Raw genomic sequence first — 46,590 nt, 5'->3', positions numbered from 1 at the left:
GCGGGAGGAGGGGCAGTGGTACTTCCAGCGGTACATACCCCACCTGCCCGCGGCCGGGGAGATCGTCTTCTTCGACCGGTCCTGGTACAACCGGGCCGGTGTGGAGAAGGTCATGGGATTCTGCACGCCGGAGCAGTGCGAGCTGTTCCTGCGGCAGTGCCCGGCGTTCGAGGCGATGCTGGTGGAGGACGGGATCCTGCTGGTGAAGTTCTGGTTCTCGGTTTCCCGCGCCGAGCAGCGCACCCGCTTTGCGATCCGCCAGGTCGATCCGGTGCGCCAGTGGAAGCTGTCGCCCACCGATCTGGCCTCTCTGGACCTGTGGGACGCGTACACCACGGCGAAGGTCGAGATGTTCCGTGCGACAGACACCGACCGTGCGCCATGGACGGTTGTCAAGAGCAACGACAAGCGGCGCGGCCGGCTGGAGGCCATGCGCAGCCTACTGTGGAGCATCGACTACGACCGCAAGGACGAGGACGTGGTGGGCCAGCCCGACCCCCTCATTGTCGGTGCCGCCGACACCCTCCTCGAACCCGGTGAAGAGGCATCCGACCTCTCACCCACTCCCCTGGCCGGAGTGGCCGACGGTCCCGGCCTGCACCCCGCCCCTTAGGGCGGGCCATAGGGAATCGCTGTAGGGCGGCTGGGCGGACCGCCGCCTGTGGAGCCGGGAGCCGCGGCCTGCCGGGCCGGCTCTGGGGCCACGACCGGCAGGCCCGGCAGGTGTGCCGCCTCGGGCCGTGGCAAGGAGCCAGCCGGGAGGGCCGCAGCCGATCCGGACTGGCCCGAGGAACCGGACCGGCTGGAGACGTTCACCGAACATCTGGAGAGCGGTCATGCCACTCCAGGGGCGCTGCAGGACCTCACGCCTGGGTCCGTTACGCCTCCCGCTGAGCCCTTACGGCGTTCCCCGCACTTCATGTGGCGGGCTGCGGCGGTCGGCCCGTTGCCCCGGGGGCGGCGGGACCGAGCAGTACGGCACGCTCCTGCGGGAGCCGGATTCGGCGATCCGCCGTCTGAATGCCCCCGCCGCCCCCGACCCGGCCCCGACCGCCAGATTCCTCGCGTGCGGCTCGGGGAGTCGTATGAACGGACCTGGGAACACGCAGAGGAGGCGGCCCGGTTCCATGAGGCGTCCCTCGAGGACGACTACCTCGCCCCAAGCACCTTTGCCGCTGTCACTGACTGTCGCCCGTCACGGTGGTCCAGCGCGGATCGATGTTGCCCAGCCATGCATCTTGATCGTCGGCCAGTGGTCGCTTCAGAGGAAGGGGGAGGAACCGGCAGGTGAAGGTGAGGCCAGCGTCGTCTCCGTCGCCGTTGACGTGGTGGTCCCACGCATCGGGGGTTTCTGCTGATGCCCGGAGGAAGAAGAAGGTGGTTCGTCGTGGCTGACCGCTGTCGGGACGGGGCTTGCTCTCCACGGCAATCTGTCGGACGACCGTGGCTGCCAACAGACCGGTTTCCTCGGCGACCTCTCGAAGGACCGCCTCTTCCAGCTCTTCGCCCGATTTGACTCCCCCCGCAGGGACTTGAGTGCCGGCCTCGGGCATACCCATGTGGTCGAAGACCAGAACTTCGGGGACGGCGCGGTTTCGGATGACGTACGCAGCGACACGGATTCTGGGTGGGGTCATCCCGGCATTGTCAGTCAGCACGACCATCCGCCTCCACACCGGACCGCAAGTACCGCAGGACGTCCTCCGCGCTGGGTCCTGCCCACAACGTCGCCCGGGCGCACCCGTACGGAGGCGCTGCTGACAGGCAGGTACGTCAGTTCCTGTCGCACCTGCCGCAGACGGACCGGGCGTGTCTGGTACTCATCCAGGGTTCCGTGGTGCTCGACGTGCTGCGCAGCACGGATGTCGAGGCCCACGGAGCACGGTGGGCCACGGCCCACTTCGTGGAGCGGTTCCTCACCCGTCTGGCCGACAGCTGACACGTGGGCCGTTTCGGTCCCGGGCCCTCCGGGAGGGCGGTCGGTCGCCCTTCGGCTTCGTGCCCCGGATGCGTACCCGGGCGGTCCTTCACAGACTGGTACCGGCCGGCACCGCCTGCCCTGGATTCGACGCCCCACCTACCGACGGAGCTCACTGTGACCGAACGGCAGCCCCTGGACGCCAGACCCGCCGCTCGCGCGATCAGGGTCGCCTCCGTACCCGCTGGCCACGTATACGTGCGGCATTGCTCCGCACCGGAGCCCGACGGCGTCAGCCGCCTGCCGGATCCCCGCCCGAACGGAGCCCCCAGTACGTCGCAGCGCTGGTGGCCGCCGGTCATGCTCGACCCGGACTGGGTCCAGGCCCACCACCAGGACTTCGACCTCTTCCACCTGCACTTTGGCTTCGACGCCCAGAGCCCTGCCCAGCTGTCCGCACTCGTGAACGCCCTGCGCCGGCACGGGAAGCCTCTCGTCTACACAGTGCACGACCTCCGTAATCCCCATCAGCCGGACCCGGCCAACCACGACGCCGCCCTCGATGTGATCATCCCCGCGGCCGACCACCTGATCACACTGACTCCCGGCGCGGCCCGGAGCATCCGCAGCCGCTGGAACCGGACGGCGACTGTGCTGCCCCACCCGCACGTGGTCGAACTGACACGCCTCACCCGCCCCAGGCCGGTCCGTGACCGCTTCCGGGTCGGCGTGCACGCCAAGAGCCTGCGTCCCAACATGTCCGTCCTTCCCGTGGTACGAGTCCTCGCGGACGCGGTGGCCGAACTCAGGGACGCCGAGCTCCAGGTCAACATCCACCGGGAGGTGGCCGACCCCACCTCGGCGGCACACGCACCCCGCCTCATCCAGGCACTGGAAGAACTTGCGGACCGAGGGCGCCTCACCCTCGCCGTCCATGACTACTACGACGACGAACAACTCTGGGACTACCTGGCGTCGCTGGACCTGTCGGTGCTGCCCTACCTCTTCGGCACACACTCCGGATGGTTGGAGGCGTGTCACGACCTGGGCACAGCCGTCGCGGCCCCGGACTGCGGTTTCTACGCCCAACAGCGCCCCTGTCTGACCTACGGACACACCCAGCGAGGAGGGCTCGACGAGGAATCCTTGCGCGCGGCGGTGCAGACGGCGTACGAGCAGCGGCCGGCGCCGCGGGCCACCGTGCAGCACCGGACACAGGAGCGGGACGCACTCGCCGCCGCCCATCGGTCTCTATACGCGAACACGCTGCCATGAGCAGCCTGCGCGTGGCCCTCATCGCATCCGCACGACATCCGATCAGTGAGCCGTTCGCCGGAGGGCTGGAAGCCCATACGTGGTGGCTCGCACGTGCCCTCAACCGGCGCGGTCACCACGTGGAACTGTTTGCCGCACCCGGCTCCGACCCGACGCTGGGAGCACGCGAACTGCCCGTGCGGCGCTCCACGTTCAGCGCTGCCGCGCGATCCGATGTGAGCATGCCCAGTGCCATGTGGATGGAAGAGCACCACGCCTACCTGGGGTTGATGCTGGACCTGGCCCGGGACGGCGAGCACCGTTTCGACGTGGTGCACAACAACAGCCTGCACTACCTCCCCGTCGCGATGGCGACGGCACTGCGCATTCCCGTGGTGACCACGCTCCACACGCCGCCCACCCCGTGGCTGGAGTCCGCCATCAATGCCCAAGACCTCTGCCCCGTGACCTTCACCGCCGTCAGCCGGTTCACTGCCGAGGCCTGGCAGGAGACCGTGCCCTGCGCCCGCGTCGTGCGCAACGGCATCGACATGGACTTCTGGAGGCCGGGGCCGGGGGGCGGAGGCCTCGTCTGGTCCGGCCGACTGGTTCCCGAGAAGGCGCCCCACTTGGCAATCGAGGCCGCTCGCGCGGCAGGCATGGCGCTGCAGATCGCGGGGCCGATCTCGGACCGAGCGTACTTCGAGGACCGGATCGAGCCCCTACTGGAAGAGGACGTGCGGTACGTCGGCCACCTGGAGGGCCGTGAGCTCGCCGAGCTGCTGGGTTCCGCGAGCGCCGCTCTGGTCACGCCCAGCTGGGACGAGCCGTACGGGCTGGTGGTCGCCGAGGCGCTGGCCTGCGGAACACCGGTGTGCGGCTTCGACCGGGGAGCCCTGTCGGAGATCCTCACACCGGACTGCGGCCTCCTGGCCCCGCCGGGTGACGTGGAGGCCTTGGCAGAACTCATCCCGCGCGCCATGAAGCTCGATCGCCGTGACGCCCGCCATCGGGCGGAGCAGTTCTGCTCCCTCGACCGCACCACCGACGCCTACACCGACCTGTACGAGGAGGTGGCGCGGTGATCGGCTACTACGTTCACCACCACGGCCGCGGACACCTGCACCGAGCCCAGTGCATCGCCGCTCACGTGCAGGGCCCGGTGACCATCCTGACTTCCCTGCCCAAGCCGCAGGCGTGGACGAGTGGCTGGGTGTCGTTGCCCCCGGACCGCGACGACGCCCCTGCGGACCCCACGGCGCGCGGGCGCCTGCACTGGGCGCCGGTCGATCATCCGGGTCACCAGGAGCGGATGGGGACGATCGCCGAGTGGATCACACGGGAGCGTCCCGCGCTGTTCGTCAGCGACGTATCGGTGGAGGCCGCCGTACTTGCCCGCCTCATGGGCACCCCGGTCGCGATCGCCGCCATGCGCGGCGACCGCGGTGACGAAGCCCACCGCCTCGCCTACGACCTCGCGGAGGCCCTCATCGCTCCCTGGCCACAGTCCCTCCCCGAACCGGACTGGCCTGCGCACTGGCATGCCAAGACGCTGCACACCGGCAGCATCTCCCGCTTCGACGGCCGCCCCCGCCCCGCCCCCGGCAGTGGCGCCCCGCCCTCCCGGAAGGGGGTGGTGGCGATGCTGGGGGCCGGAGGCACTGACGTCACCGATCGCCAACTCAGAGAGGCGGTACGAGCCACTCCCGACTGGTCGTGGACCTTCCTCGGCGGCCCCTGGGCCGACTGGACCGACGATCCGTGGCCGCTGCTGTGCCGCGCGGACGTGGTCGTCACCCACGCGGGACAGAACGCCGTCGCTGAGTGCGCCGCAGCCCGCGTCCCTACCATCGTCATCCCCCAGGACCGGCCCCACGGGGAACAGCACGCCACAGCTCGGGCCCTGCACGCAGCAGGCCTGGCGACCGTACGGGACGGCTGGCCGGCCGCACATGACTGGCCTGACCTGCTGGCTGAAGCCAGCCTCCGCGACGACCGCTGGGCTCTCTGGTCGCCCGGCGACGGAGCCCAGAGGGCGGGGCGCCTGCTCACCGAGCTGGCCCGGCGCACACCGCGGCAGCCCGCATGCGCACCGCGGTGATCACGATCGCGGCGGGTCGACATCCTCACCTGCTCGTCCAGCAGGACGGCCTCGCACGCAGTTCACGCGCCCCGGACCACTACGTCGTCGTCTCCATGGCGGATCCCGCAATCCAGGACGTCGTAGCAGACAGGAACCCGGCCGCGGACGTCATCTCCCTCCCCCTGGAGGGCGGGCGCCTGCCATTGGCCGCCGCCCGCAACGCCGGGGCCGCACGCGCCCTCGCGGCCGGCGCGGACCTCTTGGTCTTCCTCGACGTGGACTGCGTCCCCGGCCCCTCCCTCCTCGACGGTTACGCCCGTGCCGCCCAGGACGGCGCCCTGCTCTGCGGCACCGTCGCCTATCTGCCGCCCCCACCCGCCCACGGCTACCCGCTCGACGACCTCGCCGGCATGGCCCCGCCGCACCCCGCACGTCCCGCGCCCGCGACCGGACACGTCGTCCGCGGGGGAGACCCCCGGCTGTTCTGGTCGCTGTCATTCGCCCTCACCGCGAGCACCTGGAACCGCATCGGCGGGTTCTGTGAGGACTACACCGGATACGGCGCTGAGGACACCGACTACGCCTCCTGCGCAGCCCGGCTGGGCGTGGACCTGTGGTGGGTCGGTGGAGCGCCCGCCTATCACCAGCACCACCCGACCCAGCATCCTCCCGTTCAGCACGTCGACGACATCATCCGCAACGGCGCCCTCTACAGGGCACGTTGGGGGACATGGCCCATGGAGGGGTGGCTGCACGATTTCGAAGAGCGGGGACTGGTGCGGTACGTCCCCGCCACCGATACGTGGTGCAGAAGGTGAAACCGCTCCAGGGCAGTCCATGAAACAAGCGTCCGACGTGCAAAGCCGGGGCACCCGTTTCCACGCCACGGCAAGGGCACGCGCGCCGTGAAAGACACGACATAGGGGGCTGCAGTGACCACACCGACCCAAACGAAAACAGCACCTCCTGCAACGAAGCCCCCTGAGGGTGGTCAGCGTCGATCCGTGTACGCGCCTGGGAGCCGGCACAGGAGGACGGTAGACACCGGGTTCCACGCGCCCGGGCCCCGGGCGGGTGCGCCGAGAGGCCGAGGGCGACCTCCGCGGCGCTGGGCGCTGGGCGCTGGGCTTCGGGTTCGGGTTCGGGTTCGGGGATCATCGGGGTAACCGTCGGCGACCCCCTCGCGGTGGCGTCCGACTACAGGTCAGTGACGTCCACCGTGACCCCGGCTATCTGGAGCCCGGAGAGGTAGCCGAAGGCTTCGCCCTCGCCTGCCGCACCCGCCCCGCCGGTCACGGCGTCACGTTGGACTTCGACCACGGCTGACCGCTGACCACCTGGAGACTCCGACGGGCGCGCCTGCGCAGTGTCCTCGGCGAGAGCAGCGAGGGCAGAGCACGCATCACGCGGGTCGCTGCGATGCCGTAGGCGATCCCGAAGATCAGTGAGGCGAGGAAGGCCGAGTGCCTCGAGAAGCCGTCGATCAGCGGGAAGATCTGCCAGTGGGTCAGGTAGATGTACAGCGAGCTGGTGGCCAGGAGGCCGGCGACCTGGTTGACGCGCTCGCGGCTGGGGAGGGACGGCACCCATACCAGCAGGGCGAACGTGGCGATGATGATCGCTTCTCGGCCGGGGTCGCCGGGGAAGAATCCGGGCACCGTGGCCAGGGCGGCGGCCGTGACCACGATCCGCTGGGTCCTGGTGCTGGCCTTCTCCGCCGCCCAGCCGAGCGCGAACAGCCAGAAGACGGTGACCGCGTCGGGTATCCGTGTGCGGTCGGGGAGGCCGAGCAGGTCGTAGCGGGTGAGCAGGCCGATGGCGGCGAGCGTCAGGGGCAGACCGTAGGGGAACCGGCGCTCGGCCCGGTCGGCGAGGGGGAGCGCGAGGAGGGCTGCGGCGACGACGAGGATGTAGACCAGTGCCTCGATGAACCAGAAGTGCATGCCCGTTTTGCTGTCCTCGGGTCCCAGCACGCTGTCGAGGAGGGCGAGGTTGGCCAGGGTGTAGTCGTCGTTGAGGAGAAGTACGAAGCCGATCCAGATCATGGACGGCACCGCGACCCGCGCGATGCTGAGGCAGGCGCGCCGGATGCGTTCGCCGCGTTCGGCGGTGGTGAGGTGGAAGCGGGCAAAGTTGTAGCCCGCGATGGCGAGGAGCAGGTGTGCTCCGCCCTTGATGCCGAAGACGTGGATGTGCGAGCCGACGATGCAGAAGATCGCCACGGCACGCAGGGCGACGCTGGTCTCCAGTGTCCGCCTGTGCGCGGGGACATCGCCCTCCGGTGGCCTGAGCTCCCGGATCGGTGTGATGTGCCAGTCGGTCGGCAGGCGGCCGAGCCGCTCTTCGAGGTGGAGGGACATCTCGACGTATGAGAGGGAGTCGCCGCCCAGGCTGACGAAGGTGCTGTCCCGCGTCACATCGGTCCGGTCGAGGATTCGCGCGTAGAGCAGGCACAGGTCTTCCGGGCCTCCGCCGGGGCCGGGTGGCGACGAGTCGGTGTCGGCCGGGCGGGCCGCGAGTTCGCGTACCGCCCGGTAGTCGGGCTTGCCCGTCGGCAGGCGGGGAAGGTCCGCCAGGACGTGGACCCGGACCGCCCGGGCCGGCAGACCGCACTCGCTCGTCACCAGGTTTCGTATCCGCCGAGCGTCGGCGGCGTGTGCACCGGCGGCGACGGCAGCCACGGACAGCGCGGTGTCATCGCCGGCGCACAGCGCGCTGACCCCGTGCCGTGCGAGCATCGCCTCGACCTGGACGGGGTCGATGCGCAGGCCGAGGATCTTCACGAAGCGGCTGCGTCGGCCGACGATCTCGTACATGCCCTCGGCGGTGCGCCGTGCGATGTCGCCGGTATGCAGCTCGTCCACGGTCCGGCCCAGGGCGAGGTCTTCGGGGGTGTGGGCGTAGCCGAGCATGACGTTCGGCCCCGCGTAGACGAGCTCCCCGGTGCCCTCCTCGGGCCAGTCGGGCAGCGGCTCGAGGCGGAAGGAGCCCCCGGGGATCGGAACTCCGGCCGCCTCGGGGTGGGTTTCCGCGAGGCGGGGCGGCAGGTAGGCCATGCGGGCCGTCGCCTCGGTCTGCCCGTACATCGCGAACAGCTCCCAGCCGGCGGCGCGGCCCAGAGCCGCGTAGTGCCGGACCCGGTCGGGCGCGAGCCGACCGCCTGCCTGGGTGACGTAGCGCAGGTGGGGCAGGTCCATCGCGGCGAAGCCGACTCGGTCGAGCAGGTCGAAGGTGTAGGGAACACCTGCGAAGGTCGTCCCGCGGGCGGTCCGGAAGAGATCCCAAAAGCAACTGTCGGCGACGGAGAGGTCGGTGAGGATCAGTGCGGCGCCGCGCAGCAAATGGCTGTGGATGACGGAGAGGCCGTAACAGTAGTGCATCGGCAGCGTCGTGGCCGCGCGGTCGGTGTCTTGGATTTCCAGGTATTCGGCGATGGATTCCGCGTTGGCCTGGAGGTTTTCATGCGAGAGCCGGACGAGTTTCGGCGACCCTGTCGAGCCGGATGTGCTCAGGAGGAGGGCGAGGTCTGGGTGCAGGTCGTGCACGGAGACGGTGCGCCGCTCGTCGAGCTGCCACTTCCCGCTGTCATCGGGGCGTGCCACCACGTCCGGGTCGTACGCCTCCACGAGTGACTGCACGGCTTCCGGGTGGCCGCCCGGTACCAGCAGGACCGGGTGCCCCGCCGAGAGGGCCGCGAGGTGGACTACGAGCGCATCGACGGTGTTGGCGCCGATCACCAGGACCAGACGGCGCGTGCGCCCCAGACGCTTGGCTGTGGCTTCCACCCGGTCGGCGAGCTCACGGTAGGTCACCGGGCCGTCGACGGTGATGACCGCGGTGCGGCCGCCGTGCTCTGCGAGGGCGCCGGCGAACGGAACGGACTTGGTACCCGGGAGTAGGGCGGAATGGGCTATCACGAGCGCATCTTAGGAAAGGCTTACCTCATGGGATAGTCACAGGAAAGTCACAGCCGGGACGTTGAAGATCCATTGCGAATTCGCGTGTAGGGTCGGCTGCGCCGAATCCCCGGTGAGGCCGAAACGTTGCGTGCGTCACTCTTGCCTTTAGGTTAGCTTTACCTTAGTTATTGGGCGTTCAGGTTCTCGCTGCACGTGCAGGAAGGCTTCCCATGCGACGCCCCTTGGTCCGACGCTTGACCGCGCTCTTCGCGGCAGCGCTTCTCCTCCCCGCTGTTGCCGGCTGCGGTGTCGACGAGGACGACGCCGGGCTCGTGATCTACTCCGGCCGCAACGAGAAGCTGGTCAAGCCACTCCTGGACGAGCTGGAGAAGGCCGTCGGCACCACGGTCGCCGTCCGCTACGGCGAGAGCGCCGAACTCGCGGCCCAGATCCAGGAAGAGGGCGACAAGACCAAGGCGGGCCTGTTCTTCTCCCAGGACGCGGGAGCCCTCGGCGCCCTCTCCACCAAGGGGCTGCTGGACAAGCTGCCCCAGGAGGCGCTCGACAAGGTCGACCCCGCCTTCCGCGGCGCCGCCGGCGACTGGGTCGGCACCTCCGGCCGCGTCCGCGTCCTCGCCTACAACCCCGGCCAGGTCTCCAAGGTTCCCGACACCGTGCACGACCTGGTCAAGCCGGAGTGGAAGGGCAAGATCGGCTATGTCCCGACCAACGCCTCCTTCCAGGCCTTCGTCACCGGCATGCGCGTCCTCGAGGGCGACGATGCCACCCGCACCTGGCTCAAGGGCCTGAAGGCCAACGAGCCCAAGGTCTACGAGAACAACCTCAAGGTCCTCGACGGTGTGGGCAAGGGCGAGGTCTCGCTCGGCCTGGTCAACCACTACTACTGGTACGAGCAGGTCGCCGAGAAGGGCGAGAGCAAGGTCAAGGCGAAGATCCACTTCCTGCCGGGCGGTGACCCGGGCGCTCTCGTCAACGCGGCCGGAGTCGGCATCCTCAAGGGCAGCGACCAGGCGCCGGCGGCGCAGAAGGCCGTCGACTTCCTGCTCTCGCAGAAGGCGCAGAAGTACTTCGCCGAGGACACCAAGGAGTACCCGCTGGCCGCCGGCGTGACCAGCACCGTCAAGGACCTGCCGCCGCTGGCCTCCCTCGACGCCCCCAAGATCGACCTCGGCAAACTGGAATCGCTTCAGGAGACCCTGAAGATGCTCCAGGAAGCCGGGATGGTCTGACCCCCATGCACTCCACGGATCCCGTCGCTCCGGCGGATCCCGCAGTCCGCCCGGCAGGCGCCACCGCGTCGGCCGGGCGGCTGCGCGCCGGGCGCCGCCCGCCCGCCGTCCTGCTCGTTCCCGCCGCCCTCGCCGCGCTGTTCGCGCTGCTGCCGCTCGGCTACCTCGCCGTCCGCTCCCTGGAACGCGGTCCCGCGTTCGCCTGGGACGTCATCGCCAACGACCGCACCGCCCAACTGCTCGGCCGCAGCCTCCAACTGGCCGCCGTCGTCGTATCGGCCTGCCTGCTGCTCGGCGTGTCCCTGGCCTGGCTCACCGTACGGACCGCACTGCCCGGCGCCCGGGCCTGGTCGGTTCTGGTGACCCTGCCCCTGGCCGTGCCGAGCTACGTCGCGGCTTTCACCTGGCTGTCCGCGTTCCCGGAGACGGCCGGCTTCACGGGCGCCGCACTCGCGCTGACCCTGGTGAGCTTCCCGTACGTGTACCTGCCCGTCGCGGCGGCGCTGCGCGGCACCGATCCGGCGCAGGAGGAGGTCTCGCGCTCGCTCGGCCACGGCCCGCTGAAGACCTTCCTGCGCGTCACGCTGCCGCAGGTGCGCCCCGCCGCGGCCGGGGGAGCCGTACTGGTCGCGCTGTACGTGTTCTCCGACTTCGGCGCCGTCTCCCTGATGCGGTACGACACCTTCACCCGCGGCATCTACACCTCCTACCGGGCCAGCTTCGACCGCACCCCGGCCGCCGCCCTCAGCGTCGTCCTGGTGGTGCTGACGGTACTGCTCGTGGCCGCCGAAGCCCGTACCCGTGGCCGCGCGGGCCACGCCAGGACCGGGACCGGCACGGCACGCCCCGCCGTCCCCGCACCGCTCGGCCGGTGGCGGATACCAGCCCTGTCCTGGTGCACGCTGGTCGCAGTCGTCGCCGTCCTCATGCCGCTGGCCACCCTCGGGTACTGGCTCGCCGTGGGCAACTCCGCGACCTGGGATCCTGTTGTGCTCCTGGAAACCGCCGGCACCACCCTCGGCGTCGCCGCCGCGGGAGCCGCGCTCACCACCCTCCTCGCGCTGCCCGTCGGGGTGATCGCCGCCCGCCACCGGGGCCGGATCGCACACCTGCTGGAACAGTCCGCCTACGCCGGACACGCACTGCCCGGTATCACCGTGGCGCTGTCCCTGGTCTTCTTCGCGGTGCGCTACGCCGAACCGCTCTACCAGGAACTCCCGCTGCTGATCTGCGCGTACGCCGTGCTCTTCCTGCCCGTCGCGGTGGCCGGCACCCGCGCCGCCGTCCTCCAGTCCCCGCCGGTACTGGAGGATGTCGCCCGCTCGCTGGGCCGCAGCCCCATGCGCGTACTGCGCGAGGTCACCGTGCCGCTCGCGGCCCCCGGGGTCGCCGCCGGAGCCGCGCTGACCTTCGTCGTGTGCATGAAGGAACTCCCCGCGACCCTCCTGCTGCGTCCCACCGGCATGGACACCCTGGCCACCCGGCTCTGGACCGAGACCGGCACCGGATCCTTCGCCGCCGCCGCGCCCTACGCCGCCGCGCTGATCCTGCTGGCGGCCATCCCCTCCTACCTCCTCGGGCGGCACCGCACATGACCGACGTACAGATCACCGGACTGTCGAAGTCCTACGGCCCGGACGCCACCGTCCTGCGCGGACTCGACCTCACCGTCCCCGCCGGCACCCTGGCCGCCCTCCTCGGCCCCTCCGGCTGCGGCAAGACCACCCTGCTCCGCATCATCGCCGGCTTCCTGCGCGCCGACGCGGGCACCGTCACCGTCGGCGGACGCACCCTGGCCGGCCCTGGAGTGCACCTTCCCCCGGAGCGCCGCCGCATCGGCATCGTCCCCCAGGAAGGCGCACTGTTCCCGCACTTGAGCGTCGCCCACAACGTCGCCTTCGGGCTGACCAGCCACGACCGCGCCGAACGCCGGAGCCGCACGGAGCAGATGCTCGAACTCGTCGGCCTCGGCGGCTACGGCAACCGGATGCCGCACGAGCTGTCCGGCGGCCAGCAGCAGCGCATCGCCCTGGCCCGCGCCTTGGCACCGGAACCCGCCCTGGTCCTGCTGGACGAACCGTTCAACGCCCTCGACAGCGCCCTGCGCACAGGTGTCCGGGCAGACGTCCGAGCCGCCCTGCGCGCCACCGGAGCCACCGCCCTGCTCGTCACCCACGACCAGCAGGAAGCCCTCTCCACGGCCGACCTCGTCGCCGTCGTACGGGACGGCCGCGTGGCTCAGTGCGACACGCCGCAAGAGATCTACCGTCGCCCCGCCGACACCTGGGTGGCGCGCTTCGTCGGCGACGCCGTACTCATCCCCGGCACCGCCGACCACGGCACCGCAAAGACCGCGCTCGGCCGCCTTCCCCTCGCAGCGCCCCCGGCAGGCCCACGCCAGGGCACGGTCCTGTTGCGGCCCGAGCAACTCCAGCTCACCGAAACCGCGCCGGCCGCCCAGGGCACCGTGACCGATGTGACCTTCTACGGCCACGACGCCATGGTCACCGTCTCCGTCGACGGTCTGGAGAACCCCGTCGGGATCCGGGTCGCCGGGCCCGTCGCCGTACGCCCGGGTCAGCGCACCGGCATCCTCGTCAAGGGCGAGGCAACACTGCATCCGTAAACTGCAGGCTGCCTCCTTGGAAGCCGCCTTGTCGCTGTCGACTTCTTCGCGGTCGGGGCCGCGGTGCTGCTGGTCTTCTCCGCCGTCGCCTTCATGCCCGTGGTTGGCAGCCAGGTGGCGTCCGAGGCCGACGCTGTCGCGCGCCCGCGGGGCCGGCTCTCCACTCACCCGTTCGGGTGAGTTTGGCGGGCGCCCTGTATGAGGCGGGCGCAGTCTGTCGGCGCCGGCATCCGGCGGCGGCAGCCCGCAGGCGAAGGAGGCGTCATGGCCGACAAGGCAGACGAGAGCTCACGCGAGAGCGACGAGGACCGGTACGCGTACGACTACACCACGAGCATCATCGCCGGAACGGAGGACTACTCCCTCTTCGGCGAGCACGTCTTCGAAGACTGGTACGACGCCGACGGCAACCCCTGCACCACGCGGAAATACAGGTTCGGCCCGAACGGCACCCCCGTCCCCCTCGACCCGAAGGAGCCCCCGCCCGTTCACCGGCCCTAGCTCCCGGACGTGATGGCGCTGCTGAAGGCCTACCGGATCGGCACGCTACTTGTCACCGGCAAGGGGATCCGCAGAGCAGCTGTCACCGGACACCACGGAAGGCACCGGAGGACACCTTCACCGAGCCGGTCGAGCACCAGGACGCATCCGCTGTACTCCCGAAGGATGACGCAGAGCCGTTCCGACCCGGTGGCGCACGTCGGCAGGGAAGGGATTTGCCTGGCCCAGAAGATCAGCGGCGACCCGCGCGGGCGCCGCACGTCAGAAGTGGAGTCGGCCATGGCACCCGTGCCGAACGGCACCTACACGATCACCCGCCCTCCCGAGCAGCTGCTCACGATGCTGGAAGGGGCATCGGAACCCAAGACCCCCGTTGTCCTGCTGCCTCCCACCGGCAACCCCGGCGAGCAGGAATGGCAGCTGGAGAAACTCGGCAACGGCAACTACACGATCCGCAATCTCCGCAGCGAGACCTATGTCTCCTACGACGGCGACCCGGAGATGAACAAGCCGGTCGTCGGATACCCCGAGCCGCGTGAGTGGTCGCTCTATCAGAGCGATCAGCCGCACACCTTCCACGTGGTCGTCCCCGGAGGTCCCGTCGACGGCGAGGAGCTGGCCCTGGACCTCAGCCTGCTGCGGATCTTCCCGCCCCGTATCGCCCTGAGGCCACTCGACGTCAGCAACCGACACCAGGCGTGGACCTTCCAGTTCATGGAGTAGAGACGTGGACCGGGTGCCCGGGTCGGCAGCCGACCCGGGCACCGCCCCGAAATCCCGGCCCCGCCCCACACCAGCCGCTTGCCGGATGACAACAAGCCCGCTTCTGTGTCCACTGTCGTGCTTCGGCTCAGCCTGCTGCGGGTCGGCGCGACCGCCCGGCTTGTTCTCAGAAGGAGACGTCGATGTACCTGGGCGTAGGCGTAGGCGAGGGTGTGTGTCTGGTCGACGTCCGCCTCGTAGAGCGGCTGGTCGCCGGTGAGGGTGGCCCGGTCGAGTGGGTACTCGGCCGCGCCCCGCCTCATCGCCGAGACCGCCCAGCACGCCGGCCGCGCGGACATCCTGCGGGAGGCGCTCGACGGGCAGAAGTCGAGCTGACCTGCGGACGCCGCCGGATCGGACCGCCGTCCCGATCCGGCACTGGGCGGTGTGAACCGGACCGGCGTCCTGGCCGCCTTCATCGCTTGGTCCTGCTGGGAGGGGTGTGGTTCGCGTTCCTGTCCAGCAAGCCCTACCACATCTCGCTGGGGCGGGATCCGTCGGCAAAGCCGGTGGCCTCCCCCCTGTTCTTCGCGGGCCCGCCGCTGACCTCGCTGGTGATCACTCTCACCAGCGCCTTCCTGATGGCGGTGCTGAAGATCGACTCAGGGGCGGACGCCCTGGTATTCGGCCTGGCCGTCGGCGTCGGGTACTTGGTGGCGAACACGGTCACCATCGCCATCAACCCCAACTTCCCCCGCCCCCATCCCACTACGCGCTCGTCTCGGGCGGCTACAACCTCGTCGGAAGCGCGCTCGTGAGCACGGTCCTGCTGGTGATCTAGTCGTTGAGGTGGGCCAGGAGGAGGTTGGGGTCCTCCGCCGTGACGTACGCGGCGCTCAGGACGTAGGCGGTGTCGCCGTGCAGGGCGATGGAGGTGGGGTTCTGCAGGCCGTCGGCAGCGGTCAGGACGGTGGAGTGGGTGCCGTCGGGCTGGACGAGGGCGACCTCGCCGGGGCCGTTGAGGGCGGCCAGGAGCTGGTCGCCGTGGCCGGTGAAGGCGAAGTCGTCGATCCCGGCCAGGCCGGTGGCCCGGGTCTGGACCGGGCCGGCGCGGCCGTCGCGCAGGACGGGTATGCGCAGGACGGTGCCCCGGTCGAGGTTGGTGACCCACAGCGCCCCGCCCCGGATCTTCAGCCCGTTGGCGCCGAGGAATCCGGTGGAGGACAGTTCGGGGGCGGTGGACCAGGTACGGGGGGAGCCTCCGGTGATGGGCACGCTCGAGATGGTGCCGAGGACGGAGTCGGTGATGTACAGGGTCCGGCCGCGCGGGTCCAGGGCCAGGCCGTTGGGCAGGCCGGCCGCGGGAAGCGCGGCAATGCGCTGCGGGGCGCCGCCGGGGCGCAGGCGCCACAGGCCGGTCAGGTCGGCGGTGCCGGTGGCGTACAGGAAGTACAGGGTGCCGTCGTGTGCGCGGACGATGCCGGTGGTCAGTGCGAAGCCCAGGACCGGGGTGTGGATGCCGCCGTCGGCGGGTGCCGGCAGGGTGGCCAGGATCCGGGTGGATCCCCCCGGCGTGATGCGGGCGATCTGGCGGGCGGCGGCGAAGGTGACGTACGCGCTGCCGCCGGGAGCCAGGGCGATGTTCTCGGGCGTCTGGTGCCGGGTCAGGTCGAAGTGCGCGGCGAAGCGGGCGCAGCTCAGTGGGGCGGAGGCAGCGGACGCGGCGCCGGGGGTGGCCGCGACGACCGCTGCCGCGGTCAGTACGGCGGCTGCCGCGGCGGTCTTGGACAACGTGAACGTGTGCTTGAACATGGTTCCTTCACTGTTTTCGGGCATGCGGCAGCGGTACGCCGATGCGGGGGTTGCGGGCTGGGGGCTGGGGGCTGGGGGTTGCGGGGCTTGGTGTGTGTCAGGTCAGCGGGAGCCGGCCCGGATTTCCCTGTCGCGCCGGGTCGTGCTGCGGGGTGACCTGATCGAGCAGGGCCAGCGTGGTCCGCGCAGTCGAGTCGGCCTCGGTGGTGGCGACCACGATGTTCTGCCCCTGGTCCGGGCCCTGGCCCTGGCCCTGACTCAGGGTCTGTTGGGTGACGGTCAGCGGGCCGACCAGCGGGTGCCGCATCTCGTAGGTCGCGACGGCGCACGCCGTGACGCGGTGGTCGGACCACATCGAGGCGAAGTCCGCGCTCTTCGAACTCAGCTCACCCACGAGCGCGTGGAGCGCGGTGTCGTCCGGGTGCCGGCCCGCCACCAGGCGCAGATTCCCCACCACGGCCCTGGCCTTGGCGGGCCAGTCGGCGTACAGGTCACGGGTGTGCGCGTCGAGGAACACCAGCCGGGCCATGTTGGGCCGATCCGCCGGCCGGTCCGGGGCACCCGGGTCCAGGTGTCCGGCGAACAGGGCGTGGCCCAGCCGGTTCCATGCCAGGACGTCACTGCGGCGGCCGGTCACGATGGCCGGGACGTGGGCCAGTGCCTCCAGCAGCTGGCCGGTCGCCTCCGCCACCCGCTCCGGGGCTGCCCGACGGCCTCGGCCTGTGCCCGTGGCCGTGGCCGAGGACCGGGCCAGGTCGTGCAAGTGCAGGCGCTCGGCCTCCTCCAGCCGCAGGGCCCGGGCGATCGCGTCCAGTACCTGCGGTGAGGCGTTCAAGGACTGCCCCTGTTCCAGCCGGGTGTAGTACGAGACGCTGACACCCGCCAGCGACGCCAGTTCCTCTCGTCGAAGACCCGGCACACGGCGCCGCTCCCCGTAGCCGGGTATACCGAGATCCTCCGGTTGCAGCTGCGAGCGCCGCGTCTGCAGGAACTCCCCGAGCCGCCCTTTTCCGTTCATGGGATCCGAGTATGGGCCGGGCCCGACCGCACAGCCTGACCCTGGCGCGGATAGGCACCAGCGGGTCTGGCTCCCCGGCGGGAGCGGTGGTGATGTGGGCGTTGCCGACATGACCCCACCCCACCTGTCCAGGAGGACACCTTGCACGCCAGCGCCACCACCAGCGAACACGACGTCTTCGAGGTCCTGGACGCATCGGATTTCACCTTCACCCGGCGCGCCTGGGTCGCTGCCGCGCCCGCCCGGGTCTACGACCTGGTCAGTGACGTGTCCGCCATCGGGCGCTGGAGCCCCAACGCGAGCGACGTCACCTTCGACCAGGGCGCCGGCCCCCGGGTCGGGGCCTGGTTCAGCGGCCGCAACCACAAGGACGGCAAGCAGTGGACCACCCGCTCCCAGGTCGTAAGGGCCGACCCCGGCGCCTCCTTCGCCTTCGTGGTCGGCGGTGCCGAGGACGGCATCGTGCAATGGAGCTGGACCTGCCACCCCCAGGGACGTGGAACCGTCGTCGAGCAGTCCTGGCAACTCCTGCGCCTCGACCCTGTGCTCGGAGCCACCCGCGGCGACCTCGACGCCCTGCGCGACTACATGACGAGCAGCGTCGAAACCACCCTGCTCGCCCTCGCCCAGTGGATCGCCGAAACACCGGCCGGGTGAACGACCCCGCGGGGCGGTACACCTGGACCGTCTCGCGCTCCGCAGGAACTCTGCAACCCGCAAGGGCAACCACGGCGGCCGGCCACCGGTGATTGATGGCGGTGTAAGCCCGTGGGTTCGTCCTTTCCGAAGCGTCGAGCCTGCGGTACCCACGGGGTGAGCGTGCCGGAGAGCCTGAGTCGAGCCGCCGGTTGGGGAACCGGGGGCCCGCCACCCGGGCAGGCGTGGGTCAAGGTGTACACGGGTGACTGCCAGGCCCGACACCGGTCAGGTCAGAGCCACTCGGCCCAGCCGAAGGTTGCGATGTATGCACGCTCGATCGCCTTCCAGCCCCGCCCACCGCGGCTGCGGACGACGGCGAGAGCCAGCGCGAACCAGACCGTGAGCACGCCGCCGATGATCAACGGCCATTTCGGGCCCTCGAAGTACCCGACCGCACCGAGTGCCAAGGCCGTGAGCACCAAGCCGAAGTGCGCCCCGCCGCGGCTGGTCCGCAGTGCCTCGCGTATCACCCTCCGGTCGTCGGCGAGAACTCGCTCGTACGCGTTCGGCGCCGCATCCGTGTTGTGCTCCCGCTCCGCGTCCTTCTCCACAGACCCCCCTCAACAGATCCAGCCCTACGCAGGACCGGCTCACACCCCCGCAGACGCAACACCCTCCACGACCGTTGCCCGGTCCAGCAGGGCACGCCTCATCACACGATCCCCGTACTGCCTAACAGCGCCCCCGTGCCCGCCTGCACAGCCGTCCAGTCCGGCGGTGCAGCCCATGGCGCCGGAGACGGCGGGTACGAAGAGATCGCAGATTCGACGTAGGTCGTCCCCGGTGGCGTGAATCTCCTGGAGGATGCGGTCCTCCCGGAGGGCTCGGGGCGTGACGCCGAGCTTCAACCACGGGAAGCCCCTACGCACGCGGTTGGTGCGGGGTCCGGTGCGCCGGTTGATGAGCAGGTGCGGGGTGATGGTGGTCGGCCAGGTGCTCCCGTACGGACGGGTGGTCATAGATGGGCCGTCGGCCGCTCGAAACGCACAATGGTCGGTGGCGGGTTCGCGTCCGTTCCCCATACCCGACACGACCACCGGAGCGGCGCGGGCCTGGCTGCGGTTGAGGACGTCCAGCACCATCCCAGTGTGGTCCGAGACGATCGCGGCACTGTTGCCGATGTGGGGGCCCACGCCCCATAGGGCCGTGCACCAGCGGCCTCCCTGCGCAGGTGCGAACCACCGCACGTGATTACTGCCGCCCGAGCAATTGGCCTGCGCCACCGGGGCGCCGTGCCTTCGGCTGGCGTGTGCGACGTCTAGGCACATTGCCGTCGTCCGGCGCCGGACCGGACGGGTGTACCGACTCGAAGTCGTTGCGGACGGCTGCGTACCCGGACCCGGTGGCCCGGACCGCGCGGATGCGCAGGCGGTCACCGGGGAGGAGGGCGGCCAGGGTCGGCGCGAAGGAGAGACGTCGGATGTGGTGGGAGGGCCTGGAGAGCCGCTCTTGATATCGGCCGATAGGGCGTCGGGGAAGGCCCGGGGCGCTGCGCCGTCCCGGCCCGCGGCCCTCCGGGCCGGTCGCAGGGAGCCTCGGCCGGTGCTGACGCCAGCCCGGCCTGTAACGTGGTGATCTTCGGGCGGCGTAGGCCCCCGGGGTCCCAAAGGTGAATCCCATGACGCTCGATGAGCTGCCCGTCGCGTGGAGGCTGCCCTCCAGTGACGTCCGGGCGGGGCGGCGTGCGCTGTGGTGGACCGTGGGACCGGACGGCGAACTCGCCGTGATGCTGGTCCAGCGACGGTGTCTCAGCCACGGAAAGTATCCCCGCGGGTGGATCGGATGGCGTCCCGAGACGCCGTTCGACGGGGAGCTGGTCATCACCTCCGAAGAGGAGCAGCGGCGCATCCCGGTCGACGGGATCGACATACGGCCCAGTCATCTGGCCCTGCTCCCCGGGTGCGGGTTCCTGTTGGTGTCGGGCCGCAGTCTCCGGGATGCGAAGGGAGACTGGCGGGAGAACGCCGTCGTGTACTCGCCCGAGGGCCGGCGGAGAAGGGCCCTCTGCCTCGCTGACGACATTTCGGCGTTGGTCACCGACCGCCGCGGGGGGATCTGGACCGCCTACGGCGACGAGGGCATCTACGGCGGCCACCCGGAGTCCGCGTCCGACCTGGCCGGCTGGAACACCAGGGGTGTTCCGATGTGGGCGCCGAGGGGGAGACTTCCCGACTGGCCGTTGGAGGGCTGCACGACCGCCACGGAAGGCGAGTCTGTCTGGCTGGTCTGGTACACCCTCAAAACACGGTGTACAGGCTGAGCCTCGCGTTGTACTCGCCGGCCCAGGCCACGATGTCCCGGCCCGCCGTGGTTCTCCTGCGGCCCCGCTGCTGCGGCGGTTCACGCCCGACCTCGTCATCACCTCCGAGGCCTTGCGCCGCGCCATGATCGCCCTCGCTGGTCCCGGCACCGAGGTCCCCGGCCACATCCTGCGGCCCGCGGACATCAACCGCCTGGGAGGTGCCCCGACCAGGAAGAATTGACTACCGGGCACACCCTCCCGCAGGCGAGAATGAGCCATCTCAAACCGGGAGGACCCCATGAGCCAGGAGACCCTGACTCTGCATGACCTGCTGCCCGCACAGGCGCTGGCGGACTCGATCGACGCCGGGTACGTGACCCGCAAGTCGCACCCCGAGCTGCCGCTGTCCATCTACACGTACACGCGGACGGCCCAGTACGAGCGCGTCTGGAACGAGGTCACCACGCGCTGCCGCGGACTCGTCGCCGACGACGAGACCGGAGCGATCGTCGCCCTGCCACTGCCGAAGTTCTTCAACGTCGGAGAGCACGAGTCGGGACAGCCGTACGCCCCGGCCCTCCCCGACGAGCCGTTCGAGGTCTACGACAAGGTCGACGGCAGCCTCGCGATCGTCTTCCACTACGCGGGCCGCTGGCGGGTCGCCTCCAAGGGCTCCTTCATCAGCGCACAGGCCGTCTGGGCACAGCGCCGGCTCGACGGCGCGGACACCTCGGCCCTGCACCCGGGCACCACCTACCTCGCGGAGATCCTCTACCCGCAGAACCGCATCGTCGTCGACTACGGCGACCGGCGCGACCTCGTGCTCCTCGCGGCCTTCGGCCTGGACGGCACCGAGGTCCCGCTCGCCGAGGCCGCGCCCCACTGGGAGGGCATCGGTTCCGTCGTCACGGTGTGGCCCGCCATGCCCCTCGACGAACTGCTCGCGCTGACCGAGTCCAACACCCTGCCCGGCGGTTCCTCCGCGAGCGGCATGGACGCCGAGGGCTTCGTCCTGCGCTTCGCCTCGGGCGTGCGCGCCAAGGCGAAGCTGTCCGAATACGTACGGCTCCACAAGGTGCTGACCGGATTGACCGCGCGGGACATCTGGCGCGGGCACGGCGTCCAGCGCTTCGCCGGCCTGCCCGCCAAGCAGCTCGCGCAGGGCCTGAACTGCACCGTCGCCGACATCGAGGCGTCCGGCGGGAAGCCCCTGGACGCCCTGCTGGAGCAGGTGCCCGACGAGTTCGACCACTGGGTGCGCGAGGTCATCGCCGGCCTGGAGGCGGCGGCGGCCCGCCACGAGCGCGCGATCGACGAGGCCTACGCGGGCCTCGCGCACCTGACCGCCGACCGGGGAGCCTTCGCCCGGGCGGTCGCGCAGCTGCCCGACCGCTCCGTCCGGCCCGCGATGTTCATGCGGCTCGACGGCCGGTCGACCGAGCTCACGACCTGGCGCCAGGTGCGGCCCGAGACCGCCGACCCGTACCTCGCCGACGAGGAGAACAGGACCGTGACCGAGGAGCACCGGACCGCGCCGACGCCCGCGCGGCAGCGGACGCCCGCCGCGGCGCCCACCCGCGCGCCGGAGCCGGCCCCGCGGATCCCGGCACCGGCGGCCGACCGGCCCGACCGGCCCGCGGAGCGGGAGGCCCGGCTGCCCGTCGTGCACGTCATGACGGGTCTGCCCGCCTCCGGCAAGACGACGGCGGCGCGGGCCCTCCAGGCCGAGGCCGGCGGGCGGATGCGGCGCGTCAACCTCGACGACCTGCGGGCCATGCTCGACCTGCCGGACCCCGGGCGGGGCCGCAGCTTCGCCCACGAGCAGACCGTGCTGGCCGTCCAGGACGCGGCCGTCCGCGCGGCCGTCGACGGCGGTTTCGACGTGGTCGTCGACAACACGCACCTGACCAAGAACATCCCGAAGCGGCTCAAGGCGGCGGTCGGCGGCCTCGCGACCTTCGTCGTGCACGACTTCACCGACGTCCCGCTGGAGGAGTGCCTGCGCCGGGACGCGGCCCGCGAACGCCAGGTCGGCGAGGAGATCATCCGCATCCTGGCCGAGAAGCACCGCAACGCCCGCAAGGGCGGCTGGCGGCTGACGGCGGAGTGGATGAACGGTTCGGGGGCGGTGGCCGCACCGCCCGTGACGGCCTACGTCGCCGACCCGGCGCTCCCGGCGGCGGTGATGTGCGACATCGACGGCACCCTCGCCCTGACCGGCGACCGGGGTCCGTACGACTTCACGCGCTGCGAGCTCGACCTGCTCAACGAGCCCGTACGGCACGCCCTGGACGTCTTCCGGCGCGCGGACGGCGACACGATCGTGCTGCTGTCGGGCCGCAGCGAGGACTACCGGCCGCAGACCGAGGCCTGGCTGCGCCGGCACCAGGTGCCCTACGACGAGCTGTGGATGCGCGCGGCGGGTGACACGCGCCGCGACGACGTGGTCAAGGCGGAGCTGTTCGACGCGCACGTGCGCCACCGCTACGCGGTGCGGGTGTCGCTCGACGACAGGGACCGGGTCGTCGCGATCTGGCGCCGGATGGGCCTGCCCACCTGGCAGGTCAACTACGGCGACTTCTAGAGTGCCCGTGTGAGCAACGTCCTGATCGTCGACGCCGCGAACGTCGTCGGGTCGGTGCCGGACGGCTGGTGGCGCGACCGGCGCGGCGCGGCCGAACGGCTGCGCGACCGGCTGGCCTCCCGGGAGGGGTCTCGGGAGGACGACGAGGAGATCATCCTCGTCGTCGAAGGCGCCGCCCGGGGCGTCGGGTCCGTGCCCGGCGTACGCGTCGAGGCGGCGCCCGGCAGCGGTGACGACCTGATCGTGGAGCTGGCCGCGGCCCGGGCCGCGGCCGGTTGCTCCGTGGTCGTGGTCACGGCCGACCGCGAACTGCGGGAACGGGTCCGGGCGCACGGTGCGCGGTGCGTGGGGCCGCGTACCGTACGCCCGGAGGACGGACCGGGGGTCAGCGGCAGTACTTCACCTCGGAGAGGTTCTTGACGTAGCGGGCCGAGACCCAGCGCTCCTTCTCGTAGGCCTTCGCGCGGTTGGGGTCCTGGCGGTCCTCACGGTCCTCGCGGCCGGAACCGTTCTCCCAGTCCTCGCGGTCCTCGTGCAGGCGGTACCAGATGCTGTTCCCGTCGACCTTCTGGCCGTACTTCTTGCACTCGATCTCGACCCTGCTGTTCGGCTGCACGTGGCCGACGGCACGGGACTCGGTGGTCGGCTTGCTGCGGACCTTCAGCGGGCCCCTGGAGACGACCTTGCCGGTGGCGTACTTGTCGTACGGGTACTGGCCGGGCTGCGCGGACGCGGGCACCTCGCCGACGATGATCTCCCGCGGCTCCTCGTCCGCGACGGCGGCGCCCACCCCGACCAGACCGAGAACCAGGCTTCCGGTGGCGAGAGCGAGGATGGTTCTGGTGGGCATCAGCATGAGCCGACTCCTCTGTGAAGACGTCCGACCGGCCGCGGCACGCGGCGCGGGATGGCAACGGGCGGCTGCCACGGACGACTATGACGAGGCCGGCCCCCGCGGCCCCGCTGCCCCACCGGCTTTTAGCCCGATATAACCAATCTGTCCACCGGGTGTCCCGGGAGGAGCGACTGTGGCGTCCGATACCGAAGCCGATTGCGGAACCGCCGAACGGGACGAGTGGTCCTCTGCGCCGGCCGTCGGCGTCGGACCGCTCCGGTTCGGCATGACCGTCGGCCAAGTGGTCGAGGCGGCGCAGGTGCTGGGGGAGGCCGGGGTCGGCGATTGTCCGCAGGACCACGCGATCTTTTCGCCGACCTGGAAGATCGAGGTCCACCGTCGCCGGGTCGCGCCCGGTCCGCCCGCCGTCACGGCCTGTGCGAGCCGAGCCGCAGGGCTGTTCTGCGTCGCGGTCGACGCCGTGCAGGGTCCCCAGGTCGCGTACGACGGAATCCCGCTGGTCGGCAGGGACATGACGGAGCTGGAGGGCGACGCCATCGCGTATGCCGAGCGGGGGACGTGCACTTCTGCTACCCGCCCGACGGCTACGCGGCACCGGACGGTCCCGGGGTCGTCATGCGCGGCCAACTGGTCGGGCAGGTCCTGCGGTCGCGACCGCTGTTCATGGTGGCCCGCGACGGCGCGAACACCGCATGGGACTCGCTGCCCTCCGAGGGATACCATGCCGGACGCCCACCGGGGAGTACCACGTCCACGGACAGCCCATGGTCCGACGTGGTGTGACCCGTGCCCGTCGGACCCGCCGTCGGTACGGCGGCCGGCCGCTCGGACGAACTGGATGCGGGGGTTCCCGGATGCGGTCGGGGGCGGGCGGGGCAAGAGTGGGTGCCATGGGTATCGATGACTACGGCGGTGGAGCCAGCGCGCACGACAGCGGCGTCCTCGTCGTGACCACCAACGACGTCCCCGGCTACCGGGTCGAGCGGGTGATCGGCGAGGTCTTCGGCCTCACCGTGCGCTCCCGCCACTTGGGCAGCCAGATCGGCGCCGGACTCAAGTCGATGATCGGCGGCGAGTTGAAGGGCCTCACCAAGACCCTGGTCCAGACCCGCAACCAGGCCATGGACCGGCTCGTCGAGCAGGCGAAGGCGCGCGGCGCGAACGCCGTGCTGATGATGCGGTTCGACGTCACCGACGCCGCCGACGTCGGGACCGAGGTGTGCGCCTACGGGACGGCCGTCGTGCTCGTCCCCGCCTCCACCTGACCGTCCTTGTACGGTGGTTCCTCCGACGACGGGGAGGCCCGATGAGCCGACGCAAGTCAGCGGCAGAGGTGTTCGACGCGCTGGGGGAGCGCTACGAGGAGGTGTTCGGGCAGGTGCCGGGCCAGATCGAGGCCCTCGACTGGCTCACCGCCCGGCTGCCCGCCTCAGCCCGCGTCCTGGACGTGGGCAGCGGCACCGGACGCCCCACCGCCGAGACCCTGGTCCGGGCCGGCTGCGACGTGACCGGCATCGACGTCTCGGCGGCCATGGTGGCCCTGGCCCGCGCCAAGGTCCCGGGTGCCCGCTTCGAACAGGCCGACGTACGCACCTACACGCCCCCGCCCGGCGGCTTCGACGCGGTGTGCTCCTTCTTCCCGCTGCTGGTCATGGACCAGCCGGATGTCGCCGCGGCGCTCGACCGGATGGCCTCGTGGACCGCACCCGGCGGGTACTTCGTGATGGCCACGGTGCCGGGGGACATCCGGGGCCTTGACATCGAGTGGATGGGGCACGCGGTCACGGTCAGCAGCCTCTCCACGGAGGACCACCTGGCCAGGCTCACCGACCGGGGCCTGGAGGTACTGCACCACCACACCGCGACGTTCCGGCCCGCCGACGACCTGGCGGGCCCCGAGGAACACCTCTTCTGCTACGCCCGCCGCCGGCCCTGACCGGTGAGCGCCGGCGGGGAAGGGGGCACGACCCCCTTCCCCGCCGGCACCGGAGGTCAGCAGCTGCGCCACTCCACCGACGCGCTGCCGTTGAAGTACTTGCCGTGGTCCGCCCACACCTCGATCGGCTTGCTGGTGCCGGCCGGGCCGACACTCGGGCTGGACTTGTGGCCGCCGCCCGCGTAGTAGAACTTGATGAACGGGCACCGGCCGTCGGCCTTCGCGTCGTAGATGGTCCCGGCGGCCCGCGCGCCGTCACATATGTCGCCGCTGCCGCCGCCCTCGCCGCGCCACTCCCGCCAGGGCGTGCACGCCAGAGCACTGCTGTCGCCGCCCGCGGCGGCCGGTGCCGGGGCGGCCGGTGCCGGGGCGGCCGCGATGGCGACCGCGGACAGTCCCAGGGCGAGTGTCGCCACTGCGCGGCCGGCGCGACCGCCGGTCTTCATGCTGTTCATGCCGGTCAACGTGTCTCCTGATGAGTGGGTGGGGACCGCCCGAGGCCGGCCGAGCACAGGCCGGGCGGCGGAGGCCGGGCCTCCTGAAGCGGGCACCACTCTGTCCGGGGGCGGCATTGTCCGGACCGGGGACGTACGGCAGCCGCAGGTCGGCCCGTGCGGAGAAGGCGGACAACACCGGTTGTCCGCGGACAAGGCACCGCCGGGCGGAAAATTCTCCGGGAACCGCGGCAACCCTCCGCGGGGTCGCGCGTCGTGCGGGGGTGAAGGGGCGCAGTCCCGCACCCCGACCCGACCGTGGAGAACCACCGTGAAGAACCTCGAGCGTGTCCCCCTGGCCGTCCGCCGCGCGGCCGTCGCCGCAGCCGCCGCCGGGGCGGCCGTCGTCCTGGCCGGCCCGGCCCACGCCGCGGGCGGCGGCGCGGCCGCCCCTTCCCCGTCGGTCAGCGTCCCGGCGAGTGCCACCCCGAGCCAGGGCGGCCCCAGGCCTTCCGCTTCGGTCAGCACCCCGCCGGCGGGCAAGGACACGAACGGCGCGTCCCCCAGCGCCGCCCCCAGCGCCTCCCCGAGCAGTGCGGGCGGCGGCACCGGCCCCAGCGCGTCGCCCTCGTCGCCCGCCGCGGCACCCGCCGCGGGCGAAGCAGCCGAGCTCGCGCATACTGGCTCCTCGGCGACGACCGTCGCGATGGGGGCGGGGGCGACCGGTCTGATCCTCGCCGGCGCCGGAGCCCTCTACGCCGTGCGGCGCCGCGCGAACAGCTGAGGAACCCCGTGCTCCACCTCGCGTCACCCGTCGGCCCCCTCACGCCCGGTCCCGTCCGGGCGTGGCGGGGCCTGTGGACGTTGCTGCGCCGCGATCGTTCCCCCGCCCCGCGGGTGTCGCCGCGGCCGTACGGTCCGGCGTACGGCTCCTCGTACGGCACCCCGCACGCCCCCGACCACCGGGGCGGCGACGACCCGAAGCCGCCCACCGTCACCGAGCTGTACCACGCGCACCGGCTGGGCATGGTCCGGCTGGCGGTGCTGCTCGTCGACGACCTGGCCACTGCCGAGGACGTGGTCCAGGACGCCTTCACCGCCCTGTACCGGCGCCACGGGGAGCGGATCACCGAGGTCGACAACGCCCTCGGCTACCTGCGCACCTCGGTCGTCAATACCGCCCGCTCCGTCCTGCGCCGCAGGCGCACCGTGCGGGCCTGGACCCCGCCGCCCGCGGTCGACGTACCGTCCGCCGAGGACCACGTGGTCCTGGACGAGGCGCACCGCGAGGTGCTGGCCGCGCTCGCCCGGCTGACACCCCGCCGCCGGCAGGTCCTCGTGCTGCGGTACTGGGCCGACCTCAGCGAGGCGGAGATCGCGGCCACCCTGGGGATCAGCAGGGGAGCGGTGAAGTCCAACGCGAGCCGCGGCCTGGACGCTCTGGAACGGAATCTGGAGGGACGCATATGACGCCCGACGGCGAACGCCTCGGTGACCACCTGGGTGAACACCCGGGCGAGCGCCCCGTGGAGCGCAGGCTGCGCCGGGCTCTCGACGCGCGGGCCGACAGCATCGACGTGCGCCGGCTGCGCCCGGCGAGCCCGCCGCGCGCACGGGCCGGACGGCGGCCCGTGGAGAGGTTGCGGCGGTTCGCGCTGCCCCTCGCGGGTCTGGTGGCGGCCGCGGCCGCCGGGATCGGATACCTGCTGTTCACCGCTGACGCGGAGCCCGGTCCGCAGCTGCCGGCCACTCCGCCGCAGGTCACGGCTCCGGGCCCGGCCACCGGCTCACCGCCGTCGCCCTCGCCGGGGCGGCCGACCCCGACCCCGAGCGTGGACCCGTCGTCGGGCCCGTCCGGGTTCCCGACGTCCGGCCGGTCGGCGAGTCCGTCGGCGCAGGCCTCCCCCTCGCGGCCGGGATCGGTGACGCCGTCACGCAGTTCGTCCGTCACCCCGCGCACGGCGGTCACGTCGTCCCCACCGCCCACCGGCCGGTAGCGGACCCCGTCGTGCGGACCCCGTCGTGCGGACCCCGTCGTGCGGACCGGGTCGTGCGGACCGGGTCCGGCCCGGTCCGCACGACGGGGTCCCGGGCCTCAGGGCCTGCGGAGGTTCTCCACGGCCACGACCAGGGGGGCCAGTTCCGGATTGCCCGCCGCCTCGTCGAGGGCCTCGCGCAGGGCGGCGTCGTTCGTGGGGCGGGCGGCGGCCAGCAGGGCCAGGCCGGACTCGCTCACGTCGGTGTAGATGCCGCGCCGGTCGGTGTCGCAGATGTAGCGGTTGAGCAGGCCGCGGTCCTCCAGCCTGCTGACCAGCCGGGTCGTCGCGCTCTGGCTGAGCACCACCGAGTCGGCGACCTGGTGCATCCGCAGGTGCCCGCCCGGCCCGTCGTGCTGCCGGCTCAGGACGTCGAGCAGTGAGTACTCGCGCACGCTGAGGCCGTGCCCGGCCTGCAGGGCACGCTCGATGTGGGCCTCGATCCGGCCGTGCAGGAGCGAGAGGGCGCACCAGCCCTGGGAGAGGGCGGTGAGCGCGCTGTCCGTGGCCGTCATGGGCTCCTCCATCGAAGCGTCGCAGCATGCCGTGCGGGCGTGTGACCACCAGGATATGCCACGTACGCAATAGCCCGCGCTTGCAAATATCCCGCGTCTGCAATTAATGTGGACGCACGTAAGCGGCGGCAGCATCGACGAGCTCGGGCCGCACCCCCGCACCACCACCTCCCTGAAGGGCACCTCCCCATGCCTCTCGCACTTCTCGCCCTCGCCGTCGGGGCCTTCGGGATCGGCACCACCGAATTCGTGATCATGGGCCTGCTCCCCGAGGTCGCCGGTGAGTACGGAGTCTCGATCCCCACCGCCGGCTTCCTGGTCACCGGCTACGCCCTCGGCGTCGTCCTCGGCGCCCCCCTCATGACCGTGCTCGGCACCCGCATCCCCCGCAAGCGCATGCTGATGCTGCTCATGGGCCTCTTCATCGCCGGCAACGTGCTCTCCGCGCTCGCCCCCGCCTTCGGCGTCATGCTCGCCGGCCGCGTCGTCGCCTCGCTCGCCCACGGCGCCTTCTTCGGCATCGGCGCGGTCGTCGCCGCCGAGCTCGTCGCCCCCGAGAAGAAGGCCGGCGCCATCGCCATGATGTTCACCGGCCTGACCGTGGCCAACGTCGTCGGCGTCCCCCTCGGCACCCTCGTCGGACAGACCCTCGGCTGGCGCGTCACCTTCCTGATCGTCGCCGCGCTCGGCGTCGCCGGCCTGCTCGGCATCGCCCGTCTCGTCCCCGAGCTGCCCCGGCCCGAGGGCGGAGTGCGCATCCGCAGCGAACTCGCCGCCTTCCGCAACGTCCAGGTGCTGCTCGCGATGGCCATGACCGTCCTCGGCTTCGGCGGTGTGTTCGCGGCGATCACCTACATCACGCCGATGATGACCGACGTCGCAGGATTCGCGGACTCCTCCGTCACCTGGCTGCTCGTCCTCTTCGGCCTCGGCATGGTCGCCGGGAACCTCGTCGGCGGCCGCTACGCCGACCGCGCCCTGATGCCCATGCTCTATGTGTCCCTGGCGGCCCTCGCGGTCACCCTCGCCGTCTTCACCCTGACCGCCCACAGCAAGGCCGGCGCCGCCGTGACCGTCGTCCTGATCGGCGCCCTCGGCTTCGCGACCGTGCCCCCGCTGCAGAAGCGCGTCCTCGACCAGGCCGCCGGTGCGCCCACCCTGGCCTCCGCCGTCAACATCGGCGCCTTCAACCTCGGCAACGCCCTCGCCGCGTGGCTCGGCGGCCTCGTGATCGCCGCCGGCCTCGGCTGGACCGCCCCCAACTGGGTCGGCGCCGCGCTCGCCGCCTCGGCCCTGGTGCTGGCCCTCGTCTCCGGCGCGCTGGAGCGCCGTACGACCGGACGCGCCGCCCCCGCAGGCCGGGTGGTCGCCGCCGCTGAGGCCCGCGGGACGACCGCCGCCGCAGCCGCCGCCCACCACTGACCCCCTCCTCCCCGTACACCCCCGCAAGGAGAAACCCGCATGTCCACCGCCACCCGCACCGCCGTCGTCCTCCTGACCACCGAGGACGCCGAACTCCTCGTCGCCGCCGCCACCTCCGCCGCCGAGGCGGCCGGAGCCACCGTCAGCGTCACCGTCCTCGACGCCTGCGGCCACCTGCTGGCCTTCCGCCGCGACGACCGGGCCGTGCTCATCTCCGGCGAGACCAGCACCCGCAAGGCCTACACGGCCCTGCAGCTGAACGCGCCCACCGCCGACCTGGTCGACGCGGTCCGGCCCGAGGGCCCCTTCCACACGCTGCCCACGGCACTCGACCGCCCCCTGCTGTTCATCGCGGGCGGGCTGCCCGTGCACCGCGACGGCCGGCTCATCGGCGCCGTGGGCGTCGGCGGCGGTGCCCCCGAGCAGGACCACGCGTTCGCCACCGCGGCGCTCGACGCCCTGGTCTGAGCCCCGCCGGGTCGCGCGCCCGTGTCCCCCGTGCCACGTTGGGTACGGGGGACACGGGCACATGATGCGGAAACCGAAGCGGCACAGGAGGGTCCACGCCATCGCGACGGCAGGTGTCGCCGCGCTGGTCACCCTTGCCCTCTCCGGCTGCACGGCCGCCTCCGACGAGGTACGCGCCCCCAGCACCACGACCCCGGCCGCCTCCGGCCCGACGACCGCCGAGGCCGCAGCAGCCCCCACCCCGCCGACCCCGTCCCCCACCTACGCCCTGTCCACCGCCCCGCGCACCATCCCGGCCGTGCGGGAGCACGAACCGGCCCGCGGTCCCGGCTGGAAGCCCGCCCCCGAGGCGCGTGTGGTCGTCGGAGAGGACGACACCGCCGCCCTCTCCGACGAGGCCCGGCTGCTCGCCGGAGAACTGGGCCTCCAGTACGGCGAGGCGTCGGCCCCCCGCGCCGGCGACGTGGAGCTTTCGGTGGAGGGCACGGGCAAGCCCGAGTCGTACACCCTCACCGTCAAGGACGGCCGCGTACGCATCAACGGCCCCGACGAGGCCGGGGTCTTCTACGGCACCCGCACCCTCAAACAGGCCGTACGCGCCTCCGGGTCGGCCCCCGAGGGCACCGTGCGCGACGCCCCGGCCAAACCCCAGCGCGGCCTCAACCTCGACATAGCGCGCAAGCACTTCACGCCCGACTGGATAAAGAACCGGCTGCGCGAGATGGCCGACCTCAAGCTCAACCAGCTCGGCCTGCACTTCTCCGACGACCAGGCCTTCCGGATCCAGTCCGACAGCCACCCCGAGATCGTCTCCACCCCGCACCTCACCAAGGCGCAGGTACGCGACATCACGGCGCTCGCCTCCCGGCTGCACATCACCGTGGTCCCGGAGATCGACTCGCCCGGGCACCTCGGCGCGGTGCTGCGCGCCCACCCCGACCTGCAACTGCGGGACGTGAACGGCAGGGCCGTCAAGGGCGCGGTGGACATATCCAACCCGGCCTCGGCCAAGCTGATCGACGACCTGCTGCGCGAGTACCGTCCGCTCTTCCCCGGCGGGGCCTGGCACCTCGGCGCCGACGAGTACCAGGCACTGGTCGTCCGCGACCCGCAGGCCTCCTTCCCCCAGCTCGCCCGGGCGGCGCAGGAGCGCTACGGAGCGTCCGCGCGCGTGCAGGACCTCGCCACGGGCTGGCTGAACGACCGCGCCGACGTGGTCCGCCCCTCGGGGAAGGCGCTCAAGGCGTGGAACGACGGCTTCTTCGCCGGCGGGGTGACCGACGCCGCCAAGGACATCCAGGTCGAGTACTGGACCGGCAAGGAGATAGGCGCCCGTCCGCCGCTGGAGTACCTGCGCGAGGGCCGCAAGCTCGTGAACCTCAACGACGAGTACCTGTACTACGTGCTCGGCGAGCCGAACCAGTTCACCTACCCCACCGGCCGGCGGATCTACGAGCAGTGGACCCCGCTCGTCCTGCGCGGCACCACCCCCGTGCCCGCCTCCTACGACGGCCAGATCCTCGGCGGCCGCCTCGCCGTCTGGGCCGACCTGGCCGGCGCGCAGACCCAGGACCAGGTGGCGGCAGGCATCCGGATGCCGCTGGCCGCGCTCTCGCAGAAGGTCTGGGACGCGCGGACGCCCCAGATGTCCTGGGCCGACTTCCAGGCCCTCGCCGGGCGGCTCTGAACCCTCGTGCACCTGATCCTCGTGCCCCCGCGCCCACCCCCGCCCCCCTGGGCTCAGCCCTCCGGGTGCCGTCCGGGCCGTCGGCGGCCGGCCGCCCACCGGACGGCCTGCGGCAGCGCCGTCACCACCGTCAGCGTCAAGGCGGCGGCGCAGCCCCAGAGCAGGAGTTCGGAGACGGTGGCGGAAGCCGCGGCGAACAGCGCCACCGTCACCACGCCCCAGACCCCGGCCCAGGCGGCGCGGCGGCGCCGGCGTCCCGACCGCAGCATGCGGTCGAGGGCGCGGTCGGTCCTCAGTTCTGCCTCGATCGCGGAGAGGACGCGCTGCTCGCGATCGGAAAGGCCGGCTCCGTCCTTCACGGCACACCTCCGCGGGCTGCCGCCGCCGGGCGCGGACCGCAGCCTGTGGCCTGCGAAATACCCGGCCTGACGCGCGTCAACCCCCGGAGGCGGCCGCGGGTCGCCGTCCGGCGTCACCAGATGGCGTCGACCCACTCCGGGTGGTCGATGAACGGGTTGCGGTTGTGCTGGTACACGTCGAATATGACCTGGTTGCGGCGCTGCTCGAAAGCGTCCGGCGGGTCCATCCGGTTCCACTGCTTCAGCAGGCTGATCCTGCCGAACAGCGGGGCCGAGCCGTTGTTGACCCTGTCGTTCATCTCCAGGTCCGCGAAGCCGTCGCCGCCGTCGTAGCGGACGGCCATGTAGAGCAGCATGCGCGCGACGTCTCCCTTGACCGCGTCCCGGGGCTCGAAGGAGTCGGCGTCGGTCCGGCTGCCCGGTGCCTCGGCGACGGGGCTGCCGCCCAGGTCGAAGTCCTTGTTGCCGCGGGTGCTGTTCACGGTGACGTCCTCGGGCCGCAGGTGGTGCAGGTCGGTGCCCGGGCCGGTGGCGGTACCGAAGTCGCCGTGGCTCTTGGCCCAGACGTGCTCGCGGTTCCAGTCGTTGACGCCGCCGCCGTTCGTCGCCTTGGACTGCGAACGGCCGGAGTAGACGAGGATGACGTTGTTCGGGTTCGCGGGGTCCTGGTCGGTCACCTTCAGGGCGTTCCAGACGCCGTCGTAGGACACCTTGGACTGCGACGTGATGATGTCGTGCAGGGCCGTCTTCAGCGCGGCTCCGGTCTTGCCCTCGGCGGGCGCGTAGTACGCGTCGTACGAGGCGGCCGCGGCCGGGGCGGCCCCGGGGCTCCGGGGCGCCTCGGTGTCCTGCCGGGCGGCGGACGCGGCCGCGGGTACGGCGAACAGGGAGACGGCGGCGAGTCCTGCCGCCCAGGGGGTCAGGCGCGAGATTCTCATCGGGTGGGGGGTACCTCTCCGTACGCACCGTCCCCGCCCGGGGAATCGGCGGGGGATCAGGTGGCGGAGCGAGGATGGCATTGTCATGTGCCCATCAGGCAAAAAACATGTGACGGGGACGTGGAAGCCGGGGTGTGCGACCCGATGGCCGCGGGCAGGGTAGCGGTGGCCCCCGAGGGGCCGCCCCGACCGTGAACGGCCTTGTCTGGAGCAGCCCATGGCAGTGAAGATCCTCATCGTGACCGGCGACGCGGCCGAGTCGCTGGAGGTGCTGTATCCGTACCAGCGTCTGCGCGAGGAGGGGTACGAGGTCCACATCGCGGCGCCGCAGGTGAAGAAGCTGCGGTTCGTGGTCCACGACTTCGAGGACGGCTTCGACACCTACACCGAGAAGCCCGGCTACACCTGGCCGGCCGATCTGGCCTTCACGGACGTGGTGACGGAGGACTACGCCGCCCTCGTCGTCCCCGGCGGCCGGGCGCCGGAGTACCTGCGCAACGACCCCGAGGTGCGGCGGATCCTGGCCGCCTTCGCCGAAGCCGACAAGCCGATCGCGCAGATCTGCCACGGCCCGCTGATCACCGCCGCGGCCGGAGGCCTGGCCGGGCGCAAGGTGACCGCGTACCCGGCGCTGGAGCTGGACATGAAGGCAGCGGGCGCGGAGTTCGAGGACTCCGAGACGGTGGTCGACGGCACCCTGGTCTCGGCCAGGGCGTGGCCCGACCACGCGCGCTGGATGAGGGAGTTCCTGACCGTACTGCGCGGCAAGGCCCCCGTGGTCTGACCGGCCCGCCCCCGGGTGTTGCGTCGAGCGGGAACGCGCGGGTGGCCGTGACCCCCTGCCGGAGGGTCACGGCCACCCGTCCCACGTGCGTCAGCCGGTGGTGATCGCCGGAGCCGGATCGTACTTGTAGTTCGGGCCGAAGTTCTTCTTCACGGCCGCTTCCCAGGACCCGTCCTGGACCATCTTCTTCAGCGCCTCGTTGATCTTGCGCTGGAGCTCCTTCTCGCCCTTCTTGACGCCGATGCCGTAGTTCTCGTTGCTGAGGCTCTGGCCGGTCAGCTTGAACTTGCCCTCGTTCCCCTTGCGGGCGGCGTACCCGGCCAGGATCGCGTTGTCCGTGGTCATGGCGTCGACGCGGCCCTCCTGGAGGGCGACGACGCAGTCGGAGTACCCGCCGAGCTCCAGCAGGGCCGCTTTGGGGGCGAGGTTCTTCTTGAGGTTCTCGGCGGACGTGGAACCCGTGACCGAGCACATCGTCTTGGAGTTGAGGTCCTCGGCCTTGGTGATGGAGGTGTCGTCGGCGCGGGTCAGCAGGTCCTGGTGGGCCACGAAGTACGGGCCGGCGAAGTCGACCTTCTCCTTGCGCTTTTCGTTGATCGAGTAGCTCGCGACGACGAATTCGACCTCGTTGTACTGCAGCAGCAGTTCACGGTCGTTGCTGAGGACCTGCTTGAACTCGATCTGCTCCGGCTTGTAGCCGAGCTCCTTGGCCACGTAGGTGGCGACATCCACGTCGAAGCCGGAGAAGGTGCCGCCGGTCTCCCGCATGCCGATGCCCGGCTGGTCGAACTTGATGCCAATGGGAAGGGTCCCCTGGTCCTCTTCTCCACCGCCGCACCCGGTGGCGGTCAGGGCGAGGGCGATCACTGCGGCGACCGCGCCGGCCTGGGGAACCTTCATGCTTGCACTCTTTCCTGGGGAAAACGCGGGACGCGTCACCGGGATCGCCGGGCGTGTGGAACCGCGGGAACGTACGACACGTCGAGACATGTGTACGAGGAAGCTAGGAAGAGGGCGCCCTTAGCGTCACTACATTTGAGCGAAACTTGAGGATAACGATCCGGCATGACCGTAATTTCTTCGGTGAAACCGGGTCTGACCAGCAGAAAGGGGCGGGTGTGGGAACAGGTTCGGTACGGGTGGACGGAAATGCGCTGCTTTTGGGAGAAGGGGTGCAGATCCGATTCATACGGACCCTGCGCCTGCCCGAATCCGGAACGCACGCGCTGCCGCCGGGGCTGGGTGAATTCCCCCTGCGCAGGGTCGAGGACCACCCGGACACGGTTCCCCCGGAATGGCTGGCGAAGGGCGGCGTGATGCTGCCCGTGTACCTGCGCGAGGCGATGTGGCTGAGCTTCGGCGGGACCCGGACGCCCGCCGCGCTCCAGGTCGGCGTCGGCAAGGTGTGCGCCGTCTCCGGCGAGCGCTGGAGCGGCCGTCTGGCGCGCAGCCCGCAGAACTACGTGGTGCTGCCCCGGCAGCCGTGGCTCGACGGGATCAATTCCGGGGACGGGACGGTGCGCCAGTTCGTCGCCGTGCCCCTGGGGCTCGGCGCCACGGTCGAGGGACAGGTCACGGGCGAGGAGACCACCGGCGGCGTCCAGCTCCAGGCGTTCGAGCTGGGCCGCGAGGCGCTGGCGCAGTGGCACCGCGCCGAACGGGCGCGCCTGACGCCGCCCCCGCCGCCGGCCGGCGGCGAGGGGCTCTACGGGGGCCCGCCCGTACAGGCCCCGCTGGGCGGTGCCTTCGGCGGCCCGGTCCCGGCGCCGATGATGGCTCCGCCCGCGCCCGCCGGTGCGCCCCGGTCGGCCCGCCCGGGCAGCAGGCCGGGCCCCCCGGCGGCCCCCGCGATGGGGCTCGGCGTCGGCGGCAGCATGCACCAGGAGGTCTACCGGGACGAGCGCCCGCTCTCCGACTGGGCCGAGGAGCCCGCCGCCCGGGTCTTCGTGCATCTGGTGCCGCCGCCGGCATGGCGCCGTATCACCGGCGAGGAGGCTCCGCCCTCGCCGGTCGACCGGGCCGCCTACACCAAGGCAGGGCTGCCCTGGTTCGACTACTACGACGAGTCGGCCACCGATCTGGCCCCGACCGACACCCTGAGCGGGGTCAAGCCGGTGGGGGAGTGGCTCGGCGACGACCACGACCCGTGGGTGGAGCCGACTCCCGGACAGGTCAAGCCGCTCGGGAACGCCCCGAGGCCGGGCAGGCCCGTACAGGACGGGGACTGGTAGCCGACGCGAGGCGCCGGCGCGACCGGACCGGCCCGACTGGCCGGGAACGTACGGCCGTTCGGGCCGGGAGGGGGCGTCCGTGGGATCATGGGCGGGCAATACCCGCAGACGAAGGGGGAGTTCGGTGACCGGTGTACGCAAAGGACTGGCCAAGGTGGAGGTCGCGCTGCGGTGGGACCCCAGCCCGGCGGGCACCCCCGCGAACGACCTCGACATCGTCGCCGCGGTGTACGCGGCCGCCGATCCGCACGGTGCCCCCGTCCAGCTCGTCCACTTCGGCAGCCGGTCGCCGGACGGGACCATCACCCTCAACCGGGACAGTCACACCGGTCAGGGCTTCGGCTTCGACGAGGTGATGACCGTCGAACTGCACCGGATGGCGGCGGACAAGGGCCGTGTGGTGATCGGCGTGGTCATCCAGGACTCCGGCGCGGGAACGGGCCGGGGCACGGAGGGTGCGAAGACCTTCGCCGATGTCGCGGGCACGGGGTTCCGGATCCGGGAGGGGTACACCGACCTCGCCCAGGGCGACTTCGCGGGCGTGTCCGGAGCCACCGCCGCCACCGTCGCGGAGTTCACCAGGGACGCTTCGGGCGCCTGGTCGTTCGACCTGCGGCTGGAGGGCTTCGACGCGGACCCGGAGGAGTTCACCCGGGCCATGGGCGGGGTCCGCTGAATGCGGCGGAGTTCGCCGCGGAGCCGCTCAGAGCGGGCGGCGGTCACTCGGGTGAGTGGCCGCCGCCCGGTCCGGGTGGCGCGCTGCCGCCGTCCCCACGAGGCAGCGCGGGCGGGCCGCCGTCAGGTCACCGGGACGACGGCCCGCCGGTTCAGGGGGTCCGGCCGGCCGCCGGCCGGGCGGGGTGGTCGGGCGCCAGACCCAGGGCCGGGAGCATGACCGCCTCCACGAACCGGATCAGGTAGTCGGCGTCCGCGTACCGTCCCTCCAGCACGGGCCGGATGCGGAGCACGCCCATCAGCTGGGCCGGCAGGAACTCCACGGCGGGATGGTCCGCGGTGATCTCGCCGCGTGCCACGGCCCGCCCGACCATGGCGTCGAAGGCGGCCAGTTCGGGTTCGACCAGTGCCTCGCGCAGGGCGGCCTGGAGTGCCTCGTCGCTGAGTACGGCGTGTCCGAGGGCCTGGGTCAGCCGGGTGTCCCGGCCGGAGGTGCCGGCCGCGATCCGGGCCGCCTCGCGCAGGTCGCCCGCCAGGCTCCCGGTGTCCACCGCGGCGAGGGTGCCCCGTCGGCCGGAGCGCAGGGCGGCGGCCACCAGCTGGGGCTTGGTCCGCCACTGCCGGTAGAGCGTGGACTTCCCGCAGCTGGCCCGGGCGGCGATGCCCTCCATGGTCAGGGCCTCGTAGCCGTGCTCGCGCAGCTGCTCCAGGACGGCGTCGTAGAACTCCTGCTCCCGCTCCGGGCTGATTTTGGAGCGGCGCGCGGGGGGCGGCGTCGACGTCATGGGTTGCGGCTCTCCTCGGGCGCCTCGGATGCGGGGTTCCGCTTCGAAGTGTACGGGAACGCGACCGTATCGGTACACCAGCGTATCGATACGCCAATGTATCGATACACTGGCGTGTCGCTGTGCGCGCAACAGGAAGAGAGACCGGGGGATGACCTCCCACACCACGCCTGCCGGGCCGGCGGGCGGACCGAGAGCCGCTCGCCGGCGCCTCATACGCGAGCTGCTGCTCGTCGCGGGCTTCTTCACCGTCTACAAGGCGGGCCGGCTGCTCTCGACGGACCGCACCGGCGAGGCCTTCCACAACGCGGGCCGGATCTGGGACGCCGAGCGCGCCCTGCACCTGCCCGGCGAGGGCGCGGTCCAGCGGCTGCTGCTGCACGGGGACGCGCTCGTGACCACCGCGAACACCTACTACGCGGGCGTCCACTTCCCGGCCACCGCGCTCTTCCTGATCTGGCTCTACGTCCGCCGCCCCGCCCACTACCTGTGGACCCGCCGGGTGCTCGCGGTGCTCACGGGAGCCGCGCTCGTCCTGCACCTGGCCTGTCCCCTCGCGCCCCCGCGGATGCTTCCGGTCGCCCGGCTCGTCGACACCGGACAGGTGTACGGGCCCACCGTCTACCGGGCCGCGCCCGACACCGACACCCTGGCCAATCAGTTCGCCGCGATGCCCTCCCTGCACTTCGGCTGGGCGCTCATGCTCGCCGTCGGCATGATCGTCGCGACCCGCGGGAGGAAGGGCGGGAAGGGCTCGCCCTGGCGGCTGCTGTGGCTGCTGCACCCGCTGGTGACCCTCCTGGTGATAGTCGGCACCGCCAACCACTACTGGCTCGATGCGATCGTCGCCGCCGCCCTGCTCGGGATCGCCCTGCTGATGGTCCCCCGGCCGCGCGCGAGCGACGGGGACGGGACGGACACGGGCACGGACGCGCGCACCGTCGGGAGCACCGACGGGAGCACCGACGGGAGCACCGACGGGGGCACGTCCACCGATGACGGTGCGGAAGGCACCGCACCCGCATTCCCCCGCCCGAAGAGCGGCGTCGCGCCCGTGGGAGCGGGGCAGTGAACGACACCGTCCTGGCCGTCGGCCTCTGCCTCGCCTCGGCCGTGGCCTACGCGGCCGGGGCCGTCGCCCAGGAACGGCTCGCCCGCGCCGGTGTCGCGCGCAGCGCCAAGGCGCTGCTGGGCTCCGGCGTCTGGTGGTGGTCGGCCGGGCTCAACGCGGCCGCGGCCCTGCTGCATGCGGCCGCCCTGCGCTACGGGCCCCTCACCCTCGTGCAGCCGCTCGGCGCGCTCACCCTGGTGGCCGCCGTCCCGATGGGGGCGCGCCGGGCCGGGCGGCGCGTGGCGGCCACCGAATGGCGCGGCACCCTCGCCACCGTCGCCGGACTCGGCCTGCTGCTGCTCCCGGCCTCGGGGCCCGCCCCCGACGACACCCTCACGCTGACCGAGGCGCTCGCCGTCTCCGGGGCGACCACCGCGGTGATCCTCTTCCTGACGGTGGTCCGGGACCCGGGCTCGGGGCTGCGGCACGCCACGGCCTCCGGACTGGCGTCCGCGGTGGCGTCCGCGCTGACCCAGACCGTGGCCGTCGCGGGCGGCCGCGGCGGATCCCTGCTCAGCGTCCGGGTCGTCGCCGTGGCCCTGCTCGTCGTGGTGTTCGCGGTCGGCGGGATGCTCCTGTCGCAGCGCGCCTACCGGGGCGGCGGCCTCGGTGCCCCGCTCGCCGTGGTCAACCTGGCCAACCCCCTCGCCGCGGCCGCCATCGGCGCGGTCCTGCTCGGCGAACGCCTCCAGGGCGGGCCGGCGGGACTGGTGCTGGCAGGAGCCGGAGCGCTCGCGGCGGCGCGCGGCGTGGTCCTGCTGACCCGGGCGCCGGCCGGGCCGACGGGCGGAGCGCCGGCCCGGGTGCCGGCCGGGCAGCCCGAACTGGCCGTGCCCGGGGGCGGGATGCCCGTCGGGTCCCGCTGATCCCGGGCGCCGCGGGCCCTCTGAGGAAACGATTCGCCGCCGCGTGCGCCCCCGGGGCGCCGACCAGGCCCGTCGGGATCCGGCCGTTGTCCGGCCCGCACGGCCCCTGGCCCGCTGCCGCCGGCACCGGCCCCACTACCCTGGCCGCACGGCGCGACGTACGAGAACGAACAGCGAGGAACCGGTACCGAGATGAGCATCACCCCCGTCCCCACCGCCGACCTGTACGACGAGCACGGCGAAGCCCTCGACATCTGCACCACCGGCTTCCGGCAGTTCGGCGGCCGCCGGCTCTTCGCCGGCCCCGTGCGGACCGTCCGCTGCCACGAGGACAACGCCCTGCTCCGCGAACTCCTGCACACGCCGGGGGAGGGCGCCGTCCTCGTGGTGGACGGCGGCGGCTCGCCGCGCACCGCCCTGGTCGGCGACCTCATCGCCGGCGCGGCCGAACGCAACGGCTGGGCGGGCCTGATCATCAACGGCTCGGTGCGCGACAGCGTGGCCCTCGGCGGCCTCGACCTCGGGGTGAAGGCCCTGGGCACGGTGCCCCGCAAGAGCGGCAAGACCGGCGCCGGCGCCGTGGACGAGCCCGTCACCCTCGGCGGGGTCACCTTCCGGGCCGGGGACACCGTCCACGCGGACGACGACGGCGTGGTCGTCCTGCGCCGCTGACGACGGCCCCGGCCGTCCTGCCGCCGCCGACGGCCGGAACCGGCCAGGTCCGGCCCACCGGCCCTGGCCGCCGCCCGGCGCACGGGTTTCACTGCCGGTCCATGAGACGACACAGGATCACGGACCTGCTCGGCGCGCTCGCGCTGGCCGCCGGCACCCTGGCCGCCGCGGGACCCGCGCGCGGCCTGCCCCGCGCCGACCCGCCGCCCGCCGAGTTCGGCACCGACTGGCACGACCCCCTCACCGCCGCGCCACCCGTCGCGCGGCCCTCGACCCGCTCCTGCCGGGTGACCCTCGCCGAGGCGCAGTTCCGCGACTTCACCCCCTACCGCGGCACGTACGCGCCACCCACCGCCTGCGGCGCGTCCGACTGGGCCGCGGTGGTGCTCCGCCTCGAGGGCAAGGTCAAGGGCCGCCAGTACGACCGCCTCGGCCACCTCTCCCTGGGCGGCGTGGAGATCCTGCGCACCTCCACGCCCCAGCCCTCGCCCGACGGCATCACCTGGTCCGTCGAGAAGGACGTCACCCGGTACCGCGACACCCTCGCCCGCCCGCAGCCCGTCGAGATGCTCATCGGCAACGTCGTCGACGACACCTACACCGGCGTCATCGACGTCGCGGTGACCCTCACCTTCTACGCCGCCGACCCACGCACCCCCGCGCCCGACACCCCCGACCGGGTCCTGCCCCTCACCGCCCCCACGATCACCACCCCGCGCAACACCGAACGGCTGCTGGCCGAGGTGTACGCGACCGGCTCCGGCGGCGGGTGCGAGGAGTACTGGTACATGACCACCCCCGCCGGAGCCCCCTACTCCTGCACGGCGGACGGCGGCCCCCACCGCGAGGTCCGCGTCTCGGTCGACGGGCGGCTCGCCGGCATCGCCGCGCCCTTCCCCACCGTCTGGACCGGCGGCTGGTCCAACCCCTTCCTCTGGTACGTCACGCCCGGCCCGCGCGCCTTCGACGTCCAACCGGTCCGCTACGACCTCACACCCTTCGCCGCCCTCCTCAACGACGGCCGCCCGCACCGCATCGAGGTGACCGTCGCCGGGCTGCCGGCCGGCCGGAGCGGCTGGAGCACCCCCACCAACCTGCTGCTGTGGCAGGACGAGGCCCGGCAGGTCGTCACCGGCGCCCTGACCCGGCACGAGGAGAGCGACCCGACCGGGCACTCCCGCTGGACGCCCGCCGGCCCCGGCGAACAACACCGGGTGGACACCGAGGGGGACCACCGGCTGACCGTCGCCGGGTACCTGGACACCTCCCGCGGCAGGGTGGCCACCACCGTCACCCGCTCCGTGCACCTCACGTCCGTCCACCGCTGGACCGAGGGCGAGAGCCGCGACGCGCTCGACGCGACGTGGACCGACCGGGAGAGCGTGACGCACGGCCCGACGACCACCCGGACCGACCGCACCTACACGATGGACGGCGAGACCACCCTCGGCACCGGCGACCGCCTGCGCACCGTCCTGTCCCTGGGCGACCGCGCGGACACCGTCACCCTGCGCGGCGGCCGGACCGTCGACGTCTCCCGGCTCGACGACCGGTACACCGGCGACGCCACCTACACCGCGAACGTCCCGCGCGACCAGCGCCATGCGGTCGCCTCCACCTCCGCCCGCCACCGGTTGTACGGGTCACAGGCACCCGGCGGGTGCTACGACCGCACCGTGGACACCGTCCAGGGCACCGTGACGGCGGACCGCCGCCGCTGCTGACACCGGCGCCCCCTACGATTCCGCCATGGACACGAGTGAGGCCGGCAGACAGCTGATCGACGGGCGCTTCGAACTGGTTGCGCCCCTGGGCAGCGGCGGCATGGGTACCGTTTGGCGGGCGCGCGACATCGCCCTGCACCGAGAGGTGGCGCTCAAGGAGGTGCGCCCGCCCGACCCGGCGACCGCCGCCGCCCAGCCCGAGTTGGCCGATCAGATGCGCGAGCGCGCCGTCCGCGAGGCCCGCGCGCTCGCCCGCCTCGCCCACCCCCACGTCGTGACCATCCACCACATCGTCGAACCGGCGGACGGCGCGGACGGCCACCCCTGGATCGTCATGGAGATGGTCAAGGGCGGCTCCCTGCACGACCGGCTGGAGTCGGGCCCGATGCCGCCCGCGGAAGCGGTGAGGCTCGGCCTCGACGTACTGTCCGCGCTGCGCGCCGCCCACGCCGAGGGCGTCCTGCACCGCGACGTGAAGCCGGCCAACGTGCTGCTGCGGCCGGACGGCTCCGCGGTGCTCACCGACTTCGGCATCGCCGCCCTGCACGACTCCACCGGGCTCACCGCGACCGGCGTGCTGATCGGCTCGCCCGAGTACATCGCGCCCGAGCGCGTCCGCGGGGAGGAGGGACTGGCCGCCTCCGACCTGTGGTCGCTGGGCATGCTCCTGTACGTGGCCGCGGAGGGGGTCAGCCCGCTGCGCCGGGCCACCAGCCTGGCTACGGTCGTCGCCGTGCTCGACGAGCCGATCCCCGCACCGGTGCGCTCCGGACCACTGGGGCCCGTACTCGAACGGCTCCTGGTGCGGGACCCGGCCGTACGCCCCGACGGCGCCCAGCTGGAACAGCTGCTCCGGGAGGCGAGCGCCGCTCTCGGTTCCGGCACCGGCCAGGGCTCGGGCCAGGGCTCGGGTCATGGCTCCGGCTCCGGCCCGGCGCCCGTCGCCCCGCCGGGCGTCGCCGCACCGGCCGTGGCCTCCCCGTCCGTGCCCGGCCCGTACGGGCAGTTCGGTCCGTACGCGCCGAACAGCACCCCGAACACCCCGCCGCCGTACGGCTCCGGCGCCTCCCCGTACGCGGTGCCCACCCGGCCCGTCCCGGTCGGGTCGGCCCCGCGCCGGCGCCCGGTCCTGATCGGCGCCGCACTCGCCGCGGTCCTGGCGGCCGGTGTGTTCGGCATCGTCCAGCTGCTGCCCGACGGGAACTCCGGCGACGACAGGGCGAAGGGCGGCGACGCCACCTCCTCCGCCGCCCCGCCCGGGCGGACGGCCTCCTCGGCCCCGGCCCCCAGGGCGAGCGCGCAGAAGGCGGACGCACCCAAGGGCAGCATGATGACGCCGGAGAACGTCCGCACCGCCCTGGAGGCGTTCAAGAAGGAGACCGGGACGACCACCTTCGTCGACATGACGCTCTACGACGGCTACATCCTCGCCTCCATCCCCACCGCCGCCGGCGCCGAGACCGTCGACTCCTGGCAGTACCGGGACGGCGCCGCCTCGCGCACGGGACCGGACGGCACGGTCGAGGAGGGGGAGCCGCTGATCGACATGGCCACGGTCAACTGGGACGCGCTGCCCGGCATGCTGGAGCAGTCGAAGAAGGACCTGAAGGTCGAGAAGCCGACCTCGCGCCACGTCATCGTCGACCCCTGGATGATGGACCAGGTCCCCTCGATCCGCACCTACCTCAGCGACGAGTACGGCCGCGGCGGCTACGTCCTGTGGAAGACCGACGGGAGCCTGAGGAAGGTCACGGCCACCTGACCCCGGGCCCGTACCGGACCCGCCCACGCGCACCTCGAGGAGCACGACCACCATGCCCAGCTGGCGCACCACCCTCACGGCGGCCGGGATATCCGGCACCCGGCTGCGGGAGGACTACACGCACGCCGCCCGCCGGGTGCTCCGTCGTGAACCCGCGCCGTACCTCGCGCTGCGGCTGCTGGCCGCGCCGCCCCTGGTGCCGTACCTCGCCGCCGGCCTGGCGTTCATGAACCTGGTCGACGACGTGGCCGAGACCGGTAGCCCGCAGCAACGGGCCGCGGGCCTCGCCGCGTTGACCGAGGGCGCCGGGACCGCCCTGAAGTCCGGGGACAGCCCCGACCCCGTGCTGCGGGCCTACGCCCACGCCGTGGACTCCCGGGGCCTGCCCGAGCACTGGGTGACCCGGTTCCTCGCGGGCGCCGCCACGGCCGAGGCCGCTTTCGACGGCTTCGCCGACGAGGCGGACTTCCAGGCCTACCTCGACGCGTACGCCTGGCCCGGGGTGCTGGTCTTCACCGGACTGCAGTACCAGGGCGGCCCGGATCCAGAACAGGCCGCCGGCTGGCGGCGGTTCGTCGACGCGGCCCAGCGCGTCGACTTCCTCGCCGACCTCCACGGCGACCTCGCCGACGGCCGGCTCTGCCTTCCGCTCGCCCGCCTGGACGAGCACTCCGTGACCCGGGCCGACCTGGAACGGGCGCGCGACACCCCTGCCGTGCGCGCCCTCCTGGCGGCCGAGAGCGGGCGGGCCCGCGCCGCACTCGACGCCACCCACGGCATCCTCGACCTCGCCGAGCCGGGCCTGCGCCCCGTCATCGCCACCATGGCGGACCTCATGGCCCACCAGCTGACGGCCGTCGAGCGGGCCGGGGCCGAGGCCCTGCGCCGGGACGTCGGGTACGGTCTCGCGGCGCCCCTGCGGATCCTCCTCCGCGCCGCGGCCTCCCGGAAGGCGTCCCGGCGCCCGACTAGTACGCGCCGTTGACGTTGTCGATGGACCCGTAGCGGGCGGCCGCGTAGTTGCAGGCCGCGGTGATGTTGGCCACCGGGTCGTAGGAGTCCGTCGAAGTGCCGGGCACGTGATAGGCCTTGAAGGTCGGGTCGATGACCTGGAGCAGACCCTTGGAGGGGATTCCGTTCCGGGCGTTGATGTCCCACAGGTTGATCGCCTTGGGGTTGCCCGAGGACTCCCGCATCACGTTGCGGTGAATTCCGTTGTAGCTTCCGGGAATACCGTGCTTGGCCATCACGGCGAGGGACTCGCGGATCCACCCGTCGAGATTGTTCGGGTAGGAGGAAGCCGGCTTGGCGGCGGTCTTCGCCGCCGACTTGGCGGCCGTCGCGGCCTTCGCCTGGGCGCCGAGGGTCAGGGTGATGCCGGGCCGGATGACCGACGGGTTGTCGCCGACCACCGCGCGGTTCGCCTCGTAGAGCTGCTTCCATCCGCCACTGACGGAATGGTCCGCGGCGATCTCCGAAAGGGTGTCGCCCGCGACCACGGAATACGTGGTGGGAGGGGCCGTCACCACATTGACGGCGGCGGTGGCCGCGGTGACGGCGGTCACCGCGGCGGCCGGTGCGCCCGTCCCGGCCGCGCCTGCGGTGGTCGCGGTGATCAGCGGGAGCGTGAGAGCCGCGCCACCTGTGCCGGCAAGGGCCAGCTTGCGGGTGATCGGGTTCTGCTTCGGCCGACGGTGCTTACCCTTTGCAGGCATGGCGGAATTCCTCACGTGGGGGGACGGGAGACCCGATGGCGGGGCCGTATTCGGCCGTCTCGCCATCTGGAGTGAGGTGACCGTAGGTGAGCCCGCCGGGCGGGAACAAGCCCCGAATTCCACCGATAGATCGACATCCCGCTATCCGCCCCGGAAGTGACCTTGTGGACATCTCGGCGAAAAGGCCGATTCCCTTTCTGGGAAAAGGGAATCGGCCTCGTGCGGGAAATGATGTTGAGGGGTTCCGCGTGACTGACGTCACGGGGCGGGGGCTCCGGGGTCAATAGGGGCAAGTCCGGTACCTGGTGGGCTCATTCGGGCGACACGCCCGTAGAGGTCAAATCGCCCATCCAGGACTCTTTCCGGCGTGCATGTCCTCCCCGCACGGCCTACGCGGGGAACGCCTCGCGGAGCGCCGCCAGCCGCTCCAGTACGGTCACCACCGCCCCCTTCGAGGCCGGCAGCAGCGGGAGGCGCACATCGGGGGTCGGGATCCGCCCCTGGGCGTGGAGGACTCCCTTCACGACGGCCGGATTGGGCTCGGCGAAGACCGCCGCCGACAGTCCGGCCAGCGCGTGCCCCAGCGCGCGGGCGCGCACCGCGTCCCCCGCCCGCCAGGCCGCCGCGAGCTCGGCGAACCGCTCCGTCACCAGGTGCGCCGAGGCCAGGATCCCGCCCGACGCGCCCAGCGCGAGCATCGGGGACAGGTACAGGTCGTCCCCGGTCAGCACGTGGAAGCCGGCCGGCAGGTCGCCGAGCAGCTCCACCGCGTCCTGGTCGAGCCCGCCGGAGGAGTACTTCACCCCGACGACCCCGGACAGCGAGCCGAGGGCCCGCAGTGTGGCGGCGTCCAGCGGCTGCCCCGTGCGGTGGGGGACGTGATAGACGATCAGCGGTACGGGGCTCACCCCGGCCAGCCGCTCGAAGTGCGCCGCCACCCCCGCCGCCGAGGGCCGCACGAACGACGGGACGGTGACCAGTGCCGCCCCCGCCCGCGGCCACCGCTCCAGCCGGGCCAGCGAGGCC

Annotated in this window: 45 protein-coding genes and 2 pseudogenes (1 of these 47 running past the window's edge); 33 read left to right on the top strand and 14 right to left on the bottom strand. The window is 72.2% G+C overall.

What is annotated here, in order from left to right; translation table 11 throughout:
• Window positions 1-613: pseudogene (locus tag IH80_RS0111335) on the top strand (polyphosphate kinase 2); the annotation flags it as partial.
• Between the two features lie 565 nt (window positions 614-1,178).
• Here IH80_RS0111335 and IH80_RS0111330 read toward each other — a convergent pair.
• Window positions 1,179-1,637 (bottom strand): NUDIX hydrolase, encoded by a 459-nt coding sequence (locus IH80_RS0111330; RefSeq protein ID WP_030959731.1) that lies wholly within the window; start codon window positions 1,635-1,637, stop codon window positions 1,179-1,181.
• Window positions 1,638-2,278: 641 nt separating this feature from the next.
• Between IH80_RS0111330 and IH80_RS0111320 the strand changes: the two genes are divergently transcribed.
• The 4 genes from IH80_RS0111320 to IH80_RS0111305 are packed head-to-tail and all read left to right on the top strand — an operon-like array spanning window position 2,279 to window position 6,073.
• On the top strand, window positions 2,279-3,193 hold the full coding sequence (locus IH80_RS0111320) for a glycosyltransferase family 1 protein (protein WP_324609402.1): 915 nt from the start codon (window positions 2,279-2,281) through the stop codon (window positions 3,191-3,193).
• Window positions 3,190-4,257 (top strand): glycosyltransferase, encoded by a 1,068-nt coding sequence (locus tag IH80_RS0111315; RefSeq protein ID WP_030959729.1) that lies wholly within the window; start codon window positions 3,190-3,192, stop codon window positions 4,255-4,257. Before IH80_RS0111320 ends, IH80_RS0111315 begins: the two co-directional genes overlap by 4 nt.
• A complete protein-coding gene (locus IH80_RS0111310) occupies window positions 4,254-5,273 on the top strand; it encodes a glycosyltransferase (RefSeq protein ID WP_030959727.1) in 1,020 nt (339 codons plus the stop codon). Before IH80_RS0111315 ends, IH80_RS0111310 begins: the two co-directional genes overlap by 4 nt.
• Complete coding sequence (locus tag IH80_RS0111305) at window positions 5,258-6,073, top strand: glycosyltransferase family 2 protein (RefSeq protein ID WP_030959725.1); 816 nt, start codon at window positions 5,258-5,260, stop codon at window positions 6,071-6,073. The genes IH80_RS0111310 and IH80_RS0111305 overlap by 16 nt, the downstream gene beginning before the upstream one ends.
• A 474-nt stretch (window positions 6,074-6,547) precedes the next feature.
• On the opposite strand, the gene IH80_RS0111295 is transcribed toward IH80_RS0111305, so the two are convergent.
• On the bottom strand, window positions 6,548-9,172 hold the full coding sequence (locus IH80_RS0111295) for an AMP-binding protein (protein ID WP_063757275.1): 2,625 nt from the start codon (window positions 9,170-9,172) through the stop codon (window positions 6,548-6,550).
• A gap of 212 nt (window positions 9,173-9,384) precedes the next feature.
• Between IH80_RS0111295 and IH80_RS0111290 the strand changes: the two genes are divergently transcribed.
• The 7 genes and pseudogenes from IH80_RS0111290 (at window position 9,385) to IH80_RS39170 (ending at window position 15,051) form a co-directional block, all read left to right on the top strand.
• Window positions 9,385-10,404 carry an iron ABC transporter substrate-binding protein gene (locus tag IH80_RS0111290; RefSeq protein WP_030959722.1) on the top strand — a complete coding sequence of 340 codons (1,020 nt, stop codon included), beginning with the start codon at window positions 9,385-9,387 and terminating at the stop codon, window positions 10,402-10,404.
• Window positions 10,405-10,409: 5 nt separating this feature from the next.
• Entirely contained in the window at window positions 10,410-11,999 is a 1,590-nt protein-coding gene (locus tag IH80_RS0111285; protein ID WP_030959721.1) for an ABC transporter permease, read from the top strand.
• Window positions 11,996-13,030, top strand: coding sequence for an ABC transporter ATP-binding protein (locus tag IH80_RS0111280; protein ID WP_030959720.1), 1,035 nt, complete (start codon window positions 11,996-11,998; stop codon window positions 13,028-13,030). The genes IH80_RS0111285 and IH80_RS0111280 overlap by 4 nt, the downstream gene beginning before the upstream one ends.
• A 264-nt stretch (window positions 13,031-13,294) precedes the next feature.
• The gene (locus tag IH80_RS0111270; protein WP_030959718.1) at window positions 13,295-13,531 is read left to right on the top strand and encodes a hypothetical protein; all 237 of its coding nucleotides are present in this window, start codon (window positions 13,295-13,297) and stop codon (window positions 13,529-13,531) included.
• 165 nt (window positions 13,532-13,696) lie between these two features.
• Window positions 13,697-14,254, top strand: a complete 558-nt coding sequence (locus IH80_RS0111265; protein ID WP_158943397.1) for an RICIN domain-containing protein — start codon at window positions 13,697-13,699, stop codon at window positions 14,252-14,254.
• A 297-nt stretch (window positions 14,255-14,551) separates the two neighbouring features.
• Window positions 14,552-14,629: pseudogene (locus IH80_RS42155) on the top strand (DUF664 domain-containing protein); the annotation flags it as partial.
• Window positions 14,630-14,715: 86 nt separating this feature from the next.
• Window positions 14,716-15,051 carry a DUF1761 domain-containing protein gene (locus tag IH80_RS39170; RefSeq protein ID WP_051809093.1) on the top strand — a complete coding sequence of 112 codons (336 nt, stop codon included), beginning with the start codon at window positions 14,716-14,718 and terminating at the stop codon, window positions 15,049-15,051.
• 19 nt (window positions 15,052-15,070) lie between these two features.
• Here the strand turns inward: IH80_RS39170 and IH80_RS0111250 are convergent, their stop codons facing one another.
• Both IH80_RS0111250 and IH80_RS0111245 read right to left on the bottom strand, forming a co-directional pair.
• Window positions 15,071-16,045, bottom strand: coding sequence for an SMP-30/gluconolactonase/LRE family protein (locus IH80_RS0111250; RefSeq protein WP_030959715.1), 975 nt, complete (start codon window positions 16,043-16,045; stop codon window positions 15,071-15,073).
• A 97-nt stretch (window positions 16,046-16,142) separates the two neighbouring features.
• Window positions 16,143-17,063, bottom strand: a complete 921-nt coding sequence (locus IH80_RS0111245; RefSeq protein WP_030959713.1) for a helix-turn-helix domain-containing protein — start codon at window positions 17,061-17,063, stop codon at window positions 16,143-16,145.
• Window positions 17,064-17,204: 141 nt separating this feature from the next.
• Here IH80_RS0111245 and IH80_RS39165 point away from each other — a divergent pair, with 141 nt between their 5' ends.
• Window positions 17,205-17,720, top strand: a complete 516-nt coding sequence (locus tag IH80_RS39165) for an SRPBCC family protein (protein WP_030959712.1) — start codon at window positions 17,205-17,207, stop codon at window positions 17,718-17,720.
• A gap of 272 nt (window positions 17,721-17,992) precedes the next feature.
• On the opposite strand, the gene IH80_RS0111235 is transcribed toward IH80_RS39165, so the two are convergent.
• Window positions 17,993-18,313 (bottom strand): hypothetical protein, encoded by a 321-nt coding sequence (locus tag IH80_RS0111235; protein ID WP_234432200.1) that lies wholly within the window; start codon window positions 18,311-18,313, stop codon window positions 17,993-17,995.
• 1,067 nt (window positions 18,314-19,380) lie between these two features.
• Between IH80_RS0111235 and IH80_RS0111225 the strand changes: the two genes are divergently transcribed.
• The 3 genes from IH80_RS0111225 (at window position 19,381) to IH80_RS0111210 (ending at window position 23,008) form a co-directional block, all read left to right on the top strand.
• A complete protein-coding gene (locus IH80_RS0111225) occupies window positions 19,381-20,022 on the top strand; it encodes a hypothetical protein (protein ID WP_234432199.1) in 642 nt (213 codons plus the stop codon).
• A gap of 280 nt (window positions 20,023-20,302) precedes the next feature.
• Complete coding sequence (locus IH80_RS45915; protein WP_234432198.1) at window positions 20,303-22,588, top strand: AAA family ATPase; 2,286 nt, start codon at window positions 20,303-20,305, stop codon at window positions 22,586-22,588.
• Between the two features lie 9 nt (window positions 22,589-22,597).
• Window positions 22,598-23,008 carry a hypothetical protein gene (locus tag IH80_RS0111210; RefSeq protein WP_030959704.1) on the top strand — a complete coding sequence of 137 codons (411 nt, stop codon included), beginning with the start codon at window positions 22,598-22,600 and terminating at the stop codon, window positions 23,006-23,008.
• Here IH80_RS0111210 and IH80_RS0111205 read toward each other — a convergent pair.
• Complete coding sequence (locus IH80_RS0111205; protein WP_158943395.1) at window positions 22,974-23,438, bottom strand: SH3 domain-containing protein; 465 nt, start codon at window positions 23,436-23,438, stop codon at window positions 22,974-22,976. The two genes, IH80_RS0111210 and IH80_RS0111205, sit on opposite strands and share 35 nt — an antisense overlap.
• An 896-nt stretch (window positions 23,439-24,334) precedes the next feature.
• Here IH80_RS0111205 and IH80_RS0111195 point away from each other — a divergent pair.
• Both IH80_RS0111195 and IH80_RS0111190 read left to right on the top strand, forming a co-directional pair.
• A complete protein-coding gene (locus tag IH80_RS0111195; protein WP_030959700.1) occupies window positions 24,335-24,709 on the top strand; it encodes a YbjQ family protein in 375 nt (124 codons plus the stop codon).
• A gap of 41 nt (window positions 24,710-24,750) precedes the next feature.
• Window positions 24,751-25,380, top strand: coding sequence for a class I SAM-dependent methyltransferase (locus tag IH80_RS0111190; protein WP_030959699.1), 630 nt, complete (start codon window positions 24,751-24,753; stop codon window positions 25,378-25,380).
• Between the two features lie 56 nt (window positions 25,381-25,436).
• Here IH80_RS0111190 and IH80_RS0111185 read toward each other — a convergent pair whose 3' ends face one another.
• Window positions 25,437-25,835, bottom strand: coding sequence for a hypothetical protein (locus tag IH80_RS0111185; RefSeq protein ID WP_030959697.1), 399 nt, complete (start codon window positions 25,833-25,835; stop codon window positions 25,437-25,439).
• A gap of 310 nt (window positions 25,836-26,145) precedes the next feature.
• Between IH80_RS0111185 and IH80_RS40735 the strand changes: the two genes are divergently transcribed.
• From IH80_RS40735 to IH80_RS0111170, 3 genes are read left to right on the top strand one after another with little or no spacing between them, the layout of a single operon-like run.
• On the top strand, window positions 26,146-26,598 hold the full coding sequence (locus IH80_RS40735) for an LPXTG cell wall anchor domain-containing protein (RefSeq protein WP_051809089.1): 453 nt from the start codon (window positions 26,146-26,148) through the stop codon (window positions 26,596-26,598).
• Between the two features lie 8 nt (window positions 26,599-26,606).
• Complete coding sequence (locus IH80_RS0111175; RefSeq protein WP_030959694.1) at window positions 26,607-27,284, top strand: RNA polymerase sigma factor; 678 nt, start codon at window positions 26,607-26,609, stop codon at window positions 27,282-27,284.
• Entirely contained in the window at window positions 27,281-27,811 is a 531-nt protein-coding gene (locus IH80_RS0111170; protein WP_051809087.1) for a hypothetical protein, read from the top strand. Before IH80_RS0111175 ends, IH80_RS0111170 begins: the two co-directional genes overlap by 4 nt.
• A 98-nt stretch (window positions 27,812-27,909) precedes the next feature.
• On the opposite strand, the gene IH80_RS0111165 is transcribed toward IH80_RS0111170, so the two are convergent.
• Window positions 27,910-28,365 carry a MarR family winged helix-turn-helix transcriptional regulator gene (locus IH80_RS0111165; protein ID WP_030959692.1) on the bottom strand — a complete coding sequence of 152 codons (456 nt, stop codon included), beginning with the start codon at window positions 28,363-28,365 and terminating at the stop codon, window positions 27,910-27,912.
• Window positions 28,366-28,554: 189 nt separating this feature from the next.
• On the opposite strand from IH80_RS0111165, the gene IH80_RS0111160 reads away from it, so the two are divergent.
• The 3 genes from IH80_RS0111160 to IH80_RS0111150 all read left to right on the top strand — a co-directional run bounded on the left by IH80_RS0111160 (window position 28,555) and on the right by IH80_RS0111150 (window position 31,942).
• On the top strand, window positions 28,555-29,787 hold the full coding sequence (locus IH80_RS0111160; protein ID WP_030959688.1) for an MFS transporter: 1,233 nt from the start codon (window positions 28,555-28,557) through the stop codon (window positions 29,785-29,787).
• Between the two features lie 39 nt (window positions 29,788-29,826).
• Complete coding sequence (locus IH80_RS0111155; protein WP_030959687.1) at window positions 29,827-30,255, top strand: GlcG/HbpS family heme-binding protein; 429 nt, start codon at window positions 29,827-29,829, stop codon at window positions 30,253-30,255.
• A 61-nt stretch (window positions 30,256-30,316) separates the two neighbouring features.
• Window positions 30,317-31,942: a family 20 glycosylhydrolase gene (locus IH80_RS0111150; protein ID WP_030959686.1), complete on the top strand. Its 1,626-nt coding sequence runs from the start codon at window positions 30,317-30,319 to the stop codon at window positions 31,940-31,942.
• Window positions 31,943-31,995: 53 nt separating this feature from the next.
• Here the strand turns inward: IH80_RS0111150 and IH80_RS44670 are convergent, their stop codons facing one another.
• Both IH80_RS44670 and IH80_RS0111140 read right to left on the bottom strand, forming a co-directional pair.
• Complete coding sequence (locus IH80_RS44670) at window positions 31,996-32,301, bottom strand: DUF3040 domain-containing protein (protein WP_030959685.1); 306 nt, start codon at window positions 32,299-32,301, stop codon at window positions 31,996-31,998.
• A 113-nt stretch (window positions 32,302-32,414) separates the two neighbouring features.
• The gene (locus IH80_RS0111140) at window positions 32,415-33,239 is read right to left on the bottom strand and encodes an endonuclease I family protein (protein ID WP_030959684.1); all 825 of its coding nucleotides are present in this window, start codon (window positions 33,237-33,239) and stop codon (window positions 32,415-32,417) included.
• A gap of 217 nt (window positions 33,240-33,456) precedes the next feature.
• Between IH80_RS0111140 and IH80_RS0111135 the strand changes: the two genes are divergently transcribed.
• On the top strand, window positions 33,457-34,023 hold the full coding sequence (locus IH80_RS0111135; RefSeq protein ID WP_030959683.1) for a DJ-1/PfpI family protein: 567 nt from the start codon (window positions 33,457-33,459) through the stop codon (window positions 34,021-34,023).
• Between the two features lie 90 nt (window positions 34,024-34,113).
• Here IH80_RS0111135 and IH80_RS0111130 read toward each other — a convergent pair whose 3' ends face one another.
• The gene (locus IH80_RS0111130) at window positions 34,114-34,923 is read right to left on the bottom strand and encodes a glutamate ABC transporter substrate-binding protein (protein WP_030959682.1); all 810 of its coding nucleotides are present in this window, start codon (window positions 34,921-34,923) and stop codon (window positions 34,114-34,116) included.
• Window positions 34,924-35,141: 218 nt separating this feature from the next.
• Here IH80_RS0111130 and IH80_RS0111125 point away from each other — a divergent pair, with 218 nt between their 5' ends.
• Complete coding sequence (locus IH80_RS0111125) at window positions 35,142-36,254, top strand: hypothetical protein (RefSeq protein WP_030959681.1); 1,113 nt, start codon at window positions 35,142-35,144, stop codon at window positions 36,252-36,254.
• A gap of 124 nt (window positions 36,255-36,378) precedes the next feature.
• Entirely contained in the window at window positions 36,379-36,930 is a 552-nt protein-coding gene (locus IH80_RS0111120; RefSeq protein ID WP_030959680.1) for a TerD family protein, read from the top strand.
• A 151-nt stretch (window positions 36,931-37,081) separates the two neighbouring features.
• Here IH80_RS0111120 and IH80_RS0111115 read toward each other — a convergent pair whose 3' ends face one another.
• Window positions 37,082-37,714 (bottom strand): TetR/AcrR family transcriptional regulator, encoded by a 633-nt coding sequence (locus tag IH80_RS0111115; RefSeq protein WP_051809085.1) that lies wholly within the window; start codon window positions 37,712-37,714, stop codon window positions 37,082-37,084.
• A gap of 151 nt (window positions 37,715-37,865) precedes the next feature.
• Here IH80_RS0111115 and IH80_RS0111110 point away from each other — a divergent pair, with 151 nt between their 5' ends.
• The 6 genes from IH80_RS0111110 to IH80_RS0111085 all read left to right on the top strand — a co-directional run bounded on the left by IH80_RS0111110 (window position 37,866) and on the right by IH80_RS0111085 (window position 44,834).
• A complete protein-coding gene (locus tag IH80_RS0111110) occupies window positions 37,866-38,786 on the top strand; it encodes a phosphatase PAP2 family protein (RefSeq protein ID WP_078906432.1) in 921 nt (306 codons plus the stop codon).
• Complete coding sequence (locus IH80_RS0111105; protein ID WP_051809083.1) at window positions 38,783-39,691, top strand: DMT family transporter; 909 nt, start codon at window positions 38,783-38,785, stop codon at window positions 39,689-39,691. The genes IH80_RS0111110 and IH80_RS0111105 overlap by 4 nt, the downstream gene beginning before the upstream one ends.
• A 192-nt stretch (window positions 39,692-39,883) precedes the next feature.
• A complete protein-coding gene (rraA, locus tag IH80_RS0111100; protein ID WP_030959674.1) occupies window positions 39,884-40,363 on the top strand; it encodes a ribonuclease E activity regulator RraA in 480 nt (159 codons plus the stop codon).
• A gap of 101 nt (window positions 40,364-40,464) precedes the next feature.
• Window positions 40,465-42,087 carry a peptide-N4-asparagine amidase gene (locus IH80_RS0111095; protein WP_030959673.1) on the top strand — a complete coding sequence of 541 codons (1,623 nt, stop codon included), beginning with the start codon at window positions 40,465-40,467 and terminating at the stop codon, window positions 42,085-42,087.
• Window positions 42,088-42,112: 25 nt separating this feature from the next.
• On the top strand, window positions 42,113-43,849 hold the full coding sequence (locus IH80_RS0111090; protein WP_030959672.1) for a serine/threonine-protein kinase: 1,737 nt from the start codon (window positions 42,113-42,115) through the stop codon (window positions 43,847-43,849).
• Between the two features lie 52 nt (window positions 43,850-43,901).
• Window positions 43,902-44,834, top strand: coding sequence for a squalene/phytoene synthase family protein (locus IH80_RS0111085; RefSeq protein ID WP_030959670.1), 933 nt, complete (start codon window positions 43,902-43,904; stop codon window positions 44,832-44,834).
• Here IH80_RS0111085 and IH80_RS0111080 read toward each other — a convergent pair.
• Window positions 44,818-45,564 carry a LysM peptidoglycan-binding domain-containing protein gene (locus tag IH80_RS0111080; RefSeq protein ID WP_030959669.1) on the bottom strand — a complete coding sequence of 249 codons (747 nt, stop codon included), beginning with the start codon at window positions 45,562-45,564 and terminating at the stop codon, window positions 44,818-44,820. The genes IH80_RS0111085 and IH80_RS0111080 overlap by 17 nt on opposite strands.
• Before the next feature lie 389 nt (window positions 45,565-45,953).
• Window positions 45,954-46,590, bottom strand: the 3' portion of a protein-coding gene (locus IH80_RS0111075; RefSeq protein WP_078906431.1) for a dihydrodipicolinate synthase family protein. The gene runs 347 nt beyond the window's last position; the window shows 637 of its 984 coding nt (coding positions 348-984); its start codon lies off the right edge, out of view; the stop codon is at window positions 45,954-45,956.

The sequence above is a fragment of the Streptomyces sp. NRRL S-378 genome (assembly GCF_000720645.1).
Lineage (GTDB): Bacteria > Actinomycetota > Actinomycetes > Streptomycetales > Streptomycetaceae > Streptomyces.
The sequence above is the reverse complement of the archived record's forward strand: the minus strand, read 5'-3'. Positions and strand labels throughout refer to the sequence as shown.

Coding starts and splice junctions, on each gene's coding strand:
- IH80_RS0111330 (WP_030959731.1), bottom strand. CDS start 1,637: ATGACCCCACCCAGAATCCGTGTCGCTGCGTACGTCATCCGAAACCGC.
- IH80_RS0111320 (WP_324609402.1), top strand. CDS start 2,279: ATGCTCGACCCGGACTGGGTCCAGGCCCACCACCAGGACTTCGACCTC.
- IH80_RS0111315 (WP_030959729.1), top strand. CDS start 3,190: ATGAGCAGCCTGCGCGTGGCCCTCATCGCATCCGCACGACATCCGATC.
- IH80_RS0111305 (WP_030959725.1), top strand. CDS start 5,258: ATGCGCACCGCGGTGATCACGATCGCGGCGGGTCGACATCCTCACCTG.
- IH80_RS0111290 (WP_030959722.1), top strand. CDS start 9,385: ATGCGACGCCCCTTGGTCCGACGCTTGACCGCGCTCTTCGCGGCAGCG.
- IH80_RS0111285 (WP_030959721.1), top strand. CDS start 10,410: ATGCACTCCACGGATCCCGTCGCTCCGGCGGATCCCGCAGTCCGCCCG.
- IH80_RS0111280 (WP_030959720.1), top strand. CDS start 11,996: ATGACCGACGTACAGATCACCGGACTGTCGAAGTCCTACGGCCCGGAC.
- IH80_RS0111270 (WP_030959718.1), top strand. CDS start 13,295: ATGGCCGACAAGGCAGACGAGAGCTCACGCGAGAGCGACGAGGACCGG.
- IH80_RS0111265 (WP_158943397.1), top strand. CDS start 13,697: ATGACGCAGAGCCGTTCCGACCCGGTGGCGCACGTCGGCAGGGAAGGG.
- IH80_RS0111250 (WP_030959715.1), bottom strand. CDS start 16,045: ATGTTCAAGCACACGTTCACGTTGTCCAAGACCGCCGCGGCAGCCGCC.
- IH80_RS0111245 (WP_030959713.1), bottom strand. CDS start 17,063: ATGAACGGAAAAGGGCGGCTCGGGGAGTTCCTGCAGACGCGGCGCTCG.
- IH80_RS0111225 (WP_234432199.1), top strand. CDS start 19,381: ATGACGCTCGATGAGCTGCCCGTCGCGTGGAGGCTGCCCTCCAGTGAC.
- IH80_RS45915 (WP_234432198.1), top strand. CDS start 20,303: ATGAGCCAGGAGACCCTGACTCTGCATGACCTGCTGCCCGCACAGGCG.
- IH80_RS0111205 (WP_158943395.1), bottom strand. CDS start 23,438: ATGCCCACCAGAACCATCCTCGCTCTCGCCACCGGAAGCCTGGTTCTC.
- IH80_RS0111195 (WP_030959700.1), top strand. CDS start 24,335: ATGGGTATCGATGACTACGGCGGTGGAGCCAGCGCGCACGACAGCGGC.
- IH80_RS0111190 (WP_030959699.1), top strand. CDS start 24,751: ATGAGCCGACGCAAGTCAGCGGCAGAGGTGTTCGACGCGCTGGGGGAG.
- IH80_RS0111185 (WP_030959697.1), bottom strand. CDS start 25,835: ATGAACAGCATGAAGACCGGCGGTCGCGCCGGCCGCGCAGTGGCGACA.
- IH80_RS0111170 (WP_051809087.1), top strand. CDS start 27,281: ATGACGCCCGACGGCGAACGCCTCGGTGACCACCTGGGTGAACACCCG.
- IH80_RS0111165 (WP_030959692.1), bottom strand. CDS start 28,365: ATGACGGCCACGGACAGCGCGCTCACCGCCCTCTCCCAGGGCTGGTGC.
- IH80_RS0111160 (WP_030959688.1), top strand. CDS start 28,555: ATGCCTCTCGCACTTCTCGCCCTCGCCGTCGGGGCCTTCGGGATCGGC.
- IH80_RS0111155 (WP_030959687.1), top strand. CDS start 29,827: ATGTCCACCGCCACCCGCACCGCCGTCGTCCTCCTGACCACCGAGGAC.
- IH80_RS0111150 (WP_030959686.1), top strand. CDS start 30,317: ATGATGCGGAAACCGAAGCGGCACAGGAGGGTCCACGCCATCGCGACG.
- IH80_RS0111140 (WP_030959684.1), bottom strand. CDS start 33,239: ATGAGAATCTCGCGCCTGACCCCCTGGGCGGCAGGACTCGCCGCCGTC.
- IH80_RS0111135 (WP_030959683.1), top strand. CDS start 33,457: ATGGCAGTGAAGATCCTCATCGTGACCGGCGACGCGGCCGAGTCGCTG.
- IH80_RS0111130 (WP_030959682.1), bottom strand. CDS start 34,923: ATGAAGGTTCCCCAGGCCGGCGCGGTCGCCGCAGTGATCGCCCTCGCC.
- IH80_RS0111115 (WP_051809085.1), bottom strand. CDS start 37,714: ATGACGTCGACGCCGCCCCCCGCGCGCCGCTCCAAAATCAGCCCGGAG.
- IH80_RS0111110 (WP_078906432.1), top strand. CDS start 37,866: ATGACCTCCCACACCACGCCTGCCGGGCCGGCGGGCGGACCGAGAGCC.
- rraA (WP_030959674.1), top strand. CDS start 39,884: ATGAGCATCACCCCCGTCCCCACCGCCGACCTGTACGACGAGCACGGC.
- IH80_RS0111095 (WP_030959673.1), top strand. CDS start 40,465: ATGAGACGACACAGGATCACGGACCTGCTCGGCGCGCTCGCGCTGGCC.
- IH80_RS0111090 (WP_030959672.1), top strand. CDS start 42,113: ATGGACACGAGTGAGGCCGGCAGACAGCTGATCGACGGGCGCTTCGAA.
- IH80_RS0111085 (WP_030959670.1), top strand. CDS start 43,902: ATGCCCAGCTGGCGCACCACCCTCACGGCGGCCGGGATATCCGGCACC.
- IH80_RS0111080 (WP_030959669.1), bottom strand. CDS start 45,564: ATGCCTGCAAAGGGTAAGCACCGTCGGCCGAAGCAGAACCCGATCACC.